This window comes from Actinorectispora metalli, assembly GCF_056323685.1.
This window is the reverse complement of record NZ_JBREYE010000002.1, coordinates 1,056,619-1,113,339: the sequence shown is the minus strand read 5'-3', so window position 1 is coordinate 1,113,339 and position 56,721 is coordinate 1,056,619. Positions and strand designations below refer to the sequence as shown.

General features: G+C 64.8%; 55 protein-coding genes and 1 pseudogene (2 of these 56 cut by a window edge). 30 read left to right on the top strand and 26 right to left on the bottom strand.

Annotated elements, in window-relative coordinates:
- Window positions 1-1,132, top strand: partial view of a sulfatase-like hydrolase/transferase gene (locus tag ACU6XJ_RS25530; RefSeq protein WP_476316800.1) — the 3' portion only. 266 nt of this gene lie to the left of the window's left edge; only the last 1,132 of its 1,398 coding nucleotides appear in the window; its start codon lies beyond the left edge, outside the window; its stop codon occupies window positions 1,130-1,132.
- Window positions 1,125-2,438 carry an MFS transporter gene (locus ACU6XJ_RS25525; protein WP_476316797.1) on the top strand — a complete coding sequence of 438 codons (1,314 nt, stop codon included), beginning with the start codon at window positions 1,125-1,127 and terminating at the stop codon, window positions 2,436-2,438. The genes ACU6XJ_RS25530 and ACU6XJ_RS25525 overlap by 8 nt, the downstream gene beginning before the upstream one ends.
- A gap of 216 nt (window positions 2,439-2,654) precedes the next feature.
- Here the strand turns inward: ACU6XJ_RS25525 and ACU6XJ_RS25520 are convergent, their stop codons facing one another.
- Window positions 2,655-3,857, bottom strand: coding sequence for a sensor histidine kinase (locus ACU6XJ_RS25520; protein ID WP_476316794.1), 1,203 nt, complete (start codon window positions 3,855-3,857; stop codon window positions 2,655-2,657).
- Window positions 3,854-4,519 carry a response regulator transcription factor gene (locus ACU6XJ_RS25515; protein WP_476318629.1) on the bottom strand — a complete coding sequence of 222 codons (666 nt, stop codon included), beginning with the start codon at window positions 4,517-4,519 and terminating at the stop codon, window positions 3,854-3,856. The genes ACU6XJ_RS25520 and ACU6XJ_RS25515 overlap by 4 nt, the downstream gene beginning before the upstream one ends.
- 232 nt (window positions 4,520-4,751) lie before the next feature.
- Here ACU6XJ_RS25515 and ACU6XJ_RS25510 point away from each other — a divergent pair, with 232 nt between their 5' ends.
- The 3 genes from ACU6XJ_RS25510 (at window position 4,752) to ACU6XJ_RS25500 (ending at window position 7,324) form a co-directional block, all read left to right on the top strand.
- Entirely contained in the window at window positions 4,752-5,579 is an 828-nt protein-coding gene (locus ACU6XJ_RS25510) for a S1 family peptidase (protein ID WP_476316791.1), read from the top strand.
- A 276-nt stretch (window positions 5,580-5,855) separates the two neighbouring features.
- Window positions 5,856-6,137 (top strand): hypothetical protein, encoded by a 282-nt coding sequence (locus tag ACU6XJ_RS25505; protein ID WP_476316789.1) that lies wholly within the window; start codon window positions 5,856-5,858, stop codon window positions 6,135-6,137.
- Window positions 6,134-7,324 (top strand): M1 family aminopeptidase, encoded by a 1,191-nt coding sequence (locus ACU6XJ_RS25500; RefSeq protein WP_476316786.1) that lies wholly within the window; start codon window positions 6,134-6,136, stop codon window positions 7,322-7,324. Before ACU6XJ_RS25505 ends, ACU6XJ_RS25500 begins: the two co-directional genes overlap by 4 nt.
- Here ACU6XJ_RS25500 and ACU6XJ_RS25495 read toward each other — a convergent pair.
- Window positions 7,301-7,765, bottom strand: a complete 465-nt coding sequence (locus tag ACU6XJ_RS25495) for an RrF2 family transcriptional regulator (RefSeq protein WP_476316783.1) — start codon at window positions 7,763-7,765, stop codon at window positions 7,301-7,303. The two genes, ACU6XJ_RS25500 and ACU6XJ_RS25495, sit on opposite strands and share 24 nt — an antisense overlap.
- Window positions 7,766-7,897: 132 nt before the next feature.
- Between ACU6XJ_RS25495 and ACU6XJ_RS25490 the strand changes: the two genes are divergently transcribed.
- From ACU6XJ_RS25490 to ACU6XJ_RS25465, 6 genes are all read left to right on the top strand, one after another.
- Entirely contained in the window at window positions 7,898-8,269 is a 372-nt protein-coding gene (locus ACU6XJ_RS25490) for an alcohol dehydrogenase catalytic domain-containing protein (protein WP_476316780.1), read from the top strand.
- Window positions 8,254-8,841, top strand: coding sequence for a zinc-binding dehydrogenase (locus ACU6XJ_RS25485; protein WP_476316777.1), 588 nt, complete (start codon window positions 8,254-8,256; stop codon window positions 8,839-8,841). The genes ACU6XJ_RS25490 and ACU6XJ_RS25485 overlap by 16 nt, the downstream gene beginning before the upstream one ends.
- A 94-nt stretch (window positions 8,842-8,935) precedes the next feature.
- Window positions 8,936-9,838 carry an NADP-dependent oxidoreductase gene (locus ACU6XJ_RS25480; RefSeq protein WP_476316774.1) on the top strand — a complete coding sequence of 301 codons (903 nt, stop codon included), beginning with the start codon at window positions 8,936-8,938 and terminating at the stop codon, window positions 9,836-9,838.
- Window positions 9,839-10,144: 306 nt separating this feature from the next.
- A complete protein-coding gene (locus ACU6XJ_RS25475) occupies window positions 10,145-10,660 on the top strand; it encodes a diguanylate cyclase domain-containing protein (RefSeq protein WP_476316771.1) in 516 nt (171 codons plus the stop codon).
- Complete coding sequence (locus ACU6XJ_RS25470) at window positions 10,590-11,012, top strand: hypothetical protein (protein WP_476316768.1); 423 nt, start codon at window positions 10,590-10,592, stop codon at window positions 11,010-11,012. The genes ACU6XJ_RS25475 and ACU6XJ_RS25470 overlap by 71 nt, the downstream gene beginning before the upstream one ends.
- Window positions 11,013-11,572: 560 nt before the next feature.
- Complete coding sequence (locus ACU6XJ_RS25465; RefSeq protein WP_476316766.1) at window positions 11,573-12,148, top strand: RICIN domain-containing protein; 576 nt, start codon at window positions 11,573-11,575, stop codon at window positions 12,146-12,148.
- An 840-nt stretch (window positions 12,149-12,988) separates the two neighbouring features.
- On the opposite strand, the gene ACU6XJ_RS25460 is transcribed toward ACU6XJ_RS25465, so the two are convergent.
- Window positions 12,989-13,594, bottom strand: a complete 606-nt coding sequence (locus ACU6XJ_RS25460; protein ID WP_476316763.1) for a hypothetical protein — start codon at window positions 13,592-13,594, stop codon at window positions 12,989-12,991.
- Between the two features lie 156 nt (window positions 13,595-13,750).
- Here ACU6XJ_RS25460 and ACU6XJ_RS25455 point away from each other — a divergent pair, with 156 nt between their 5' ends.
- On the top strand, window positions 13,751-13,954 hold the full coding sequence (locus tag ACU6XJ_RS25455; RefSeq protein ID WP_476316761.1) for a hypothetical protein: 204 nt from the start codon (window positions 13,751-13,753) through the stop codon (window positions 13,952-13,954).
- 64 nt (window positions 13,955-14,018) lie between these two features.
- Here the strand turns inward: ACU6XJ_RS25455 and ACU6XJ_RS25450 are convergent, their stop codons facing one another.
- Entirely contained in the window at window positions 14,019-15,893 is a 1,875-nt protein-coding gene (locus tag ACU6XJ_RS25450; RefSeq protein ID WP_476316758.1) for a polysaccharide lyase family 7 protein, read from the bottom strand.
- A 122-nt stretch (window positions 15,894-16,015) separates the two neighbouring features.
- On the opposite strand from ACU6XJ_RS25450, the gene ACU6XJ_RS25445 reads away from it, so the two are divergent.
- The 3 genes from ACU6XJ_RS25445 to ACU6XJ_RS25435 all read left to right on the top strand — a co-directional run bounded on the left by ACU6XJ_RS25445 (window position 16,016) and on the right by ACU6XJ_RS25435 (window position 19,437).
- Entirely contained in the window at window positions 16,016-16,801 is a 786-nt protein-coding gene (locus tag ACU6XJ_RS25445) for a polysaccharide lyase family 7 protein (protein ID WP_476316755.1), read from the top strand.
- 67 nt (window positions 16,802-16,868) lie between these two features.
- Complete coding sequence (locus tag ACU6XJ_RS25440) at window positions 16,869-18,617, top strand: serine/threonine-protein kinase (protein ID WP_476316753.1); 1,749 nt, start codon at window positions 16,869-16,871, stop codon at window positions 18,615-18,617.
- 64 nt (window positions 18,618-18,681) lie between these two features.
- Window positions 18,682-19,437: an FHA domain-containing protein gene (locus ACU6XJ_RS25435; protein ID WP_476316751.1), complete on the top strand. Its 756-nt coding sequence runs from the start codon at window positions 18,682-18,684 to the stop codon at window positions 19,435-19,437.
- A 550-nt stretch (window positions 19,438-19,987) separates the two neighbouring features.
- Here ACU6XJ_RS25435 and ACU6XJ_RS25430 read toward each other — a convergent pair.
- The gene (locus tag ACU6XJ_RS25430) at window positions 19,988-20,326 is read right to left on the bottom strand and encodes a peptidase inhibitor family I36 protein (RefSeq protein WP_476316749.1); all 339 of its coding nucleotides are present in this window, start codon (window positions 20,324-20,326) and stop codon (window positions 19,988-19,990) included.
- Window positions 20,327-20,906: 580 nt separating this feature from the next.
- On the opposite strand from ACU6XJ_RS25430, the gene ACU6XJ_RS25425 reads away from it, so the two are divergent.
- Window positions 20,907-21,743, top strand: a complete 837-nt coding sequence (locus ACU6XJ_RS25425) for a hypothetical protein (protein WP_476316746.1) — start codon at window positions 20,907-20,909, stop codon at window positions 21,741-21,743.
- Window positions 21,744-21,970: 227 nt separating this feature from the next.
- On the opposite strand, the gene ACU6XJ_RS25420 is transcribed toward ACU6XJ_RS25425, so the two are convergent.
- On the bottom strand, window positions 21,971-22,108 hold the full coding sequence (locus ACU6XJ_RS25420) for a hypothetical protein (protein ID WP_476316743.1): 138 nt from the start codon (window positions 22,106-22,108) through the stop codon (window positions 21,971-21,973).
- Between the two features lie 642 nt (window positions 22,109-22,750).
- Between ACU6XJ_RS25420 and ACU6XJ_RS25415 the strand changes: the two genes are divergently transcribed.
- Complete coding sequence (locus ACU6XJ_RS25415; protein ID WP_476316740.1) at window positions 22,751-22,933, top strand: hypothetical protein; 183 nt, start codon at window positions 22,751-22,753, stop codon at window positions 22,931-22,933.
- The gene (locus tag ACU6XJ_RS25410) at window positions 22,909-23,121 is read left to right on the top strand and encodes a hypothetical protein (RefSeq protein WP_476316737.1); all 213 of its coding nucleotides are present in this window, start codon (window positions 22,909-22,911) and stop codon (window positions 23,119-23,121) included. The genes ACU6XJ_RS25415 and ACU6XJ_RS25410 overlap by 25 nt, the downstream gene beginning before the upstream one ends.
- Before the next feature lie 981 nt (window positions 23,122-24,102).
- Here the strand turns inward: ACU6XJ_RS25410 and ACU6XJ_RS25405 are convergent.
- The 6 genes from ACU6XJ_RS25405 to ACU6XJ_RS25380 all read right to left on the bottom strand — a co-directional run bounded on the left by ACU6XJ_RS25405 (window position 24,103) and on the right by ACU6XJ_RS25380 (window position 28,634).
- Window positions 24,103-25,269, bottom strand: coding sequence for an alpha/beta hydrolase family protein (locus ACU6XJ_RS25405; protein WP_476316734.1), 1,167 nt, complete (start codon window positions 25,267-25,269; stop codon window positions 24,103-24,105).
- 111 nt (window positions 25,270-25,380) lie between these two features.
- Window positions 25,381-25,545, bottom strand: coding sequence for a hypothetical protein (locus tag ACU6XJ_RS25400; protein WP_476316731.1), 165 nt, complete (start codon window positions 25,543-25,545; stop codon window positions 25,381-25,383).
- Between the two features lie 71 nt (window positions 25,546-25,616).
- A complete protein-coding gene (locus ACU6XJ_RS25395) occupies window positions 25,617-25,751 on the bottom strand; it encodes a hypothetical protein (RefSeq protein WP_476316728.1) in 135 nt (44 codons plus the stop codon).
- Between the two features lie 86 nt (window positions 25,752-25,837).
- On the bottom strand, window positions 25,838-26,263 hold the full coding sequence (locus ACU6XJ_RS25390; protein ID WP_476316725.1) for a hypothetical protein: 426 nt from the start codon (window positions 26,261-26,263) through the stop codon (window positions 25,838-25,840).
- A 372-nt stretch (window positions 26,264-26,635) separates the two neighbouring features.
- Complete coding sequence (locus ACU6XJ_RS25385) at window positions 26,636-27,133, bottom strand: hypothetical protein (RefSeq protein ID WP_476316722.1); 498 nt, start codon at window positions 27,131-27,133, stop codon at window positions 26,636-26,638.
- Between the two features lie 514 nt (window positions 27,134-27,647).
- Complete coding sequence (locus ACU6XJ_RS25380; protein WP_476316719.1) at window positions 27,648-28,634, bottom strand: AraC-like ligand-binding domain-containing protein; 987 nt, start codon at window positions 28,632-28,634, stop codon at window positions 27,648-27,650.
- Window positions 28,635-29,620: 986 nt separating this feature from the next.
- Here ACU6XJ_RS25380 and ACU6XJ_RS25375 point away from each other — a divergent pair.
- Window positions 29,621-29,704, top strand: a pseudogene (locus ACU6XJ_RS25375) (YciI family protein); the annotation flags it as partial.
- Between the two features lie 166 nt (window positions 29,705-29,870).
- Window positions 29,871-30,062, top strand: a complete 192-nt coding sequence (locus ACU6XJ_RS25370; protein WP_476316716.1) for a hypothetical protein — start codon at window positions 29,871-29,873, stop codon at window positions 30,060-30,062.
- A 261-nt stretch (window positions 30,063-30,323) separates the two neighbouring features.
- On the opposite strand, the gene ACU6XJ_RS25365 is transcribed toward ACU6XJ_RS25370, so the two are convergent.
- Entirely contained in the window at window positions 30,324-31,154 is an 831-nt protein-coding gene (locus ACU6XJ_RS25365) for a hypothetical protein (protein ID WP_476316713.1), read from the bottom strand.
- A 451-nt stretch (window positions 31,155-31,605) separates the two neighbouring features.
- Between ACU6XJ_RS25365 and ACU6XJ_RS25360 the strand changes: the two genes are divergently transcribed.
- Complete coding sequence (locus ACU6XJ_RS25360; protein ID WP_476316710.1) at window positions 31,606-32,610, top strand: hypothetical protein; 1,005 nt, start codon at window positions 31,606-31,608, stop codon at window positions 32,608-32,610.
- 167 nt (window positions 32,611-32,777) lie between these two features.
- Here the strand turns inward: ACU6XJ_RS25360 and ACU6XJ_RS25355 are convergent, their stop codons facing one another.
- The 3 genes from ACU6XJ_RS25355 to ACU6XJ_RS25345 all read right to left on the bottom strand — a co-directional run bounded on the left by ACU6XJ_RS25355 (window position 32,778) and on the right by ACU6XJ_RS25345 (window position 35,702).
- Entirely contained in the window at window positions 32,778-33,020 is a 243-nt protein-coding gene (locus ACU6XJ_RS25355; protein ID WP_476316707.1) for an amidohydrolase family protein, read from the bottom strand.
- Window positions 33,021-33,089: 69 nt separating this feature from the next.
- Window positions 33,090-35,150: an FG-GAP-like repeat-containing protein gene (locus tag ACU6XJ_RS25350; RefSeq protein ID WP_476316704.1), complete on the bottom strand. Its 2,061-nt coding sequence runs from the start codon at window positions 35,148-35,150 to the stop codon at window positions 33,090-33,092.
- Between the two features lie 30 nt (window positions 35,151-35,180).
- Entirely contained in the window at window positions 35,181-35,702 is a 522-nt protein-coding gene (locus ACU6XJ_RS25345) for a hypothetical protein (protein WP_476316701.1), read from the bottom strand.
- A gap of 366 nt (window positions 35,703-36,068) precedes the next feature.
- Between ACU6XJ_RS25345 and ACU6XJ_RS25340 the strand changes: the two genes are divergently transcribed.
- Window positions 36,069-40,274 carry a polymorphic toxin-type HINT domain-containing protein gene (locus tag ACU6XJ_RS25340; protein ID WP_476316698.1) on the top strand — a complete coding sequence of 1,402 codons (4,206 nt, stop codon included), beginning with the start codon at window positions 36,069-36,071 and terminating at the stop codon, window positions 40,272-40,274.
- A gap of 13 nt (window positions 40,275-40,287) precedes the next feature.
- Window positions 40,288-40,524: a hypothetical protein gene (locus ACU6XJ_RS25335; protein WP_476316695.1), complete on the top strand. Its 237-nt coding sequence runs from the start codon at window positions 40,288-40,290 to the stop codon at window positions 40,522-40,524.
- Window positions 40,525-40,680: 156 nt separating this feature from the next.
- On the opposite strand, the gene ACU6XJ_RS25330 is transcribed toward ACU6XJ_RS25335, so the two are convergent.
- From ACU6XJ_RS25330 to ACU6XJ_RS25315, 4 genes are all read right to left on the bottom strand, one after another.
- Window positions 40,681-41,907, bottom strand: a complete 1,227-nt coding sequence (locus ACU6XJ_RS25330) for an amidohydrolase family protein (RefSeq protein WP_476316692.1) — start codon at window positions 41,905-41,907, stop codon at window positions 40,681-40,683.
- Entirely contained in the window at window positions 41,904-43,052 is a 1,149-nt protein-coding gene (locus tag ACU6XJ_RS25325) for an MAB_1171c family putative transporter (protein WP_476316689.1), read from the bottom strand. Before ACU6XJ_RS25325 ends, ACU6XJ_RS25330 begins: the two co-directional genes overlap by 4 nt.
- Window positions 43,049-43,564, bottom strand: a complete 516-nt coding sequence (locus tag ACU6XJ_RS25320) for a hypothetical protein (protein ID WP_476316686.1) — start codon at window positions 43,562-43,564, stop codon at window positions 43,049-43,051. Before ACU6XJ_RS25320 ends, ACU6XJ_RS25325 begins: the two co-directional genes overlap by 4 nt.
- A gap of 68 nt (window positions 43,565-43,632) precedes the next feature.
- Entirely contained in the window at window positions 43,633-44,091 is a 459-nt protein-coding gene (locus ACU6XJ_RS25315; protein WP_476316683.1) for an XRE family transcriptional regulator, read from the bottom strand.
- A gap of 175 nt (window positions 44,092-44,266) precedes the next feature.
- Between ACU6XJ_RS25315 and ACU6XJ_RS25310 the strand changes: the two genes are divergently transcribed.
- Window positions 44,267-44,860 carry a GGDEF domain-containing protein gene (locus tag ACU6XJ_RS25310; RefSeq protein WP_476316680.1) on the top strand — a complete coding sequence of 198 codons (594 nt, stop codon included), beginning with the start codon at window positions 44,267-44,269 and terminating at the stop codon, window positions 44,858-44,860.
- A gap of 63 nt (window positions 44,861-44,923) precedes the next feature.
- Window positions 44,924-46,153 (top strand): sigma-70 family RNA polymerase sigma factor, encoded by a 1,230-nt coding sequence (locus tag ACU6XJ_RS25305; protein ID WP_476316678.1) that lies wholly within the window; start codon window positions 44,924-44,926, stop codon window positions 46,151-46,153.
- 84 nt (window positions 46,154-46,237) lie between these two features.
- Here the strand turns inward: ACU6XJ_RS25305 and ACU6XJ_RS25300 are convergent, their stop codons facing one another.
- Genes ACU6XJ_RS25300 through ACU6XJ_RS25290 form a run of 3 tightly spaced genes read right to left on the bottom strand, consistent with a single transcriptional unit; the run spans window position 46,238 to window position 48,173 of the window.
- Window positions 46,238-46,639, bottom strand: a complete 402-nt coding sequence (locus tag ACU6XJ_RS25300; RefSeq protein WP_476316675.1) for a hypothetical protein — start codon at window positions 46,637-46,639, stop codon at window positions 46,238-46,240.
- A gap of 47 nt (window positions 46,640-46,686) precedes the next feature.
- Window positions 46,687-47,739, bottom strand: coding sequence for a tyrosine-type recombinase/integrase (locus ACU6XJ_RS25295; RefSeq protein ID WP_476316672.1), 1,053 nt, complete (start codon window positions 47,737-47,739; stop codon window positions 46,687-46,689).
- Window positions 47,736-48,173 (bottom strand): hypothetical protein, encoded by a 438-nt coding sequence (locus ACU6XJ_RS25290; protein WP_476316669.1) that lies wholly within the window; start codon window positions 48,171-48,173, stop codon window positions 47,736-47,738. Before ACU6XJ_RS25290 ends, ACU6XJ_RS25295 begins: the two co-directional genes overlap by 4 nt.
- 210 nt (window positions 48,174-48,383) lie before the next feature.
- Between ACU6XJ_RS25290 and ACU6XJ_RS25285 the strand changes: the two genes are divergently transcribed.
- The 5 genes from ACU6XJ_RS25285 to ACU6XJ_RS25265 all read left to right on the top strand — a co-directional run bounded on the left by ACU6XJ_RS25285 (window position 48,384) and on the right by ACU6XJ_RS25265 (window position 55,391).
- Window positions 48,384-49,724, top strand: a complete 1,341-nt coding sequence (locus tag ACU6XJ_RS25285) for an HNH endonuclease (protein ID WP_476316666.1) — start codon at window positions 48,384-48,386, stop codon at window positions 49,722-49,724.
- A 298-nt stretch (window positions 49,725-50,022) separates the two neighbouring features.
- Complete coding sequence (locus ACU6XJ_RS25280; RefSeq protein WP_476316663.1) at window positions 50,023-51,219, top strand: DUF262 domain-containing protein; 1,197 nt, start codon at window positions 50,023-50,025, stop codon at window positions 51,217-51,219.
- Between the two features lie 28 nt (window positions 51,220-51,247).
- Entirely contained in the window at window positions 51,248-52,015 is a 768-nt protein-coding gene (locus ACU6XJ_RS25275) for a HEPN domain-containing protein (RefSeq protein WP_476316660.1), read from the top strand.
- A 1,080-nt stretch (window positions 52,016-53,095) separates the two neighbouring features.
- A complete protein-coding gene (locus ACU6XJ_RS25270) occupies window positions 53,096-53,392 on the top strand; it encodes a hypothetical protein (RefSeq protein WP_476316657.1) in 297 nt (98 codons plus the stop codon).
- A 415-nt stretch (window positions 53,393-53,807) separates the two neighbouring features.
- On the top strand, window positions 53,808-55,391 hold the full coding sequence (locus ACU6XJ_RS25265; protein WP_476316654.1) for a transcriptional regulator: 1,584 nt from the start codon (window positions 53,808-53,810) through the stop codon (window positions 55,389-55,391).
- On the opposite strand, the gene ACU6XJ_RS25260 is transcribed toward ACU6XJ_RS25265, so the two are convergent.
- Together ACU6XJ_RS25260 and ACU6XJ_RS25255 are read right to left on the bottom strand one after the other, a co-directional pair.
- Window positions 55,392-55,739: a signal peptidase I gene (locus ACU6XJ_RS25260; RefSeq protein ID WP_476316651.1), complete on the bottom strand. Its 348-nt coding sequence runs from the start codon at window positions 55,737-55,739 to the stop codon at window positions 55,392-55,394.
- Window positions 55,740-56,721: the 3' portion of a transcriptional regulator gene (locus tag ACU6XJ_RS25255; RefSeq protein WP_476316648.1), read on the bottom strand. Its footprint extends 620 nt past the window's final position; only the last 982 of its 1,602 coding nucleotides appear in the window; its start codon lies beyond the right edge, outside the window; the stop codon is at window positions 55,740-55,742.

The following is a 56,721-nucleotide window of genomic DNA, read 5'->3' as shown; positions in this document are numbered from 1 at the left end:
GCACACGCTCGCCGAGTCGCTGGCGGCCGCGGGCTACCGCACCGGGCTGGTCGGCAAGTGGCACAACGGCGCGTTCGACGCCCGGTACCACCCGAACCAGCGGGGTTTCGCGGAGTTCACCGGTTTCCGCGGCGGCTGGCAGGACTACTGGGACTGGCGGCTGGAACGCAACGGAACCGCCTTCGGCTCGGACGGGCGGCACCTGACCGACGTCATCACCGCCGAGGCCGTCGACTTCGTCCGCAGGCACCGGGCAGAGCCCTTCTTCCTGCACGTCGGCTACACCGCGCCGCATTTCCCGTTCCAGGCGCCGGAAGCGCTGATCGAGGAGTTCAGCACGCCCGGCCGCAGCCGCGCCGTCGCCACCATCTACGCGATGATCCACCAAATGGACCGCGGTATCGCCGCGCTCCGGGACGAGTTGGCCGCTCTCGGCATCGCCGACAACACGCTGCTGCTGTTCTCCAGCGACAACGGTCCCCAGCTCGACGGGGTGGGGGAGTCCTGCACTGTCCGCCACAACTGCGGGTTCGCGGGCGGCAAGATGCTGGTCAGCGAGGGCGGCATCCGGCTACCGATGATCCTCAGCTGGCCGGACGGCCTACCCGCGGGGGCGGAGTCGGACACGTTCGTCCACTTCACCGACTGGTTCCCCACCCTGGCCGCGATCGCGGGCGCCGAACTGCCCGAGGGAGCCAAACTCGACGGCATCGACATCGGCGACGCCCTGCGTGGCCAGGCATCTGCCGCCCAACCCGCCCGCTTCTGGCAGTGGAACCGGCTGCGTCCGCTGGGCCACTGCAACGCCGCGATGCGCGACGGCCGGTGGAAGCTGGTGCGGCCCGCGCTGGACGCCGCAATGAGCCTGCCCGCCGCCGAACTGCGGCTGGACCAGGACGTCAAACGCCATCCCGAGCGCTACGACCGGTTGGTCGAGGCGACGCCCCTGGAACTGCCCGAACCGCGCGTCGGCGAGGACCAAGAGCGCTCATTCCTGTTCGACCTGCTCGCCGACCCTGGCGAGAAGCACGACCTGTCGTCCCTGCATCCCGACATCGTCTCCCGGATGGAAGCGGAGCTGAGCGCGTGGTTCGAGGACGTGGAGAACGATCGGAGGTCCATTCGTGACTGACTTGTCCGCGCCCGCGGTGACGACACCGACGGCCGACCAACCGCGCGCGAACTACACCATCCTGGTGGCGTTGCTCGGCGCGTTCCTCGACGGCTACGACTTGATGATCATCGCCGGAGCGTTGCTGTTCATCAAGGTCGAGCTCGGCCTGACCGCGGGGGAGGTGGGTTGGGTCGGCGCGATCGCCTTCGCCGGGATGGTCGTCGGCGCACTCGTCTTCGGACGTGTCACCGACCGCATCGGCCGCCGAGGCGCGTTCGCCTTCGTGCTGGTCCTGTTCGTGATCGGCTCGCTGGTCTCCGCGCTCGCGGTCACCCCGCTGATGCTCATCGCGGGCCGTGCGATTGTCGGCCTGGGCATCGGAGCCGACCTGCCGGTGAGCACCACCCTGATCGCCGAGGCCGCGCCCGCCAACAAACGCGGCACGCTGACCGGCATGATGCAGGTCTTCTGGTTCGGCGGTGCCGCGGCCTCCGGCCTGGTCGGAGTCGGCCTGTACGCGCTGCTGGGTGCCCAGTCCTGGCGGTGGATGCTCGCCAGCGCCATCGTCATCGCGGCGATCGTGATGATCATGCGGCAGCGGGTGCCGGAGAGCACCCGATGGGCCCGTGCCCACAACCGCGCCCCTACCTCCGAGCCGATGGCAACCAACCCCGCGGCGCCGGTGCGGACCTGGCAGGCGCTGTGGGGACCCGGCGTTCGCGCCGCGCTGGCGTTCTCCTGCCTGTTCTGGTTCCTGGTGACCATCCGCGGGGCGGGCTACAACCTCTACACGCCGACTTTCCTCAAGGAGATCGGCCTGTCCGGAGTGACCGTGTCGCTGTGGCTGGGCACCGCGGTGAACGTGGTGAACACCCTCGCCGCGCTGGCCGGGGTCTACTACCTGGACCGGATTGGCCGCCGCCGGATCATCCTGTGGTGCTGGGCCATCCCCACCGCCCTCACCTTCGGCCTGGCCGCGATCAGCAGCGGCGACGCGGTCCTGATGTTCACGATGATCCTCATCTCCGCGCTACCACTGCAATTGCTGGCGATGGCGCTCTTCCCGCTGTCGGTGGAGCCGTTCCCGACCCTGGTCCGCGGCACCGCGCAAAGCCTGTCCTCAGCCAGCGGCAAGGCAGGCGGCTTCATCGCCGTGCTCGCCTTCCCGCCACTACTGGCAGCCCTTGGTTGGCGCGACATGACCCTCCTCTTGGCCGCCGTGATGACCGTCGGGCTCATCCTCGGCTTGCTCATCAAATTCCCCGAGACCCGCAACCGCAGCCTCGAATCCCTCGAAGCCGACCTGACCACCAACCGCCAGTGACAACGAGCCTCGCCGCCGCAAAGCGGCGCCCTTCCGGCCGCCCTGTACGTCAGTACCACGCCACGGCGAGATCTTCTGCTGGATTGGACCAATGCTGAATCAAACCAGGTGCCCGCGCGGCAAGCAGGAAACATGCCACGCGGACTGATCCGATCGTGGTGATGTGGTTGGCCGAGGGATGCCGGTTCAGGAGAACGAACTCTCGTTCTTCCTCGCTCAGCTCAGGTGTGGCGGGGCGAGTGGAAGGGTGACCCGGATGGTGAGTCCTCCGCCGATGTTGGCGTCGGCGGTGACGTTGCCGCGATGGGCCAGGACGATGGAGCGCGCGATCGCCAGCCCCAGTCCGTGTCCGGGGCGGTTGCCGCTGATCCGTGGTTGCGGGCGGTAGAAGGGTTCGAAGAGGCGGTCGGTGGCCTTCGGGTCGACGGTGGGTCCGGTGTTTTCGATCTTCAAGGTCACCATGCCGTCCGAAGCCACTGTGTCGTTCTGGTGGATCGCGGCGTGTACCGACCCACCGGGCGTGTTGTGGACGAGGGCGTTGTCGAGCAGGTTGAGTACGAGCTGTCGCAGGAGTGACGCGTTGCCGTTGACCCGGCATTCCGGGCTCTGTGCGACGTTGAGATCGACTTCCTTGGCCGCTGCCAGGGATGCCCGTTCGGTGACGGCGAGGGCGAGGAGTGCCGCGAGGTCGACCGGTTCGGGATCGGGTTCCGCGTGTTCGGCGGCGGCCAGCCGGAGCAGCGCGGTGACGATGGTGATGTTGCGTTCGTTGGTCTCGGCGAGCATCGGCGCGAGTTCGGCGAGTTCCGCGCCGGAACTGCCGTTCATGGCCACTTGGAGAATGCTGCGGGTGGTTGCCAACGGGGTCAGTAGCTCGTGGGAGGCGTTGGCGGCGAATCGTTGGTGGGCGGCGAACGACTCCTGGAGGCGGGTGAGCATGGCGTCGAAGGTGTCGGCGAGTTCCTTGAGCTCATCGGCGGGGCCTGCGGCGTTGATGCGGTAGTGCAGGGCTCCGGCGCCGGCGTTGGCGGCGGCCCGGCTGATGGCGTGCAGCGGCGCGAGCAAGCGCCGCGTGATGATCCACCCGGCGGCCAGTCCGACCGCGGTCACCAGGAGCAATCCGGCGATCGAGGTGGCGAGCACCATGCCCCAGACGTCCTGTTTGCTGCGCAGCGCGATGGTGACAGACCGTCCTGGTACGACCTGGCCCGACGGCGCCGGTGAGATCAGATCAGGGGAAGCGACGGTGGGGCCCGGCATAGGGTCGATCGGCGGGCCGGTGGCGGGGGCGCCCAGTTCATAGGTCGGGAGAAAACGGATACCGACGTAGATGATGACGACCATCAGCATGCCCGAGGTGACCAGTGCGGCGGCGAAGCCCAGGAACAGACGGACCCTGATGCTGAGTGTCCTGCTCATGTCGGAGTGCCCAGGTAATACCCGGCACTGATCGCGGTGTGGACGAGTTGCGGATCGCCCAGCTTCTTGCGCAGGGTGTGAATGACGAGCCGGACCGCGTTGGTGAAGGGATCGGCGTGGTCGTCCCACGCCTTCTCCAGCAGATACTCGGCGGACAGGACACCACCGTCGGCGCGCATCAGCAGTTCCAGGACGGCGAGTTCCTTGGGGGCCAGCCGTACTTCCCGGCCTGTGCGGGTGACCCGGCGACGGTGGGTGTCGAAGGTAATGCCTGCGAAGGTCAGCACGGGAGGGTAAGCCTGAGGGCTGCGACGGTACAGCGCGCGCAACCGGGCGATCAGTTCCGGGAAGTCGAAAGGCTTGGCCAGGTAGTCGTCGGCGCCCAGACCGAGCCCCTCGACCTTGTCACCGAGGCGACCTGCGGCGGTCAGCATGAGGATGCGGCAGTCCGGTTTGAGCGTGACCAGCCTGCGGCAGACCTCGTCGCCGTGCACCCCCGGCAGGTCGCGATCGAGGACCACCGCGTCGTAGTCGTTGACGGTCAGCCATTCCAATGCGGTTGTACCGTCGTGCACGACATCGGCCGAGATCGCCTCTCTCCGCAGTCCGATCTCGAGAACTCGCGCCATGTACTCCTCGTCCTCGACCACCAGCACTCGCACGACCGACACAAATACCACAGGGCGTGTATGAAGCGTGTATGAGCTCGTCGTCCGATTCAAACACCAGACACAACCGCGGGCCGATACGGTGAATTACCGAAGTGCGATCCTGTTCTCGGTTCTATCAAAGGGATTCATCGTCGTCGTCATCAATGTCGGTCGATGAGTTCGACTCGGCCTTTCACGGTTTGTGATCGGGAAACATTCCGATATTCACCCCAAAGGAGTCTCGGTGATCACTCGCGGCACCCAGTCGAACCCCGGCAAATACCGGGTCCGGCAATCCGGCCGTCGTATGCGAGCGCGCACGCTGTCATGGGGGACGAGCCTGCTTGTGATGATCGGCCTGACCCTGGCGCCTGCGCAAGCGCAGGCGATCATGGGCGGCACGGAGGCCGATAGGCCTGTCCCATGGATGGCGTCCTTGCAGACCGATGATGGCACACCCGTATGCGGAGGAACTCTCGTTGCCCCGCAATGGGTTCTGACTGCCTTCCATTGCACTGTGTACGACACTGAGTTCCGGGTCAGAATCGGTAGCCTCGACCGGACTCAGGGCGGTGCCCTCGCCGCGGCGGCCGAAATCCATCCCCATCCTGACGCACGCTTCGATCCTGACACGCACACGATCTCCGGGGTCGACCTGGCTCTTGTCAAGCTGGACCATCCGGTCACGGCCCGACCGATCCGGCTCGCGCCTGGGACACCCAGCACCGGCACGCCACTGCGGCTGCTGGGATGGGGCTACACCTGCGGTGAGGAAGGCTGTGAACCCCCGAGCCTCTTGCGACAGGTCGAACTCCCGGTGGGCACCTGCGACCGGCCGGGTGTGCAGTCCATTTGCCTGCGCGATCCCAGCCGCGGTGCGGGCCACGGAGATTCAGGCGGGCCCGGCCTGATCAGGACCTCCGATAGCTGGCGCCTGGCAGGCGTGGCTCATTCAGCCATCACCAACACAGACACAAAGCAGCACCTGTCCACTTACGTAGACGTGGCCGCTTACCAGGATTGGATCCACACAACTGCGGAAATCAAACCGCCGTGGTGTCAAGCGGATTGACCGTGCACCTGCGGTTCCGATCTTCGTGGCACATCGGATGAGTTCGAACTCGATGGGTCGGAAAGCTGTCCTGCGGTGGCGTGGCCCGTAGGCAAAACGTTCGAGTCAACAAGCCAGGCGGCCTGCTCGTCGAGCGACCGAAAGAGGCGGCGGCCTCATGAACCAAACATTATTCGCTTAACCGATTGTCGAAGGCTTTCTTGGTCGACCACCCCCTTGAGTTACTTGCCAGAAGGTTCAGGGATGACACGGAGACTACATGGGGCCCGCGCTGGCGTGGCGGCGCTGCTCGTCTTGCTCCTGTTCAGTACGACGGTCGATGCGACGGCAGCGACTGCCGTCGCATCGACCACTGACGATGGCATCAACGTCACGCATTACGCCGTCAATCTGCGTTATCAATCGGACCCGGAGACTTTGTCCGGTGTCGCCACCATTCTGGCCACCGCCACCCGCAAGTTGTCGCAGTTCGACCTCCATCTCCTGCTCGCGGTCTCGTCGGTCTCGGTGAACAACGAACTGGCCGGGTTCCCACCAAAGACGGCCGGCTCACAGTGAACCCCACAACGCCGATCGCGGACGGCACCGACTTGCTCATCGTGGTCCGCTACCGTGACAACCCGGCCGACTATCCCCCTAGTGGTGAGCACGGCTGGGGATGGCGGCATTCCCCGACCGGGGCCGTGGCTGTCGTCAGTTCTCCTTGGTGGTACCCGAGTTCCTTCGACGCGGCGGACAAAGCGACCTTCGACGTGTCGATCATCGTTCCTCGGGGGGTCGAGGCCGTGGCCAACGGCACGCTGCAGCACGGCGCTCTTCCGGTACCCGGCGGTGACCAATGGTACTGGCGGGGCGACACGCCGCAGGTCAGCGCGCTGGCGCTGCTCGCGATCGGCCAGTACGAGCTGCGAACCTCGACCGGTCCGACGGGTCAGCCCGTGGTCACCGCCTACAGCACCGATCTCGGTGATCTCCGCGCTCCGGCTCTCGCTTCGGTCGAGCGGACTCCGGAAATTGTCCGGTCCCTGTCGAACTGGTTCGGCCCGTATCCGTACAACGCGCAGGGCGGTGTGGTGGACTCGGCGTTCTTCAACGTGGTCGCGACAGCAACCCGGCCGATTTATGCGGGCAGCTATTTTCAGAGTGGCGCGAACGCGTCGATGGTCGCCCATGAGAACGCACACCAGTGGTACGGCAACGCGGTGCACCCGATCAGCCTCGATACCCGATGGATGTCGGAGGGATTCGCCACCTACGCGGAATTCCTCTGGTCGGAACACGAAGGCCTCGGCACCGCGGCCGAGCTCGCCCAGTACTACTACGATCGGTTCCCCGCGGATCATCCGGACTGGCGGCAGCCACCTGCCAACCCCGACCCGGACAGCAACTCGGCATTCCCGGTCTACACCAGAGGCGCGCTGACGCTGCAGGCCCTTCGCACCGCGGTCGGCGACGACATGTTCTTCAACATCATGCGCACCTGGGCTGTCGAGCAGGAGCTCGACAGGGCACCGGCCACAGCCGACTTCATCGAACACGCCGAACGGATCGCCGGCACGGACCTCGACAGCCTGTTCCAGGCCTGGCTCTACGCCGCAGAGCGCCCCGCGGTCGGCCCCAATGGGCCGGCGCCGGCCAACCAGACGGCCGAACCCAAGTCCCACGACCAGATCACTGCCAACGGTCAGCTCCTGGTACGGCAGAACGACCTTTCCCGGAGGTTACTTCCTGTTGCGCCCGCGTGAGTCCGCTGGTGCGTTCGCGGTTCCGAGGATGTTTTCGCAACAGCTCGCGAGGGTGTGGCTGTCCAGGACCTGCAGGACCGCCTGTTCGGCTTGGTTTTGTATCCGGGTGAAGAACTCGCGGCCGCGTCCGGCGTTGAGGTTGCTCTGGCACTCGGCTCGCCGGTTGTCCCACATCGGTTTGTCGCCCACGGCGGCCAGGTAGATGTCGCGCAGCGTGATGCGGTCGGGTGGTTTTGCCAGTCGCAGGCCGCCGTGGCGGCCGTGGGTCGAGGTGACCAGACCGGCGTGGATCAGCGGGGCGGTGAGGCGCCGGACGAGTACGGGGTTGATGTCCAGCGCCTCGGCGAGTTCGGAGGAGCTGCGCACCGGGCGGCTGTCCTGACCGGCGGCTGCGAGCAGCATCATGACGTCGAGAAGCACGGGAAACCGCAGATCCGGCATGTCCGGCCTCCTTCCTGCCCGTCCGCGTGAAGTGTAACCGACGGAGTAGCACTTTGCCGCCTTATGTGTCACTCTCGGAGTGTCATATTGGTTGTGGCTCGCTGTGGGCCACGGTGCGGCACGGGAGGAACCATGAGAGCGGTCGGTTTCACGGAGTTCGGCGGACCCGAGGTGATGCGGATCCTGGAGTTGCCCCAACCGCAGCCGGGTCCGGGCCAGGTGCGGATCAAGGTCGCTGCCGATGTCAACCCGGCGGATCTGAAGATCCGGTCCGGCGCCGCCCCGAAGCGTTTCCCGGACCTGTTTCCGGTTTCCGATGTCTATGTGGTGGGGCTGGACGCGGCTGGTGTGGTGGATGCGGTAGGCGAGGGCGTGCGGCCGGAGTTGGCCGTGGGCACGGAGGTGATCGCGGTCCTGCCGGCACGCAAGACCGAAGGGGCCAGGCCGAGTACGTGGTGGCCCCGGCGGAATCAGTGGTGCGCGCCCCGGTGGGCGCGGACTTGATCGCGGCGTCCACCCTGCTGATGAACGCGTTGACCGCCCGGATGGCCCTGGACACGCTGCACCTCGCGCCCGGTGCGACGGTGGCGATCACCGGCGCGGCCGGCGCCGTCGGCGGCTACGCCGTCCAACTGGCCCGAGCCGATGGATTGACGGTGATCGCCGATGCCGCCGACCGGGACCGCGACCTGGTGGCAGGCCTCGGCGCCGACCACGTCGTGGACCGCGGCCCTGGGTTCGCCGACCGCGTGCGCCAAGTCCGGCCGGACGGGGCCGACGGCGTGATCGACACGGCAGGGCTCGACGACGCCGTCGCACCGGCTGTGCGGGATGGCGGAACCATCGCCTCGGTCAACAGGCACAGCGGCAGCACTGAACGCGGTGTGCGCTGGTCGTCCCCCATGGTCGGCGACCGGTTCACCGACACCGAGACGCTCACCCGGCTGCGCGACCAAGCCGAATCGGGCGTGCTCAGCCTGCGGGTCGCCAAAACCTTCCCCGCCGACCAAGCAGCCGAGGCACACCGCTACCTCGCCGCAGGCGGCGTCCGCGGACGCCCCGTACTCACCTTCTAACTTCCCCCGGAACAGGCATCGCCCACGGTGTGGGTGTCGAAAGGACCAGATTGTGAAGGCTGTTGGTTTTACCGAGTTCGGCGGACCCGAGGCGATGCGTGTTCTGGATCTCCCGGAACCACACGCCGGACCCGGCCAGGTACGGATCAAGGTGCACGCCGCCAGCACGAATCCCACCGACGCCTCACAACGGTCGGGGGCCTCAGCCCGGATGCGGCCCGAGATGTTCCCGCCATCGCCGCACTACGTCATCGGGTTCGATGCGGCGGGTGTGATCGACGAGGTGGGTGCGGGCGTGCGCCCGGAGCTGGCGCGAGGATCCCAGGTCATTGCCGTGGTCCGGCCGGTGCAGAACGGTGCGCAGGCCGAGTACCTCGTCGTCGACCAGGAATCGGTGGTCCTCGCGCCCCGGAAAGCAAGCCTCGCCGAAGCCTCCACGCTGCTGATGAACGCCTTGACCAGCAGACTCGCCCTGGACCTGATGGACCTGCCCCCCGGTGCGACCATCGCGGTCACCGGCTCCGCAGGCGCGGTCGGCGGCTACGCCATCGAACTGGCCAAGGCCGACGGGCTCACCGTCATCGCCGACGCCGCGGACCAGGACCGGCACCTGGTCGAAGGATTCGGCGCCGACCACGTCATACCCCGCGGAGCGGATTTCGCCGAACACGTGCGTGCCCTCGTGCCCGACGGTGTAGACGGCGTCGTCGACGCCGCCGTGCTCACCGACGCGGTCACCGGCGCCGTCCGCGACGGCGGAGTCATCGCCTCACTGCGTTTCCACACAGGCTCCACCGAACGCGGTGTGCGCTGGGTGACCCCCATCGTCACGACCTATTACAAGAACACCGCAAAACTCCAGGCATTGCGGGACCAGGCCGACAACGGGGTGCTGTCCCTGCGCGTGGCCGGAACCTATCCGGCCGAGCAGATACAAGCGCTCCACGAAGCACTCGAAGCAGGAGGCATCCGAGGGCGCCTGGTCATCACCTTCTGACCGGCCACCACCAACACACCCACAACTGGAGACGGCGTGCGAGGAGCAGTGGGTCGTCGACAACAGCGGAGCCCCGCTACTCCCGGCATGTCGCTGACGGGATCGTGGCCCTGCGCGAAGGCCGGCTCGGCTTCAGCGTTGCCGTCGAGCCCGTGCGCTCGCACTGCGGTCGGAGTCAGCAAAACACCAATTCGAGCTGGCCCCTGACCTCGGCGGGTACCTCGTGTGTAGGCACCGAATTTGGCTGGCCTGACCGGAAGCGTTGATCATCGACATCGTGGCTGGCGATCACGTATCCCGGGGACCATGGACCTGGTCCTGGAAAGCCTCAACCAGTTCCACCTCTGGCACCAACAGGTCAATCACCGAACCCAGTTCGACGAACTCACCGACCTGCCCAACCGCCGTCACTTTCTCCACCGCGCCGACGCCACCCTGGCCACAGCGTCGGCCGACACCCCGGTCGGGCTGTGCGTCATCCGACTCGACGAACTGCCCGACATCATCCACACCCTCGGCCACAGCGTCGGCGACGCCGTGGTCCGCACCACAGCACCCCGCATCATCGGCGCGATCTCCGGGATACCCGGCACCACCGTCGCCCGTCTCGACCGGAACTCCTTCGCCGTGCTGCTCAGCGACCCCGACAGCTGGACCAGCATCAGCGACATGGTCAAACGGATGGTCGCCTGGATCTCCGAACCCGTCGGCGGGCTGCCGGGGAACTGCCCGGCAGCGGCTCTATGGCTCGGTGCGCGACTTCCTCATCGTCTTCTACCTTCCCGAACTGGTGCAGCGGCGGGCTTCCTCCGCAGACGGTGATCCGGACGTTCGCGCCGCGTATGGTTCCTATTCGCAGTGCACGACGGCGAAGGGCTACAGTGTTGCCACTCCCGCGGATGCCCTCGCTCTGGCCAAGACGTACTACCCGGCAGGCGGCCGGCAGAGCGCTGTAAATGACGAGAAGACAATTGCGGTCACGGATGCCAGGTGTCGGATCAGCGCCCAGCTGCACGAACGTCGCTCTGAAGCGGTCCATCGCATCATCCGAAGCTGGCTGGCGGACAATGAGGCAGCCGTGTCCGACGCCCACTCAGTGCTGCAAGGTGCTCTGGCCGAAGCTTCCGCGGTGGTCGGCTCCGGCGCCACCGCAACCGACGGTCACTCGAAGTGAACCGCGATGTCGGTAATAGAATGGTCGGGTGTACAGCTGGATCCACTGACGGTCGGCGGAGTAGTTGCGTGGGACAAGCTACACAGCATCTCGCCTAGGCACCCTTACACCCGCGATGACTACGAGCGCGTCGCTACCGCGTCCACCGAGCAACTCGTCAGTACGCCGAACTGCTCGGCACGACTTGCCTGGAGAAGCGGCTACTCGGAGGAGATGGCAGATCTGCTCACCGTCTCCGGCATAGGTATCCCGAATGCAGAGGCCACACCCACAGGCACATGCTTCGGCGAGATTCTGCTCCGAGTCGGATCCGCCCGAATCGAACTCGACGGCCCGCACCAGCCCCGAAGGCGCCTCGACATCCCGAGCTAGCACGGCTGAGCTTCTGGCGAGGCAGTCGACGTACCTTGTCTCCCGCGACGGACTGAACCTGTCCTTTCCGTTCGGCGAGCTGTTACCCCTCACCACGGCACGAAGGGGCGCGGAACGGGACCGGTCCCAGCGGGGCTGCACCACCATGACCACCGTCAGTTCATCCTCTATTCGGAAGTGAGTGGATCATGACAGTGTCGACTGTAGGGATCACCAAAGCGATCAGAGCGTTGACACTTGCCCTCCTCAGCGGCGCACTGATGTTCTCTCCCGCCGTCCCCGCAATCGGGCAGACGAAGCAAGACTCAGTACGAGGAAGCGAAATCGTGCGGGTTGACTCGGCCGGGACCAACGCTGTCTACAAGGTCATCAACCGGCACAGCAAAAAATGCCTGGAAATCCTAGGGTGGTCCACGGCGTCTGATGCCGACGCGGGCCAGTGGGACTGTCACGGAGGAAACAACCAACGATGGGAATTCATCCGCACCTCCGGATCGACGTACCAACTGCGCAACATCCACAGTGGGCTCTGTCTGTACGCGTACAGCAAGAGCACCGGCACCGTGGCGAAGCAGCTTCGTTGTGACCACCCCGAGTACCGATACACCACCCTCTGGACCTCCAGCGGCAGTTCAAGCAACAAGACCTGGCGCTTCAAATCCGTCTACGGACTGTGCCTGGAGACCCTCGGCTGGTCGACCGCCAACGGCGCCAAGGTGGGCACCTGGAGTTGCACCGGCGGCAACAATCAGTACTGGTACTAGGAGAATGCTTGTGGTTCTCCAGGGACGCCTATGTAAACACAGCTGGAGCCCACACCGGCCGGACCCTTCTCAGTATTGACTGCCGTTCCCCGATGACAATCTGCTGCCGATCCGTGAACTCGGGCGAGCCCTTGCCCGTCAACGATTGATCGGCAGCATTTCGGAAGTGCTTTATGCGTATCGGAACCGCGTGGTTGCTCGGATGTGTGCTCGCCCTCGGCGGTTGTGCCTTCAACGACCCGGCACAAGCGCGAAGCCGACTGCCCAGCACGCGCCTGCACCACGTGAGGCGATGGTGAAGTGGGGGACGAGGCGTGCACGAACGAGGCGGTGCTGGAGAGGGCGCCCCCAGCGGCGAGGTGTCCGACTCGGGGTTGGGGGCGACGGCGGCGAGATGTCGCGGGGAAGCCATTCGGAGCGACTTCCCTGCCTTTGTCAGATAACACGCTCGAAAGGGGTGTCCTCCCGCGACCTGTTCCCGCAGGACCGGAATCGAGATTTGTCAGAAACACGCCATTATCTGACAAGATGATTCCCGCGGATAGGCCCGGAAATCCCGAAGCTGATGTGAGGCGTCAAGCGCTGACCCGGGATACGTCACCAGGTGCCAGTTGTAGGCGCCACGTCGTGTCGGTGCCGCGCGGGTAGGTCGCTCTGGACGTTGGCAGTGATGACGCTTCATCGCTGACATTCCCGGGCCTGCGGTTCGCTGGCTGATTAGGTGCCGACTGGCCAACGGGGGGCACGCCCTCAGTGCACGGCCCCGAACTTCGAGGCGAACATGTTCTTGGGCACGTCATCTCGGGTGATCGACGAACGAGTACAACTGCGCTTGAGCGGTCACCGCGAGATCGGCTTGGCGTTGCCGTCCAACGGCGTCCCGTCGAGGGCGGTGCTGGTCTGCCGCTCGGTCACGCGAACGTCGATCGCGGTGCGGCTGTGCGGGAACCGAACGAACTCGAGGAGAACGAACCCCTGCCGCCTGTTCCCTCGCACGGCGTCGTCCATAGGCCGGATGTCGAGTCCTTCGAACAACCAGTCGTAGACGGATCGCGCGTCTGCTTCCTCCCACCCCTTCAACGCCCCGGCGTGGACCCCGAGGGTCAACATCTCGGCCAGGTAGGCGGCATCGGCGTAGGTTCTGGTCTGGATCTCCAACCGGTCGAACTCGTGCTCTCGGCCGAACCACCATATGCCGCTGACGGAGGTGACTCCTTCCGTCAGCGGTGTGGCGTGCAGCAACCACCGGTACTCAGGCATGCCGGGCGCGTGCTTGAGCCAGGCCTGCTCGCCACCTGTGATCCCGGGAAAAGGGGTCGGGGGAACCTCGGGCCAGTCGATCTCGGGGCAGTGCCAAGCGGCCACCCAGGCCCGCACTTTCTCCCGGTTGGCGAGGAACTTCGCCCGTATCTCGTCCGCATGCCGGCGCTTCGAACGACGGAACATCCCGCACCTCCTGGACAACGCCTCAATCTAGTTGAGCTCTGCCGACGTCTTACCCCAGCAGTCGACCACGGGGTGTAGGGACGTGGCCGCGCACTGTGGCGATCCCGCAGGTCGCGTCAGCACCCCTGCACGCGGTAGCCCGCGCCGTTCTCGCGGATGCACGGCCTGACCGCCGCCATCCTCGACCAGACCCGGCCAGGTCACGTACTGCGAAGGCTGGCCCTGGCCCCCCTCGCGGCCGCCGGCGGGCTGCCGCTCTCGGCGTTCACCGCGACCACGGCGGAGCAGACCGCCGTCCCGCACCCCGACGGCGACCCCGCCCGCAACCGCACCGTCACCCTGCTGATCACCCCGAACTGATCCTGGTCCACGAGTCGGTGCGGGCACTTCGGCGGGAAGCGCCCGCACCGATGACCGTGGTGTCTTAGCGGTAGACGCGGACCCAGTCGACCTCGAACACGGCGGGACGCAGGCCGCCCGCGCCGGTGAAGTTGTCGAGTTGGATGTTGAGGTGCCCCGACGGCATGGACTGGATGTCCCCGCGGTCGGCGTTCGCGCCACCGGACAACCGGAACCACTCGACACCGTCGACGTAGCCGACCAGCGCCCGCTCCGTCCACTCGAAGGCGAAGTTGTGCCACTGCGTCATGTCCAGCGGGCAGAGGTCGCGGCGTTCCTTTTTGTCCGTCGGGCTTTTCGGATAGTGCAGGAACGCCGTGAGGCACTGCGCGTCCGGGTTGGAGTACTCGACCCAGTCGTACTCCCCGTTCTCCAGCCGGTTCCCCTCGGTCGGCCAGATTAGGTGCAGCGGGTGGTAGAGCCCGCCGTCTGTGCCGGTGTTGCGGGAGCGGGACCGGATCTCCCACCTGCCGTATTGGGCGTCGCGCTTCTGCCTGAGCCACCCCGTGTCGCCGTTGGCCTCGCCCCGCATGGTGAGCAGACCGTCCGCCACGGTGCTGTTCTTCGCGCAGCGGCGGCCGTTCCCGGCGTGGCCTGCCCAGCACCCGGCGGTGCCGCCGACGTCACCGGTGGGCACCGCCCACTTCGTGGGGTCGACCGGACCGGTGTGGTCGAACTCGTCGGAGATCGGCAGTGGATCACCCCAGCCGTGCCGCACCGCGGTCTGCGTCCGGTCGGCCGCCTGGTCGTCGTGGGTGACGGTCAGCCCGTGGATCTTCACCTCGCCGTAGTTGCTCTCGGCGCACGGTGAGGAGTTCTCGCAGTTGGCCTGGGTGTAGGCGCCCGCTTTGAAGTAGGCGCCGGAGAAGTTCCTCGAGATGGTGGTCTGGAGCACGCCGTTGTAGTAGGCCTTGATCTGGCCGTCCGCCACCACGAACTTCGCCTGGAACGGCGTGCCCAGCACATAGTTTTCGGTCACCAGGTGGTGCTTGGCGTCGTCGTTGGTGATCCAGAGCTTGGTGCCCTCCAACCGGAACACCGAAACATCGTCGGAGCCGCCGTGGATCTGGCCCACCACGATGCGCGGCCGCTCTTCGGGCAGCGCGGTGATGGCCTGGTCGATCACCATCGTGTGGGTACCCGAGGTCGACGACCAGCTCGCCTTGTCCTTGCCGGAGTTCGTCATCTCGCGCAGCTCCGAGCGCGGGTAGTTGGAGCCGCTGGTCGTGACGCCGTTGACGGCGGCGCGGAACCGAACCGCCGTGCAGTCCGGGGTCGTGGTGAACCAGGGGTCGATCGAGTACTTCGCGAGTTCCGGCTGTTCGATGTTGGTCGGTTTCTCGGGCTGCCCGATGGGCAGGCCGAGGTACCAGTTGGTCAGGTCGAGCACGTCAGCCGGGTACTGACAGCCGCCGCCTCCGTCGTCGGCGCCACTGATCGCGGTCTCGGTGATGCTGGTCCAGCCGTTGGCCGTGTTGCCGTGGCCGACGATGCGCACATACCGGGCGGTGCCGTCGTTGAAGTCGTAGCTCTGCGCCTGCAGGGTGGTGCCGCTGCTGGTCTTGCGCTCCAACACGGTTCGCCAGGACGACCCGTCGTCGGAGAGTTGGACGTCGACGGTGTCCTTCCTCGTGTCGCCCTTGTGCCAGGCGATGGACACCGAGCCGACGGTCTTCTTCGAGCCGAGGTCGTAGCGGATCCACACCCCGTCGCCCTCGGCGGACCAACGGGTGCTCAGGTCGTTGTCGATGGTGTTGGCCGGGACGTTGCCGTCATCGGCGCTGGCGGAGACCCCCGCGATGTCCAGCGGGTCGCCCGCCGCGGACGCGGCCGGGTAGGACACGGCCGAGACGCCCACCGCGGTCATCACCGCCAGGATCGTCCCAAGAGTTCGTCTCATCGGACCTCACTTCAGTCGAACACGAATCAACCGAAGTCACGCTGGCGGGTCGCGAGGGGACCGGTCCCGCGAACGGGAACATAGCTTTCGTCTTCGACACGCGGCCTCGACACGATGGGAACATGATGCGAGCAAACAGATTGGCCGCGGGTACTGCCGCCTGCGTGCTCTCGATCGGGCTGATCCTCGCTGCGCACGCCGGCGGCCGAGACCCCGGCGATGCGGGGTGGTGCACCCGGCCCGCACAGGTGCTCGACCTGAGGAACTGGAAGATCACCCTGCCGGTCGACGACCCGGAACAGCCCGGCAACCAGCCGCTGGATGTCGAACAGCCCCGGCTGAAGCGGTACGCGCTGGACCCGTGGTTCGTGCCCACCGAGGGCTGCCAGGGCGTTCGGTTCCGCAGTGCCGTCAACGGCGTGACGACCCCGAACAGCAGCTACCCCCGCTCCGAGCTGCAGGAGATGACGCGCGGCGGCACCGAACCCGCCCACTGGTCGCCGACCTCGGGGACGCACACCATGGTCATCGACCAGGCGATCACGCACCTGCCCAACGACAAGCCGCACGTGGTGGCGGGCCAGATCCACGACGGCAAGGACGATGTGACCGTCTTCCGGCTCGAAGCCGGCAAGCTCTACGTCACCGACGGGGACAACCCGCACCACGTCCTGATCGATGACCACTACGTGCTCGGCACCCGCTTCCAGGCCAAGTTCGTGGTGCGCGACGGCCGGATCGAGGCCTTCCACAACGGCGTGTACAAGGCGACGCTCCCGGCTACCTTCAGCGGCGCCTATTTCAAGGCCGGTGCGTACACGCAGGCCAACTGCGGCAAATCCGCGCCCTGCGACGCGGGCAACTTCGGCCAGGTCGTCGTCTACGGGCTCACCGTGACGCACCGCTGATTCGGTCCCGTCAAGGGATTTCAGGGAAAGGCTTCAGTAGCACAAGGGGATCGCTAAGCTGCGGAGCGTGCGCACGGGGGATGTGATCGAGGGGCGTTACGAGTTGGAGGACGCCCGCGGTTCCGGGTCCGGCGGGATGGTCTGGACAGCCTTCGACCGGAAGCTCAAGCGCAGGGTGGCGCTCAAGCGGCCGCACGTGATGATCAGCGAAGCCGATCGGATCAGGTTCCGCCGGGAGGCCGAGACCGCGGCGCAGGTGCACCACCCCAACGCGATCTCGGTGTTCGACGCGGTGGAAGCCGACGGCTGCTGGCTGGTGATGGAGTTCCTGCCCGCGGACAGCCTGGACCAGGTGCTGGCCAAGCGAGGCCCGCTGCCGCCCGCCTGGGTGGCGAAGGTGGGGGCGCAGATCGCGGCCGCGCTGGCCGCCCTGCACGAGCGCAAGATCGTGCACCGGGACGTGAAGCCGGGCAACGTCCTGGTCACCGACCAGGATCTGGCCAAGCTCACGGACTTCGGGATTTCTGTTTGGCGGGAGAACACCTGGACCCACGACGGCAGCGTCAGCGGAACCCCCGCCTATGCCGCACCTGAGGTGGCGGCCGGTCGCCCGGGTGACGAGGCCTCGGATGTGTTTTCGCTCGGCGCCACCATGTTCGCCGCTCTCGAAGGCAGCGCTCCTTTCGGCACCGGCGAACCGGTGGAACTGCTCGATCGGGCCCGCCGGGGCGAGATCCGGCAGCCGTCTCGAGCAGGCCCGCTGGCTCCGCTGCTGAGCGAGATGCTGTCGGCGCGGCCGGATCAGCGGCCCACCGCCGAGCAGGTGCGGCAGCGGCTCGAGGACATCACCGGCGGGCAACGGGGTGTCCCCATGCCTGCCGCCCTCCGCCCGCGCTGGTGGCGTCGCCGCCGCACCGTGGTGTCCGCCGCGACCGCGCTCGCGGTGGTGGTGCTGGCCGCGGCGCTGGTGCCCGTGCTGTGGCGATCCGAACCGGCGTCGGACCTCATCGGTGACGAGCGCACCGTCGCGCCGTGCGCCCTGCTCGACGCGAAGGCGCTGGGCGAGCGCTTCCGGATGTCCGCCTGGCTGCATCCCGAGTCGGGGAACTTCAACCGCTGCGACGTGATCCTCAATCTGGAGGCGGGCAAGGCCGGATCGGTGGACGTCGAGGTGCAGTTGCTGCGGCTCAAGCGGCACCCCGTGGTCGGCAGTCCGTACGAGGACGAGGGACCTCCGGACGAAGAGGAGTGCCCCAGGGCGGTGACCGTGGACGAGCGGCACGGCATCCTGGTCTCGGCGAAGGGGCCCCAACCCCGCGAGCAGCGCTGTCCCATTGCCGAGGCGGCCAGGGAGACGGTGCGCGAGGTGCTCGAGCGCGGCCCGCTGCCGCGCCGTGATGCTCCTCTGCCCGCGGGTTCGCTGGCCCACATCGACGCCTGCACCCTGTTGGACCACGCCGCGCTGGCCGCCGCCTACCCCGCGATCGACGCGGGCGGCGGCGCGCAGGGCTTCGGCGGGTGGCGTTGCACGTGGTTCAGCACGGCCGACAACGTCGAGGTCGCGTTGCGCTACGACCAGCACTCCAGCACGGCACCGATCGAGGGCACCCGGATCGACTTCCCCGGCCGCGAGGCGCACATCGACCCCCAACCCGACGCCTGCACCGTCCTGCTGCCCCACCGGCCACCGGACCGGCCATCGGCCGTCACGATCGACGTGATGTTGCTGACGGTCAAAGGCCCCGGGGCGGAGCCCCAGTACTGCCCACGAGCGATCGGCTTGGCGCAGGCGGCCGCGGGCCGCTTGCCGCAGTGAACAGGGGAGGGGTCCCGCGGAGCTCGGCCACACTGCACCTCAGCAGGGAGCAGAGGAGGTAGGCATGGACCGCGAAAGCCTCGCTCGGGGTGTGCCGCCCACCGCCGCGGGCACGGTCACCGCGCTCAGCCTCGCCGGGAGGATCACCGCCGGTCCGGTTGAGGGACGCGAGATCCGGTTCGGCCGCAACCGGCCTGAGGTCGACCTCTGCGTCGGCGAGACGGACCCGAGGGTCAGCCGGACGCACGGCGTGCTGGTCCGGCGGCAGGACCACTGGTGGATCATGAACCTCGGCAGGTTGCCGATCCGGTTGCCCAAAACGCAGTGGCTGTTCCGCGACGAGGAGCCGATGCCGCTGCCCACCGGGTACACGCCGCTGTTCATCCGCGGCTCCCGGGACCGCGAGCACCTGCTCGAGCTCTACGTCGCCGACGAGGACGGCCGCGGACCGACCACCTCTTGCGACGCGGTCACCCAGCAGCCCAGGCGGTGGCGGCTGACGCCGGATGAGCGGTTGGTGCTGGTCGTGCTGGGACAGCGCTACCTGCTGCACGACGCCAACCCACAACCGATCTCCCGCCAGCAGGCCGCCCTGATGCTCGCCGAACTCCAGCCCGAGGCGAACTGGGGTGTCAAACGAGTCGAGCACATGGTCAGCGACGTCCGGGCCCGCCTATCGGCCGCAGGCGTGCACGGCCTGCTCCGCGAGGAGGTCGGCGAACCAGTGGGCAACACCCTGAACGACAACCTGATCCGCGAACTGGTGCTGTCCACCACCCTGGTGCCACCCGACCTGAATCTGCTCGACGACCTGCCCTGACGCCATTACCAGCGAAGCCACCGCAGACGAGAGGGGCGGAGCCGGCGCGCGGGCTGATGGCTCCGCGCACCGGCCCCGGATGACGGCGACGATCCTCAGCGCTGCTGCGACGGACCCGAGGATCTCATTCTGGCAGGATCGATTGGCCCGCGTAGGTGCGATGTCCGCTCCAGCCGGCCCTGGTAGCCGCCGTTGTCGTGATCGGGTTGTCGGATAGCCGTCTCATGAGAATGTGTCCTGGGTACACGATCGGGGCAAGTTCGGTTTGGCCTCGCCGATTCAGCTGCGCACGCGCTGATGGCTCCGCTGTCGGTGTGCTCGAAGGTTGGACGGTCGGCGAAAGGCCCGACGCTCCGCCCAGGCCCTGGGAGGAACTCGTCGCCGATGTAGACCGCCTCACCCGTGTGCTTCGGCCCCGGGCCGACTATGGAGCACAGGGTGTACTTCTGCCGACGCTGATCCCCAGTCTGCTGGCAGCCGTCGATTCCCCCGCGCGTCGGGCCGCGCTGGTCGCGTGGTGGACAAACGCCCAGGTGCGGCATACCCGCCTTCAGTCCTCCGGCGCCCATGCACAATTGATGTAGGTATTCGCCAGGCCGGAATGTGGTGCGATGGGCCCATCCGGCTCGCCAACACAATCCCACTGCGGGTAGATCCACGCCCATGCATCGCTGTTGTTGTAGAAGGAGTACGCCGGAGGGTCCAATACCTTGAACTCACGCGTTCCGAAGGTCTGAACGGCTCCTTCGTAGTTCTTCCAGTCGTATGCACAGAGGTGGCCGAGGGAGCAGTTCGGCGGCGCAGCGGGAATGGCCTGTGCCGCCGTCGTAGTGGAGGCCAGCATGGCCAGCACAGAGACGGCGCACAGCGACCACATGTGTAGCTTCATCTGTCACTCCTGAGTCGGCCGAACCCCGCTATCGCGGTAAAGCCAGCGAACAGCAGGCGTAGCGGCTGGACCAGAGCCCGCGTCCGCATTCCACTCGTTCGTGCACTCCCGCCTGGCTTCGGCTGTTCGGGGTTCGTTCGGCCCGCCTACGGCTGCGGACGGTGGAAGCCGAACAAGGACCATCCCTGCGGGCGCGAGAAGCACTCGGCGCCCGCCTGGCCCAGCTTGTCCAGCGTGGGCTCATCCCCGCGAGTGTGGGGAGCACAGCAGGCAGCAGCGTGAGCGTGCCTCTTGAACCGGCTCATCCCCGCGAGTGCGGGAGCACGCCAAGCCGTTGGACCCGGTGAGCGTGAATTCCGGCTCATCCCCGTGAGTGCGGGGAGTGCACTTGTTCGACTGGGATAATGCAGCCTGATAGAACCCATTTCATTCAGTTTACTAAAGACGCTAAAATTTTTAAAGACGCTAAAAGTTTATTTCGCGTTGTCTTCCGAATATATACTCCTGAAACGAGTGTTGGTAGTGTTGCCTGTGTCTCAGGTGGCGAATCCCTGCCGCCTAATTTGATAGGAGACATTTTATGCGGAAGAGTATCTTCTCTGCTGCTATCGCGATCATCGCGCTCACGCTCGCGGGAACCAGCGCGCAGGCCACGGACCCGGCCCGGGAACAGTGCGACATCGACAACAGCGAAGCCTTGTGCGTGTGGTCCGGACCGAACTTCACCGGAAAAATGCTCAAGGTGAGCAGCCGTACGGTTGGTCGTGCGTTCGACACCAACTTCCACGTTTCCAGCCTCAAAATGGCAAAAAATTCAGTCCTGCTCCTGGTGACCGACACTGGGGGAATGCGTCTCCTGATGACATACCCGGATGCTGGCACGATTCGACCCGACTTCGGAGGGGACAGTTTCGTCCAGCAGTTCTGGAACCCCTCCGCACTCGGTAGTGCGACCGAGGGGATGGACCTGGAGGCGGCCACCAAGACCACCTGCGTCGACGAGCAAGGCACCAAGAACGACTGTGGCCCATGGCAGGCCGCTGCGGGCTACAAGGTGAAGAACGTCGGCATCACACCGACTCGTGAAGCCTCGCCGGGTGAGGGAGGCAAGGTTGTCCAGTATCAACCCGCCGCCACCGATGACTGCCGGCTGGGCTCGACGAACAACATGTGCATCTGGTCCAAGCCCCACTTCGGCGGGGAACTCGCCGCCACCAATCTTGACGAGAATCGCATGCTCTTCAGCGGGCATTCCAGCGAATTCACCGCTGCCAGCATGAAGTCCCTGGATACGACAGTCATGAGCGGGATCAGCTCTGACGGCAGACTCTTCTGGGGTGCGAATCGCGGTGCCGGGGAATACCCCGAGCTCGGCTTCGGAAAGCTAGATGTAATCAGCTACCTCGACCTGAACTAGCGGGAACACCGCACAACGGGTGTGCACGGTCGGTCGCCGAGATCATCGTGCACACCCATTGGCGCAGCGTGTTCCCGGTCGGTTCCCATAGCTGCTGATGCCCTTTCCTCCTCGGCACGGGGGCTCTAAGGCGTGGTTGCCTTGCCCAGCCTCTTCGCTCGCTGTTCGGGAGTCTCCGGCCGTAGCCGGTCGATGTCGAACCGGTGGCGCGTGGTGGCACTGGCAGGTCATAGATAGATCCGGTCACGGCTCAAAGCCTGTTGCAGCATGCCGCGCTTCTCGGCGTTGGTCGCTTTATCCCACCGGTCGGCGGCTTCCTGCTCGGTCAGTGCCTGTGTCGGTCCGGTGGGTGATCCGATCGTCAATGACTCTTCTTCCGCCCGCAGACGCGCCAGATCGGCAGTGAGCGGTTCGACGGCTGCTTCGTAGGCGTCCAGGGTGATCCGTCGCTGTCCGAGCTTTGCCGATAGGGCTTTCTCGATCTTCTCGCACTCGCGGATCTCGGCCTGAACCTCCGCGAGACGGTCGGCAACCTGCGCGCGTGCCGCGTCGATCGCGGCGGCGTGCTGTTCGTCGGAATACCGGTCGATGACGAACGCCCGTAGTTCCCGGTCGACCGCGGCGAGCGTGACACTCTGACGTTAATTGGGGGTCTCGCCAATAATGCATATATGTTCTCGAGGAGGGGGGACCGAGCAGGGGTCAAACTGACATGTGTCACCGCCCAACCAACCCCGACATCGGCGGCCCTCCTGGCGTGACCAATGCAAACGGCGATCCCGGCGTTCCGGGGGAGCGCGAACCGCGCAGTGACACTTCGACGGTCGCCGAGGTAGTCGCGAGCCCGGGTGACGGTTTTCGGAGGCCCTGGTTTCCAGAACTCTATGGTTCCGCAGCCCTCCCCATAGGGGGTTCGACCCCCAACGCCGGGGGTCGGCCCGCGCAGTTTTCAGACCATGCAAAGGGGCGACTGGCTTGTCCCGGTGGCAAAGCCGTAAGACTGGAGGATGACGCAGCCCCCGCACGCCGACCGGCCCGAACTGGTCCCCATCTACCTCCAGCCCAGTACCTTCGACGCCCTCCTCGACACCGCCCTGCGCTGCTCCGCGGCCTTCGGCCACCAGATGCGGCTGGAGGTGGTGTTTGCCCTCTGGTTGAACCTGGTTTGCAGGACCGGGCCGAAGCGATAGCTCCGTCACCGGATGGGCGGCTTCCTTGGACCCCGCCCGAGCCGGACCCGGTTACCGTCCTGCTGGACGAGGCGTTCCCGCCGAACGGCGTGCGCTGGGCGTCCTCGCTGAAACTCGGCGTCCGCTCCTGCGGCTTCGGCGCCGGACACACCGCCCCCGGCACACTTCACCTGGTGCTGCGCTGGTGATCCGGCGGCTACGGGGCGAGTTGCACGCTGGAGGTGGTCAGCGGGAACCGGTACTTCAAGGAGTTGCTGGTCCGGCAACTCTTGCCGCTGGAGGCGATCCGGCTGGACCCGAGCGTACCTACGGAGTGGTTGGGCGAGGTGCCGTTCAAGGTGGCCCGGGATTGTGGCTGAGCGGACCCCATGAACATTGCATGCACGACCTGGCGCATGTCGCTCCTGCCGGAACCAGCCCGGTGAAGTGCAGAGATGGGATTCGGGAGGCTTCCACCGCCGCTACTTGCGGTCGCCCTGCCCGACTGCAGCGCCCCTTCGTGCCGGTCATGCACTACCGCAAGCACATCAAGGGCCCCAGCTGGACGCCAGTCCCGGGTGAACTCCTTCATCACCTCGTACGGCGCGGCGCTGGCCGACCACAAGGGCTGGCTGTACTGCGCGGTCAAAAGCTCTAAGGACCGACGATACCTGCACTACAGCGTCTACGACGACGGCATCCGCTGGAGCGACTTCACCCGCATACCGGGCACCAACGCCCACAGCAAACTGTCCCTCGTCGACCGATCATGGGATAGACCCCACAGGTCGGCCGATTCCTGCCGGGCGTCGGTCGACGGTGATGAGCCGACTGGCGCAAGTGGTCATGCGGTCGGGGCGTCTGTGGGAGCGGGCCGGAGGGCGGTCGGGTGACTGAGCCGAGCTCGGTGATTTCCTCCCGCGCCTGATCCAGCTCCAATGACGACTCCGCGATGACATCGCGGAGCGTGCTGTTGGTGGCTCGTTCGGCTGTCACGAGACGTGGTCCGCGGATTGTTGGTCGGTGAGGAGTCTCGGTTTTGATGGTGTTGTGGCTGTCAGGTTTCCAGGTGCCGCCTGCGGCAAGGGGCGCTTCCGCTCCGATCTTGCGCTGCATCGCGCCCGTGCCGTTGAGACGAATTGACATGCAGAGTTGAGTCGCGTGCGGTTTCGGCAAGACGGTCCGTTGTGTCAGTGGGGGCCGAGTCCGGTGCGGGTGAGGAAATCCGCGACCGCTTTCTCGTAGCGGGGCGGGTCGGAGTTCCACGACCGCACGTGCTCCGCGCCGGGGAACTCTTCGTACAGTATCGGCCGGCCCCTGGCCTTGGTTGTGGAGAAGAAGTCCCGGTTCATCTGCACCGGTACCTGGGTGTCGGTGTCGCCCTGGATGAGGAGCGTCGGTGGTGCGGCGGCAGGTGGGTGGTTGATCAGGTCGAGCCGGTCGAAGTCCACGCCGGTGCGCCACTGCATGATCTTGTCGGTGAGTCGGACCACGAACCAGGGTGCCCCGTTGCGCTCGCCGCCCACGTACTCGGAGACCCTGCGCATGCTGGTGGTGGGGGAGTCCAGCAGCAGCGCGGCCACGGCGCTCGCCAGCGGCGAGCGTGCGAGGAACTGGCCCGCGATCTGGCCGCCGTTCGAGGCGCCGTAGAGCACCACCTTCCCGGCGCCGCGGCCCTGTGCGTAGCGGACAGCGGCCTCGACGTCCCGCCACTCGGAACCGCCGAGGTGCAGCAGTCCGTCCGGAGAGGACGGAGCGCCCTCGTCGTTGCGGTAGGTGATCGCGAGCACCGCAAGCCCGAGCCGGTGGAAGACCGGCGCGACCGGCATGACCGCCTTGCGGCGGCCGTGCTGGCCGTGCACGGCGATCACCCACGTCGGGCTCGCCTGCCCGGCGGCGGGAATGTGCCAGGCCGGGGCCGGGCCCAACTCGGTGGGCACCATGACCTCCGAGTAGTCCAGGCCGAGCGCGGTCTTCGGGTCCGAGGGCATGGCCGAGGCCACGGACACGGCCGTCCCGACCGTGGGAAGCGCGCCGTCGAGCAGCGGCCGCTCGACCGAGTCCGGTGAGCCGGCCACGATGTCGCCCATTCTCGCGGCCGCGCCGTCCCAGGACAGCCAATAGGTCCCGCGTGCCCGGGCGGTTTCGGTGTTGGCGGTGATCACCACGTTCTTCCCGGCTGCGGTGTCCCGCATCATGAGCACGGTCTCGGTGTGCCGCCCGTGGTCCGGTGTGATCTGGCGGCTCGCCGCCCACCACGAGACACCGAAGGTGCCCGCGACGAACAGCACCAACAACCCGGCCACCCCGCGGGCGACGGCCCGGCGCACCCTCACCCGCTCAGGCTTTGAGTCCATCGAGGATTCTCCGTCCGGTTCGTTCGCACAATGCGCGGAAGTCCTGTTCGGACAGACTGATCCGGCCGCCGAGGTAGAGCTGGACCAGGCCTTGGGTGTGTGCGGTGAGCGTCAGCGCCCGTCCGGGCGCAGGCCGCCCTCGCGCATGCCCTGCTCGATGGCCTCGACCGCGGGCGTGAACGTGGGCGATCCGCCGTCGAGGAAGTCACCCGGGAACTGCCTGGCGTGTGGCCGCCGGTTGGTCATCAGGAAGGCGTACAGGTGCGACTCGCCCAAGGCGAAGTCGAGGAAATCTGCATCTGCGCAGCCAACCGGGCCTCCCAGCCGACCTGCGCACCCCGCCGCCCTCACGTTCTCGTCAGGTCGGCGAAGCCCACATCCGTCACCGCGCGCAGCAGTGCCACGCGGGTGCCACCTATATCACCGAACTCGACGGCACCCGCCTCGGCCTTCTTCTGCGCGATCCACCCATCGGAGGCCAAGGGCGGTGGCTCGTTGCGCGGTCTGTTCGCGGTCCGGGCTGGGCGGGGATGACCAGCCGGGACCGCGTGCGCTTACGGGTTGGCGGTCAGCAGCGTTGCCAGCCGCCTGCCCAGTCGCCGTTGCCGCGGTAGATGCACCAGCCTTCGCGGTCGGCTCCGATGGTGATGAGACCGAATCTCGGGCTGGTGAGCACGGCGACTCCGTTGTCAGGGTCGGCCAGTGCCTGCCCGCCGAGGGTTTCCCAGGCGTCTGCGCCCCTCCAGATGTGCCAGATCTGGAGATCCCAGCCGATGATGAAGTACTCGATGTTGCCGTTGCCCCAATCGTGTTGGTCGCCGCTGGTGCCGCAGTACCGATCGATGGGCTTGCCGTAGATGATGATGGTGCAGGCGGACTGACCCGCTTGTGGGATGCCTTCGGCTGTGGGCTTGTCCGCCTGCGCCGCCGGGGCGGCCAGGATCATGATGATCCCGGCCGCCAGCGCGCAAAGGGTTCTTGTGATGGTGGACAAAGAATTCTCCTTCAGGTTGTTGTTCGGCGGGCGCTTGAGCCGCGCCCGTGATGGTCATGCGAAACCGGGACCGCGGTATGAACGGGGACCGGCTTTGCCGATTGACGCGTCCTAGGCTGTCCTTTTCATTGCCCTGACGGAGGTTGGTCTGTACCTCGGTCCACCGGTCGTCCGGTTCACCGGAAGCCTCAGCACGGCCTGGCAGGCAAAAATCCCGATTCCAGTGCGGCCGTACGGATACTCGGCATTACAGGATCGTTCCCGCAGCGCGCGATTAACTATTCCCTGACGCTAAAGCATTCCACTGTTTCCAGGCCGTACTTGGCCGGAAAGCAGTCCGGCCGGCTTGTCGTGGCGGCAATGGGTACACGCTCAGCGGCACGTGAATCGGCGTTGGGGGCTGTATTTTTGGGTGCCTGCGCCGTTGGTCACGTAGCTGCGGTAGGTGAAGGTCGTGCCGGCGGTGCATCCCTTGGAAAGGGAGAATGCGTTGCTGCCATTCCACGACCTCTCATCCAGGTCGTCCCAGCCCAATGCCCTCTTGCGCTGGAGGATGCCGTGGAACTGCCTCGCTCCCGGGCAACCGGATGACCAGACAGTGGCGGCGACCGTACGAGTGCCAAGGTGGGGCGGGTTAGCCCCCCACGAGCACGCGGCGACGTCAGGCGATAAGGCGGGTTGGTCGACGACGAGCGTGCCGCCGGAGGCCATGGGCGCGGCCTGTGTCCGGAACGCGCTGTCGGCAGGCGAGACCACCGTCTTCACAGTCGCGGGCGTCGCGGCTGCGCTGTCCACGGACGGCTTTGCCACTGCGGCCAATGGCGCGAGTGACGCCACAACCGTGACCGCCACTGCGATGGTCCTCTTCATCGGTATCATTTTCTCCCCTCGTGTATTTATTCAATTTCCCCGAACCGCCGCGCGTCGATGTTTCCTGCGCACGGACGGCCATCATGGCATCTCGCCAGTTTCCTTGAAAATTGCGTGACAGGTTCTTGACTTTGTTCCCCCACTCGATGTCGCTTGAATTCGAGGTCATCGTGGCTCATTTCGCGAACCGGGATCCGCGACAAGTTCAGCATATTGAGTCTCGCCGGGACTTCGTTGGCCTGAGCTGCGCTGGTGTTGGCTCTCCGCGCACGGCTCTTTCCGGCCGCAAGCCGAGAGCCGGTCCTCGATCCGAGGCACCGGCACCCGTCCCACAAGCGGCGCGCGCCGCCGCTTCCACTACCCAGTCCAGCCACGCTATGAAGGGTTCGACCGGGCGTTCACCAGGCTTTACGCGTTGCAGGTGATCGGGGCTGGCTTCCTCGTATGCGGTTGGTCTTCTCCTCGTCGGTCGGTGGCCACCCTGATCCGCTCACCCGGCAACATCGTCGGTGACTCAACGTTGCGCCTGGTCATCGGGCGGTTGTGTGGTGGTGCGGTATTGGCTGGGTGGCATGCCCACTTCAGTGCGGAAGGTGCGGCTGAACCGGGCTGGGTCGGGGAATCCCCACCGGCTCGCGATCGCGTGGATGGTGAGGTGGTGCAGGCCGGGATCTGCCAGATCGCGTCGGCACAGGTCCAGGCGCCGGCGTTTGATGTAGGCGCCGACGGATGTGTTGTGGCGCTGGAATATCCGGTGCAGGTACCGCAGCGATATGTGGTGGGTCGCTGCGATCATGACCGGTCCCAGCTCCGTGTTTCCTAGGTGTCGATTGATAAAGGATGTGATGCGCAGGAACAGGATGCGCTGTGGTGACCGCGGCGGGATGGCCGTGTCGTCATCGAGATGTTGGGCCAGCACGGCGGTGGCTAACTCGAGGACGATGTTGTCCAGCCGAGTCGTGTCACGCGGAGTGCAGCTCCCGTGCTCACCGGCCAGGGTGGTCAGGAACTGGGCGAAAAGACGGCCGACGCCCGTCGTCGTGGGGAGTGGCACCGCCAGCAGTCGGGTGATCTTGGCTTCCGGCAGCGGCAGCAACTGTCTCGGGAATTGCAGCAGCATCGATTCCGCGTTGGTCTGACCGGTGTCTACGGTGGCGTCGAAGGGGCGTGAGCTGTCGTAGAAGACCAGCCGGCCGGGCTCGATGTGAGCCCTGGTCCTGGCCTGTTCGAGGCAGTGGCGCCCGCGGCGTATGAGGGAGATCTGGTATTGCTCGGGATCCGACTGCCGGATCAGCTTGGGCGTCCGGCGAGACACCAACGACGCGTGTGAAATCACGGTGAGCTGGGCGGCCCCCAACTGCATGGAGCGCAGGCGAGCAGTGAAGGTGGTCGGCTCCAGGTTTTCAAACTTCGTGGTCACCAATGCCTGGGACGTGATCTCCGCCCACGCCTCGACACGGTCACCGGCGGGCAACTCAGCGCTGTCGAAAACCGTTTCCACAATGGCCCCCATTGACAATTGATCGTTCCCGACGACGCGGTAATGCGCTCGGTACGAACAAGAGTGCCCTGACTGCTGACGACCAGTTGGCGAATCGGCAGCAGGATGTTGGTCGGGCGAAAGAACCGTGGTCTGACTGAACACCTATTTGGCGCTGGAGGACCTTTCAATGAACAGGACCACCTGATCGGTGAAGGCGGACGCCGTGACCACGACGAGCCTCGTCGTGGAGGAGCGGTGGGACGATGACCCAGCAACCTCACAGTGATCACCCCAGCGACCGACTGGACCTGGTCCCTGTCTACCTCCCGCCCGGCACCTTCGACGCGCTCATCGACACCGCCCTGTGCTGCTGTGCGGCACCGGACTACCGGATGCCGCTGCCGGTCGTGGTCGCACATCTGGTGGAAACCGGTTTACAGGATCGGGCCGAGATGCTGGCTCCTAAGCGCTGGTCGGGTAGCGGGAGCCCATTGCCGGGCCCCGCCCCCTCAGAACCGCCCGTGCGAGTTCCCGCAACCGGCTAGCTACGGCAGGCAGGCGGGATGGCTTGGTGTTCATCGGTTCGTCCCGGCTCAAACTCGATCGTCCGGCTGCCCAGGATGCATCCCCACATGCTGTGGCACACCTTCGTCACCGCCATGCTCGACGCCGGAGTCGACCTCCGCGACGTCCAGATCGCCGCCCGCCACGCCGACCCGCACCACCATGCGCTACGACCGAGCACGCAACAACCTCGACCGCCACGCCAACTACATCCTCGCTGCCTACATGGCCTCCGGCACCTAGCTCCACCACGAGAGCAGCACACCCACATGCCGATGAGCGGCAGGGCCGGCCCGAGCACCTGATCACGTATCGGATGCGGCGGCGGAGACTGTGGGCATGGAGTTCTTTTGCTATCACCGGGATCGGTCCGACTCCCTTGCGCTACGGCAAGCGTTGCTGGAGAAACACTGGTCCTATATGACCGGTTCGCGGCGTGCATGATCGCGCGCGGTCCGACCCTCGCTCGCGATGGCGAGACACCTACCGGCAGTGTGCACATCCTCGACCTGCCCGATCCGTCCGCCGCCCGTGCGTTCGCCTTCGACGAGCCCAACCATCAGGCAGGCGTGTACCGCGATGTGCTTGGAGAATCCCCGGTACACGGGATACGCGGTGTTCGGCCGCTGGACCAAGCACGAAACGCTGCTCAACCCTGATGATGTCGCGGTGGAGGTCCGCGCGTAGCGGGTGCTGGGCGGCGGCATCGGTGGTGTCCTCGGGCAGGGCGTAGCCCTGTGCCTCGACCACCGAGCCGGTGGTGCGGGCGGCCCAGGCGCGGGTTTCGCGCTCGTAGTGGTCGAGGACGCTGACGTTGACGAGCGTGTCGAAACCCACGGTGGCGGCGAAGAGGTCGCGGTGCTCTGGGTGTCCAGCCAGTAGCGGGACACCAGGAATGGCGGGGTGGTGCGCAGCCCGCTCACCTGCTCGCGCCAGGCTGGGGCGGCGAGTCTGGGTGAGGCCGCGACGAGTTGGCGCAGTCCGGGCACGTCGGTGGCCGGAGAGCGCTGCTGCAGTGAGCGGTCGGCTACTTGCAGCTGACGGCGACCTTTGCGATGTTCGACTTCATCGGCGTGGGCTTGAGGACTTCCAACTGCCCGGTCCAGACCGACGAGACGTTTGTGACGCTTGAGCCTCCGATGATCACCTGCTGGGGTCCAGCGCCCGGGAACGGCTCCGTTTGGGATGGGTGTGGGGTTCCGTTGACAAGGACATCTGCGGCGGTCCGTATTTCAACGGCGGCTCCCACCCGATCTCCAACTCCGAACAAGACCAACACTTGACGAGACGGGACAGCACAAGCCGATCCAGCACTACCCCCTTCACCAAGGCCGGCACACAGGACACCGCGGGCACCGGCGCGACCGCAGCACGCCGCCGGTCAGATGCAGCAAGGCCGACTCCGGTGTCGAGAATGTCCAGGTTCACCCCACACAACTGAGGGACAATGTCATCCCGGCCGACAGCCGGAACCACCTGCTTCAACGCCATCGTGAAACGCTCCCGACCCGTGACTGCCACAGCCGGCGGCGTGGACGGGAGGTTCGGGTAGTCCTCGATCGGAAGGGCAGTCAGCGGGACCGTGTACCCGGCGATGGCCAATACCGGAGCATTCGGATTGGACGCGTCCACTGCGACCGGCATCCGCGCCACATCGGCCTTTCTGACGCCCTTCACCGCAGCCTCGACCAGCTTGCGGAACTCCCGATGCTCCACCAGAACACGACCACCGATCCCGCACGCAACATCCGGGATACGAACACTCATCGACGTCAGGTAATCCGTGGTGCTGAGGACAACATGATCACCGCGGCCCTCAAGCAAAACCCCGCCAAGGACAGGCGGAACGGGCTGACAGTTCAACGGGATCGATGTCGCGACCAACGCATCAACAAGCACACCGTAAGGCGCAGTAAATACCAAAGGCTCCGCCGGAATTCCAGCAGGCTCAAACGTCTTGATCTGAATTTTCATCACACGACTGCTTTCTCGTCGAAGGGTGCGTGGATATACCTCCGACAAGCAGGTCGACCGCAGGCGCGCAGCACCCGACGCAGTACACGCCTCCAGGAAAGGAGATTGCGCGCACGCGGGAGACCTGCTCAACAGCTTATCCACGCACCCTTCAGGAGAATGAGGCGATAAATGAGATCAAAGCCCTATTTCAGTCTTCGTCTCGCTTGACCAGCTCTCCGACGTCCGCGCCGGGGAACGAATGGTGCGGTGCTGCCTGCCGAGCGTTGGGGAGCACGTCACGGCAGGCGCCGACTGTGCGACAGCTCCTTCCAGGGGTGCCGCTTCTGGGGGTCGGAAGTACCCGGTATTGCAGGAAGTTGCCACTTTCCGCTGTTTTGACGGACTCTCACTCGCGGGAATGGGATTATTAGGTGTCTTCCCGTTGGCGGATGCCCGTTGTGGAGCGCGCGTGAGACGAAACCGAACGATCAGGGTGGCTGGCCGGCCGGACTTCCAGGCCGCGCCGGAGAAGCCGGAACATCGGCGCTGGTTCGCATGGCTCGCGGCGGTCGTCGTACCGCTCCTGCTGGTATTCCTCGGGGTTTGGTATGGCAACCACACCACTCTGAAGAGCTCAGGAACGCAGGGAGCGGCCGCTCAGAGCGGCGCGAACCAGGCCCAGGACACCCAACTTGCGAAGAAACCGCCACTAGTCGCCGAGGTTCGGCGGCTGTCCAATGACGATGGCTGGACCTGGGTGTTCGAGGAGGCTCTCGACCGGGAGCAGCTCCGCTACGCGGACGAGGTGCTTGACTTTCTCCTCACCGGTGGCCCGGAGGACGAAGACGTGCTGCTGCACCAGGCGCGGGCCGAGGAGCGCATGCGCAAAGTAGGTGGCATCCGGGTCTCCAGCCTGTGCCCGCTGACGAAATCCGGCGACCAGGTCTGCCGCGAGGACTCCCGGTGGTTGGTGACGATCACCGGACACCGTCGGGAGCGGATTACGGTGTCCGACATGCGGATTCGGGTGCTGTCCCGCAAGTCCCCGCCTACCGGCACGCTGCTGTTCGGGCCGCCGCAGGGCGGCGAGCCGGTGGAGCGGCTGTTCGCCGACCTGGACGACCCGAGAAGCAGACCGCAGCTCATCGACGGCGAGACAGGCGAGTTGGAGGGAGCCTACTTCGACCGCCGCACGCTCTACCTCGACAACGGCGAGCCGAAGGGCTTCGAACTGACGGCGGGCACCAGTACGTGCTGGTGCACTTGGGAACTGCTCTTCGACGTCCGCTACGGCGACACCCGGGAGACGGTGACCGTGCGTCGAGATGGGACGCCGACGGGTCCGCCCTTCGAGACCGTTGCCTGGGGACCGGACGGCCGCGACTACGGCAACATCGTCGGCGGTGAGCTGCGGGGCGGCTACTTCACTGTCGACTTTGCTTCCCGAACCTGGGTGCCGACTCCGGAGCCGTGATTTCCGGGTTTCGGCCGTCCCAGCGTTTGAGGTTGCGAATGTCCGATAGAACTGGCCGATGCGCTCGGAAATCCTTAGTGAGGAACTTGGTTCGGCCGGTCATGCCAGCGAAAATTTCATGCAGCCTCCGAACTAGATCCACCAGCTGCAGGCTGGTGGGCGAAGCGTCACATTGGTTGGTGTGGCATGCCTTGGAGGAAGACGATCAGTACCCGGGCAAGGGCGGATGTTGCCGAGCGGTTGCCGTCAACCACCAGGAAGTCGGCGTGGTGGCCACTATTGAGTCTGCCGGTGGTGTCGGCGAGGCCGAGTGCTTCGGCGGCGTTGAGGGTGGCGGTGCCGATGACAGAAGGCGGTTCGCTGAGGCGCCCACAAAGCTGGGAAACGCATACCGGCAACACTATCGCCACGGAATGGAGCCTGACCACATAGGACCAGGTCCGAGCGGCCAGACTCCACCGAGTTGTCTTAGCGAGGAACTAGTTGGAGGCTCGTGCTGGAGTTGCTCGGGTGAAGTCCCAATTACCGATGCCACTGTCCCATTTGATGGTGGGTGTGGTGAATCCACCCGTGGTGCCGTTGAACATCCAAATCTTGGTTTGTTCGTTGGGGTATTGGTAGAAGGCGCTGAGGTCTGCGCGGCCGTCGCCGTTGAAGTCTCCGGCGGCGAACTTGCTCCGGGCCATGTCCCATTGGTGGTTACCGCTGTCCCACTTCTGTGTGGGTGCGCTGATGCCATCAGCGGTGCCGATGAAGACCCATATTCCGGTGCGGTTGTCCGGGTATTGGTAGATTCCGGTGATGTCGGTGCGGCCGTCGCCGTTGAAGTCCCCTGCGAGGAAAGCACTCCGGTAGAAGTCCCATCCTCCGGTTCCGCTGTCCCACTTCGCGGTGGGGCTGGTGAAGCCCTCTGGGGTGCTGGTGAATGTGAACAGCCAGGCTTTGGTTTGTTCGTTGGGGTATTGGTAGAAGGCGCTGAGGTCCGCCCGACCGTCGCCGTTGAAGTCACCGGCGACAAACTTGCTACGAGTAGCGTCCCATTGCTGGGTGCCGCTGTCCCATCTCAAGGCGGGTGGGGTGAACCCATCACTCGTGCCGGCGAACAGCCAGGCTTTGGTCTGTGCGTCGGGGTACTGGTAGATGCCGGTGATGTCGGCGCGGCCATCGCCGTTGAAGTCACCGGTGACGAACTGGCTCCGGTTGGTGTCCCAGCCTCCGACGCCGCTGTCCCACTTCACGACCGGGGTGGTGAACCCCTCGGGCGATGCATACCAGATCCACAGTTTGGTCTGGGCGTTCGGGTAGCTGTAGAACGCGGCGACATCGCCGCGGCCATCGCCGTTGAAGTCCCCGGCGAGGAACCTGGTTCGGGCGGCGTCCCATTGCTTGGGGCCACTGTCCCATTTGACGCTGGGCTTGCCGATGCCGTCGGTTGTTCCGTCGAAGGTGAACAGGGCGGTCCGTCCGTCGCTGTAGTCGTAGGAGGAGGCGATGTCCTCCCGACCGTCGGCGTTGAAGTCGGAGACATTGGGCGCCTTGACGGTTGCCGATGCAGTGGTCGATGCCGGTCCTGCCTGTCCGGACGCGTTGACCGGCACGACGCGGTAATGCCACTTCTGCCGGGCGGGCAGACCGGCATGGATGAAGCTGGGACTCGTCGTGGTGTTGAGCAGAGTGGATGCCCCGATGGGAACGTCAGGAGCGGTCGAACCGTAGACGCGGAAGGCCGTGTAGCGCTTCGAGGCGATGGACACCCAGTTGAGGTTGATCGCATGCTGCGTCGCTGGGGTCGCGGTCAGAGCGGTCATTTGTGGTTCGAGCCAGTCACCGAGGTTGTCGGCCCTGGTCTCCGTGGCGCCCTTGCGGGTTTCGGTCTCGGCGAGACAGCTGTGTTGCCAGGACGTGCTCGTCACGGCGACCAGTTCGATGGCGCCGTTGGTTTCGCGGAATGCGGGGCCACCGGTGTCGCCCTTGCAGATCGCGGCCTCGGAGCTTGCCCCGAGGATGGAGAAGGTCGTGTCGGCGACCGACTCCACGGTGAAGGACGCCGAGTGCAGCTGGTCGGGTACCCATTCGTTGTGGGTACGGCCCCAACCGGCGGCCTTGAGGATCTCGCCCGCGCTCGGCGCCTTGGTGCTGATGGTCGGCGTCGGGATGCCTGTGACCGGGGAGGCAAGCCTAGCCAGGGCGATGTTGCGGTCGGGCCTGCTGACCAGGTTAACGATCTTCACCGTGTGCCCGCCGCTGCCGGTGAGGTTCGTCCGTCCGATCTTGGCCGTGGCGGGCGCCTTGGGCGCGCCGCCTTGGCCATTGTTCTCGGGGAAGCAGGAGTTGGCGGTCAGCACCCACTCCGGGTCGATCAGCGCGCCGGTACAGCTACGCGGCCCGACATCGATCTTGGCGATGAACCGGTAGACGTCCGCGGTGGCGGGGACGCCGTTACTGACGGCCTCGGCGGGTACGGCGGTGAACGCGACGGCGATGGCCATCGCGGCCAAGGGGAAGGTGAGCCTGGCTCTGGTGCGACGTGGTGTTGCCACGACTGGTGTTCTCCTCTGCGAGGTTGCGGGTCAGGACGAAGCGCGCAGTTCGAGCAACGTGGTCGGCGGATTGCCCGGCTTCGCCCCCACACCAACCTGTGTCGAACCACTTGGGTCGACATCCACGCTGCTGCGCTCGCCCTTGTCGGTAGTGAGCTCGGCCCGCAACTTGTGCCCGGTTCCCGGACGTTGTCCGTCACCACGGATTTCGAACACCCCGGGCACCTTCAGGCTCAAATAACCGCTCGCACCCAGAACCTTGAAGCAGATAATTCCCTTCTGGTCGGGGCCGATGGATTCGGATGTCTGCACCTCGATTACCCCGATCGACCCAGTCGGAGGTGTCGCACAGTCGGTGAACAGCAGGTGCCCGTCGCCGGAGATCAGCCGCACCCCGTGGTCGGCGAAGATCTTTTCGGCACCTGGGTAGGCGTAATTCTCGATGGCGGCTGGCTGCTCGTCAGCCGCAGGCCCAGCCTGGGCCATGACGCCAAACCCGGCGGCAGACACCAGCACAACGCCAGCGATGACAGGCCAAAAAAGTCGCTTCACAATCCCCTCTTTCCGTCAGCATCCACCCAAATGCGTGCAATCCGCATAGGTGGCCCCCGAATGAAGCCAGCCGACCCTAGCTTTGGCCTACAAGAAAGACGAGCTCGCGTCATAACGAATGAGTAACGTTGTAGTGTTACAAGAAATTGGTCTCGGGTGAGAATTGGCACAGGTGGGGGTTGTTCGGCGGGATCGTTTACTCCAATCGGAGTCTACTCGGCTTTCAGTGTTTGTCCTTGCGGTATTCGCGATGTACAAATCCGATGGCTCGATGGGCGTGCGCGTTCCCGGATCACACGTATTCGACGGCCGTGGTTGAAGTTACGGGGATCTGCACACATAAAGGGGAAATGAGGTGTCCACCGCGTGGACAAAACGTTAATCGACGCCGCCCGAAGGCGCATGGCGGTGATCGTGGTACTCGTCGTCAGCCTCGTCACAGGCCTAGTTGGCGTACCTATCACCGGAGCTGCCGACGATTCCGGCACGCCTTCCGTAAGCCCCGGTCCAGACCGTGCCGGGGTTGTGGCGCTGTGGTTGTCCGGCGGTCCCGTGGTCCACGCCGCTGCGGAGAAGGCGCTGCTTGGTTCCGATGCCGATGTTGTCGCGTTTCTGGAGTCCGGCCAACTGAAGGCCGCTCCGCGGGATGATCGGATCAGCGTCAACCAGATGATGGCTAACGGTGGGGTGGCCATCAAGGACGCGGCGCAGAAGGCCTTGGACTCCACCGACGAGGGCGCGCTGCGCCAGTTCTTGGATACGGGCTGGCGTACCCCATGGGAACGTGATCAGCGCATCCGCATCAACCAGATGATGGCCGGCGGTGGCGATGAACTCCGCAAGGCCGCACAGAAAGCTCTCGACGCGGGAACCGTTGACGCATACGAGGAGTTCCTTCGTTCAGGATGGCGCGTCCCCACGGAGAGGGATCTCCGGATCCGGGTGAACCAGATCATGGCAGCCGGTGGCCCCGAGGTTCGCAAATTCGCTCAGCGGGCACTCGACGCGGGCACCCAAGAGGCCTACGACCAGTTCCTCGACCACGACCAGGCCGCGGCCCAGGCACGTGATCAGGAAACCGCCACCGTCGCCGAGCTGGCCGGGATCGCCAAGCAGGCAGGCGAGCAGGCAGCACGGGAAACTCAAGCCTCCAAGGAAGCCGCTGACCTTGCCGTCAGGGAAGCGGCTCTTGCCCGCGAGGCGGCCGAAATCGCGGCCAAGGCGACAGAAAGCGCCAAGAACAACGCTTCCGAGGCGGCCGCCGCGGCAAACCGCGCCGCTGACGCCGCCATCCGCGCCGCGCGGGCCGCACAGGAGGCGATCGGCGCCGCGAATGCGGCCAGCCGTGCCGCCAAGATCGCCGCGAGCGCCGCCTCGCGGGCTGCCTCCGCTGCGTCCAAGGCAGGACAGGCCGCCGCGAACGCCTACCGTGCGGCAGCCGCCGCGGCAACCGACGCCAAGGCCGCCGCATCCGCCCGCCAAGCCGCCCAAGCGGCCCGTGACGTTGCCGAAGGTGCCCGACTCGCGGCGGACGCCGCTGGGATTGCAGGAGACGCGGCAAAAAACGCCAGTGCGGCCGCAGGTGCCGCGCGGGATGCTGGCAACCAAGCCGCCCAGGCAGCCACTGCTGCCGCCAATGCCGGTGATTACGCTCAGCAGGCCGGCGCCGACGCCGCTACCGCCCGCTCCGCCGCTGCCAAGGCCAGAGCGGAAGCGGCGCGGGCCAATCGCGCCGCCAACGCCGCGCAGACCTTCGCCAATCAGGCTGCCGAGGCGGCCTACCAGTCCCGCGCAGCCGCCAACCGGGCAGCTCAGGACGCCCTCGCCGCCGCCATCGCGGCAGACGAGGCCGCCGAGCACGCCGGGAATGCCGCCGACGCCGCAAGGAAAGCCACTGCCCACGCCAACGCCGCCAGCGAGGCGGCGAAGACCGCAAACGACGCCGCCACACAGGCTCGCATGGTTTACGACGCCGCCCGTAAGGCCGACGAAGAGCAACTCGCGCTGCGCGCCGAACAGGCCGGCGAAGCTGCCGAGCAAGCATTGGAGTCATCCAAGAAGCAGCAGGCGTCGGTGGCATGGGACGCATCTCAAGCGGCCAAGCGAGATGAGGACACCAAGCGGCTGCTTGCGGAGGCGACCACGCCCGACACCGATCTCGCGGTCGTCGCCGCCAAGGGCAGGCAGATCGCGGTGAGGCTTGCTCAAACCGGGGGCCCGTGGACCAAGATCGCAGCTCGCGACGCCTTGTCCGGCTCCGACGCCGAGGTCGCCGACTTCGTTCGCAAAGGCCTGGACATCGCTGCAGGACAGGATGATCGAGTCATCCTCCGCAACCTCGCCGACGCCGGAACAGAGAACATGCGCAAGGCCGCCGAGGCCGCGCTGGCGGGCTCCGACGCCGATGTGCGCAAGTTTCTCGAAACCCGCGACTACCCACGCAGGGACACTGACGACCGCATCCGCGTGAACCAGGCCATGGCAGCCGCGCGGGAAGCCGGCAACACGACCGTGGTCGACGCCGCCCAGAAAGCCCTCGACACCAAGACCGGTGCCGCCTATCGGGAGTTCCTTGACCAGCGCCAGTACATCGCCGCCGAACGCGACGACCGCATCAAGGTCAACCAGATCATCGCCAATCCCGGCAGCGGGCCCGAGCTCAAAGCCATGGCCCAGGCGGTACTCAAAGGCTCGCCCGCAGTGATCCGCCAGTTCGTCGAAACCGGCCAGCACGTCACCGCGCAGCGAGATCAGGACGCGGCCGCTCACAACGCTCAAGTCGCCGCCTACGTCTCGCAAGCCGCGACTTCGGCATCCACCGCGGCCAAGGACGCCGCCGAAGCGCAAGCGGCCGCCGCGACCGCCCGCGGGGCCGCCGCCGAAGCCGCTGGATACGCTAAACAAGCCCAGGACTCCGCCAACCAGGCCATCGACTACGCCAAGCAGGCCCGAAACTCAGCCACACAAGCCGAACAACAGGCCCAACGTGCCGCGGCCTCAGCCAACACCGCCCGGCAAGCGGCGGACTCCGCCAACGAATCCGCCCGCCAAGCCCAACGCTCCGCCAACTGGGCTTGGGCATCGGCCTCACAGGCTGCGGGCTTTGCCCGCGACGCGTACGCCTCCGCGCGGCGCGCATATGACTCGGCGATGGCAGCGCACAAGGACGCAGCCGCCGCCGCGCAGGCTCGCGACGAGGCACTGAACATCGCCAAAGTTAAGGCCGAACAAGAGGCCGCAGACCAAAAAGTCAGATGGGCCAACGAATGCGCGGCGAAGTACAAGAACGACGCTGGCAAACGAGAAGACTGCGTCAACCTGGTCACCGCCACCTATGAGCAACAAGTCACCACGGCCTACGAACGCGGCAAGCTCTGTCACAGCCTCTACGCAGGCCAAAGGGGCAGTCTGCTCCACCGAAACTGTCTCGCCGGAGTACTCAGCCCCGAATTCGACCCCCTCGGCTTGTCATTCATCGACTGGGAATATGCCCGCCAACAAAGCCAGGTCGCACTCAACACGCTGGTAGCCTTCGTCGCCGGTCTGCTCTGCGCGGTTCTGGAACCCTGCGGGGCGTTCGCTCTCGCCGCCACCCCCGAGGGAGCGGCAATTACCCCCTGGCTGGCGGCAGGCGCTGCCAGCACCACCGCAGCATTGACCGCCGCCAGAATCACGGCCCAACTCGAAGCCGCCACAATCGAGTCGGCCGCCGCTCGGGCGAGGCTGGCACAGCTGATCGCGCAAGACGCACGCACAGCCGCTTGGGCGGGCTGCAACAGCTTTACTCCAGAAATGTCCGTGCAAATGGCTGACGGGACCACCAAGCCGATCAAAGACATCAAGGTAGGCGACCAAGTCACCGCAACCGATCCCGCCACCGGAAACACCCAGGCCAAGCCGGTCACCCGAGTCATCGTCGGCCAAGGCTCCAAGGAGCTCGTCGACATCAAGGTCAGCGCAGGACAAGACACGGGGACCATCCGCGCAACCGGCAGACACCCGTTCTGGTCGGCCAACGCCCAAGAATGGGTGGAAGCCAAGGAGCTCCATGTCGGCGACCGCCTGTATTCTCTCAGCGGCGAACAGGCGATCGTCACATCCCTGCGTCACTATAGGGCGAACCAAACCGTCTACAACCTGACCGTCAGCGACATACACACCTTCTACGTACTAGCGGGAACGACACCAGTACTCACGCATAACACCAACGGGCTGTGCGGCCTCGGAGGACTCAAAGTCGGCATAGCCCCGCAAGAAGTGATAGCGATAAACAAGAAAATCGATCCTCACCACCTTCTCTACAACGGCTCTCCCGAAAACATGCTCGCGAACATGGCCCGATACGAGGGGTTCTGGGAGAAGATGGCCGTCGTGATCCGGGACATCGCAGGGGGCGGCCACATGTTCAGGGACGGCAACCATCGGACCGCACACGCCGTTGTCGAGCTGCTCATGCTCCGCAACAAGATCACCACACCTACGTACAACAGGCTCGAGCACGTCATCCACGAAGCGGCCAAGGGTAAACTGCAAACCGTCGACGAGATCGCTCGTGCGCTACGCGGCTACTAGAAAGGAATCCACTGTGGACCTCGAAGGGTTCATGAATCGAATCGGAAGCACCGGCGCGATCGTTCTCCTCAAATACGACGGCGTGCGCGAAGCCGATCACTGGAGTTTGCTGATCTCCGGAGATCCATTTGGCGAGCGATTCTTCCGCATGGACGCACCAACGCTGAACGAGTGCGTAGTCAATGCGATAAACTTTCTCCTGGAGTCCGGTGACGAATGGAGCTGGGCGCGGGAGTACCTGGAGTATTGACGAGAAAAGCCATCGCGCCGTGTTGAATATGCTGTAACGTTTGGGTGGGCCTCCGATTCGGAGGCCCACCCAGTGCGCGTTTGGAGTGATTACCCGAGCGGCTGGATCGGCTTCACGACGGCGAACGCAGTCCGCAACTCCCTGAGCGTCGGCTCATTAGACCCACCAGCTATCTACCCCTGCGCGGAACGTCAAATTGGGTTGGTGTGGCTTGCCTCGGAGAAAGACGATCTGTACTTGGGCAAGTGCGTGGATGTTGTCGAGCGGGTTGCCATCGAGGACCAGGAGGTCGGCGTGGTAGCCAGTGGTGAGTCTGCCCGTCGTGTCTGCGAGGCCGAGTGCTTTGGCGGCGTTGATGGTGGCGGTGTCGATGATGTCTTCGTTGGTAAGGCCGACGTCGGCGTACATTTCCAGGGCGCCGACCATGTCGGTGAAGATCGCGTTGCGTTGACCCGAGTCGGTTCCCGCGATGATGGTGACCCCGAGTTCGTGTAGCCGGCGAACGCGGCTGCGCAGCACACGGGCTTTATCCTCGCCGTGTTGGACAGCGAGGCGGCGCCAGCTTCTGCTCAGTGCCGGGCAGACCGGGATGCCTTTCACGGCGAGTTGTTGGGCGAGCTGTTCGTCGAACTGGAAGGTGTATTCGGGGCCGAGGAAGGTGCAGTGCTCGATGGTGTCGACCCCGACCTCAACGGCGTCGGCGATGGCGGTGGTTGCGTGGGCGTGGACCGCGACCCGCAATCCGTGCCGGCGGGCCCGGTCAACGATGAGCTGGAGCTGATCGAGGGTGAACTGTGCGTCCCACATTCTGGGGCCGTGAGGTGTAGTGGCACCGCCGGAGGCCATTACGTTGATCCAGTCAGCTCCCAACTCGGCATTGCGACCGATGTGGTCGTCGATGTCTGTGTTGGTGCGGATGTGTGCTCCAAGCGAGGACCAGTGACCGTCGGGCACCGTGAGCGAGACCCCCGCGGTGAGGATGCGTGGGCCGGCGAGGTGTCCTCGGGCGATGGCGTCGCGGACGTGAACGGTGAGGCCGTCCTTGTCGCCGAGGTCCCTGACGGTGGTGACGCCTGCGTCCAGTAGCTGTTGGGCTCGGCCTGCGATGGACAGGAGCAGTTGTTCCCGGCTGATGTGGTGTATGGAGGTCATCGGGTCTCGCCCCGCGTCGAGCGCGAGGTGGACATGGCTGTTGATCAGTCCTGGCAGCAACGTGCCTTGCGGGTAGGCCAGATGAATGGTGTCGGTTGGCGCCGCTGCGTGCACTTCAGCTCTCGGTCCAGCGGCGGTGATCACGTCGTCCGTAATTAGGACTGCCCCATCGAGAATGCGGTTTCGAGCGGGGCCAAGGATGACCTGCCCAGCCGAAATCAGCACACTCATGAACCGGATTTCCCGTTGTCCATTTGGGCGCCGAGCGCCTGGGAGAGAGCGACGAGTTGCCGGACATCGGTGGAGAGATCGCCGCTGTAGGCAACAGCGACGCGAGCGGCAGGCTGGGGCCGCTCATCGTGGTCTGATGGCGGGACAAGTTGCAGCGCCCGCCGTATGTGGATGGCGAGCACGTCTGGCGGGCTGGTGTCGAGGTCGTGTTCTTCGGCGGTGTGTCTGAGACGGGGGCTCAACCGAACCAGCCCATCCCTGCATTCGATGAATCGGCGGTAGAAGAGCCGGTGAATCCGGAAAAGTCCAAGCTGCTCCCACCAGCGGGGGTGGATGTCTCGGTTCAACCGGTATTGCGGGTAGGCGTCGTTCAACAGCGTCCACAGCGGACCGAGCTGACGGTAGAGGTTTCGATGGTGGAACCAGAGCCGCGCCGCAGCGACCATCTGGGCGGCCGCAGGAAGCGACATCCCAGCCACGATCAGCAGTTCGGCCAAGGTCGACACGCCCCAATTGGCGTGGGTGACGGTCTTGTTCCAGGTTCCTCCCGAGTAGCGAACCCCCACATAGACGACTCGTACCACGCTGGTGGCAGCCAAGCCGAGCAGACCGGCGGTCATCAGCCGGAGGCCCCAGGAGAGCCATCGGCCAGTGGTTTTGGCGTAGCGGACCGCCCATGCTGCGGTCATGGCCAGCAAATAGACGGTGTAAAGCTCGCTCACGAGGTAGAAGGCTGCGATTGGCAACTGTGTGATCTTCGGAGTCGTCAGCGTGTGCCCGCGATCTACCGCCGGTGTTGCCAGCATGGCAAGTGTGAGGATGGCCAGCACCAGCGCCAGCACGACCGCTTCTCGACGGGCTACGCGGCGAGATCTTTCCTCGTCGGAGGCGATGAGGAAGAACAGGAGCAGCAGGTACAAGCCCGCGAAGACCAGGATGTTCAGCCCGACTTTGATCACGCCTGCCGAGATGTATGGGGTCAATGCGGCTTTGACCTGCGGAATGCCCAGGATGTTTCCTGCCGCGAGCAGGCCAAGGGCAGCGACGACAAGACGAAGGGCACGGTCGTACGGCGCCCGCACCAAGTGCACCAGCTTCCAGCCGAACCCCAACACGAGGCCGACGACCAGGGTCAGGTGAATCACAGCCAACCTCGGCGATCGCTCAACGCCTGTTCCATGCGTCGGACACCAAGATCGCCTGGACTTGGGACGGCGACGGAGTCCAGCACGCTGGCCCATTCGAGAATGATGGTCGCGACCGTTTCGGCTTCGCGTTCGTGCTCGGCGTCGTAGCCCGTGCGTCGCAGGGCTCGACGGACCGCATCGGGTTTCAGGTCCGGGTAGATGTCGCGGAGTAGGTCGTCGTCCGGCTCGTCGCTGTGGTGGTCGGCGAGGATGTGTCCCAGTTCGTGCAGGATGATGTGGTCTTGGTGAGGCTTGCTGGTTTCCTGCTGGTAGAGGATGTAGTCGACCTTGTCTGTGAAGATCCACAGCCCGAATGGCCCGGGGACTTCGATGGGATGAGGCACCAGACGGATTGGCCTGCCGCGTTGCTCACCGACTCGACGGCACAGTTCGACCACGTCGAGTGGTGGCTGGATATCAAGCTCGCGAAGTAGTCGTCGGCAGCGACGCCTGAGTTCTCGTTCCTCCATGCTCGCTCCTCCTCGCGGTGAACGCCCGGAGAAAAATCGGAATGCGCTTGGGTCCGGGTGCTCTTCGGCTAGTCCTTCACCTCGCCTGCGCGCGCCGCCTGTTCCAGGCGGTGAACCACGTCAAGCAGCCCCATCACCTGGCGGCGTCCTTCGGGTGAGAGCTCCTCTGCCCGCATCGCCATGACCCGAGCCTCGCTGCTGTTGGCGAGGTCGGCCAGACGGGCCCGCTCAGCGCGGAGCTCCTCCAGCTGTTGATCGACTCGGTCGGTCGTTTCCTCATCGAAGAAGTACGCCGCGGGTACACCGAAGAAGTCCGCCAAGGCTTGGATGTGCCGAAACCCTGGGTTGTCCTTCTGTCCCTGCCTCAGCAGCCACACGTAACTCTGGGAGATCTGGTGGCCTGCCCGGCGGCACCCGGCGGCGACCTGCTCGTTGCTGAACTCCTGGCCGTCCTCGCCCTTCATCGTGGCGAACAGGTGGTTCAGCTTCCGCGAGAAGCTGCCGGCCTCGATTGGACGCTTGGCCATGCCTCCCCTTCCACCAGCACTTTTACTGATGTGGACACCCGATAGTGTGTAGTCGCCCATAACGGTTGAGTGTTAGTCCTCCCTGAGCCTAATGTGGCTTATGCCACACCTTCAACTGATGTGGACACCTTCCCCCCGGATGGTGGACATGACGGTGTAGGGCAAGGGGTAAACAATGCTCTTCGAAGTCACGGACCGCGTCGACCGGGCCATGTGCCCCACATGCAGGCAACCGCTGGAGTACCGGTCGACGGACAAGTTGACCGGCCTCCTGGACCGGTGGGCCTGGGATGAGCAGGCGTTGCGGTTGTGTCGCACACGGGCTGCGCGGCCGATGGCTCTCCTTGTCATCGATGTCGACCGCTTTCGTCTGATCAACAATCAGCATGGCCACCAGGCTGGCGACACTGTGCTTAAGGCTTTGGCAGGGGTGATCGCCGCCGGGGTCCGCTCTGCAGATGTTGTCGGCCGTTACGGTGGGCATGGCGGCGATGAGTTCCTGCTGCTTCTCGCTGACTCCGACGTGCACGGCGCGATGAGGCTGGCTCGAAGGGTGCAGGCCGAGGTCAGGAAACTGACGGTTCCAGTGCTGTCGGTATCGGGCAGTCCTGTCTCCATATCACGATTGACGGTCTCCGTTGGAGTCGCGATGTCGACAGTGAGCCATCCGGTTTCTCTTGAGCAACTGTTGCTCCGTGCCGATAGCGCACTGCTGCAAGCCAAGCGGGATGGCCGAGATCGTTTGATCGTCTATTCTCGCGGCGTGTGATTCGACGGTCAACTTTGGGTACGCATTCCTGATCAGTAGCCCAGTTCGTGAGTGGTGAGTTCGTTGTCCGATTCGATGAAGAAGTCGAGGATTTCGTCATTCAGCATCCGAGAGGTGAAGGATCTCTGTTCAAAACACACTCGGCTCGACACGAATGCCCTCGCCGAACTCGCCCCGGTCGCTGTGGCTGGCCGACGGGCGTTTCTCATCCTGTATATCGGCCGGCACGCAGCTCAATGGCAGAACGGACGCCTCAAGCCGCCCCAGTTCGTGACTCGTTCCAAACTGGCATCCGGGTTGAGTTGGGAACACTGTCTAAGTCAGACATCGGACCCGCGGACTCGCCATCGACTGGTGGCACGCCGCAGGGCCGGAGACATCGCGACCCAACACCTTGTCATTCTCGCCGAACCACTCGTCCGCAGCGTCGTGCTGTATCTGGCGCGACGACGGGAGCGGACAGCAGTGGCGGACCTCGCCGATATGTTCAACACGGCCAGGGCCGCAGTTGCCCAAGGCATTTGGGCCTACGACGAGAAGAGACGATCCGGCCCTCAGTACCTCCGCCAGTGGATCGAAGAACACATCCGCCGAGAACTGGCCGGCTCTCTTTACCAGGTTTCGGTGCCCACTCGCAGGCAACAAACGTTCAACCGGATCGCTGCCATCCGGACCGCTCTGCGCAGCGCTTGGGGACGTGAGCCGACCGATGAGGAGATGTTGGCTTATCCCGGCGCCACCTTCAGCCAAGGCGACCTTGCCGATGAGCGGACCACCCGGCCCCACCGTGGCCGAACAGGATTGGGTCTCGACCTCACCGTTGGGGACAACGAGACCGGGGCCGACCGAGCCGTTCAGCCTGCTATGCACGACCGTGCGGATGTCGATCCCAGCGAATCCGAGCTACACCAGGTTGACGAGAGGATCGGGCTCTCTGGGTGGCAACTGGTTCTCGACGCTTTGCAACTGGACGACCAGAGCCGGCTCGTTCTGGTGCAATACGCAGGACTACCGCCGTACGACCGGCTGACCGAAGCCGAACGTTCCCAGTCGGCTATTGCGGCTCGAATGGGCATCAGCCAAGAGACTGTGTGCACTGCCCTCGCCCGTATGTACCAAAGGGCGGCGGGCGAGGAGTCTCCACTTCCGAGTTTCCTTTTGGGATTGACCACGGACGATCGTGAAGGGCTGGGGCTGGAGCGGTTGGCACAGGTGCTGCGGCAACGCGGTGTCGGGTCCTTCATACGCTGCGGTTCACAGCCTGGCTGTGGCGGGCCACAGTCGGCGGCGTAGTTGGCGATTGGTCGTACTGGGACGAGCGATGGAGGCTGGCCCCTGGGCTGCTGTGGTCGTCCACGGAGCTGGCGATGCGATAGCTCACGGCTCGGCGTTGCTGTCCGAGTCCGCGGTTTCGATGTCGGGGATGACGTCGATTTGCAGCTGTTGCCGCAGATCGATCAGCACGCTGTCGATGGTGAGAAGCTGCTGCAGCATGTCGGCGGCAGCGGGGACATCGACTGACTGGTCGTCATAGCCTTCCAACACCTTCTCCAGTAACGCGGCGGCAGCGCGTATGGCGTCGGTGCGAGTCAGCCACACAGGGTGCGGGCCGGGGCGGGTCGCTTTGTAGTTGGTGTCGACCAGTATCAGAGCAACAGGCTCCGATCCCCGCGCTGCCTCGGTGGTTTCGATGGAGAGCGTGTTCGGCCACTCCTCGACATCATCGGGATCATTGGTGTATCCCGTGAAAACCGCAGCTCGTCGGGTGGGAGAGGCCACGCCACGGATTCCGGGTGGGGAGCATTCTGTTCAGACATGGCTTCTCCTCACAGCAAGTCGGTTTCATCAGTGGCGAGAGGGTGTTGTTCGCCGGTGAGCGCGGAGAGGGCGTGGGCGAGTTCGGTGAGGTTGGCTCGGACGTAGGTTCCGGTGGTGCCTGCGTCTTTGTTGTCGCTGTGGCCTGCGTATTCGCGGGCGGTGGCGTAGCCGAAGTTGCGTTCGACGAAGGTGAGGGTGGTGTAGCGGATCCAGTGGGTGCTGACCTGTTGGGTGGCCACCCAGGGGAGGTGTTGTCCGAGGCGTTCCCAGAGGTGGTCGTAGCGTCGGCGGGTGATGGGTTTGCCGCTGGTGTAGCGGAGGAGTTGCCCGCCGTCTCGGGCGGCGCCGCGGGTGTCGGCGTGGTGGACGAGGTGGGCCATGAGGGTGGGGGAGACCGGCTGCCAGCGGACGGTGCCGTTCTTCTCGGTGAGCCGAATCAGGCATTGGGTCTGATCGAGGTCGGGGTAGGTGAGTGCGAGTGCGCCGCCGCGACGGCAGGCGGTTTCGGTGTGGAGCCGGAGGAGGAGGCAGTCCAGGGCCGGGTCGTTGCCGGTGGTCGCGGCGGTGTGGTTGATTTCCGCCAGTCGGTTGGCGGGCAATGCCCGTCGGGTGGATCGCCGCCGGGGTGGTTTCGGGACCTTGCGGGCCGGGTTGGCTTCTTTGCTGATCAGTTGGTCGTCTTCGGCGTGGCGGTAGAGGCAGCGCAGGGCGCCGATGAGGTGTTCGGTGGCGCTGCGCCCGCCGCGGGCGTTGCGGCGGATCACGACCCGGGTTTTGAGCAGTTCGGCCAGTTGGCGGATGTCGGAGGCGGTGGGTTCGTCGAGGCGCTTGTCGGCCCAGTGTTGGAGGATGCGGTTCCAGTACGGGCCGTAGGCCTTGCGGGCGCCGACACCGACGCCTGCGGAGACCGCGGGGATGTACTCCCGGAAGGTGGGTATCTGTTTGAGCGGTGTTGGTTCCTGGAGAAGGTCGTTGGGCGTCAGTCCCATCCGGGCCAGCAGCAGCCGGGCGGCCTCGATCTCGGCGGGCTGGGGTGGCGGAAGCGCGGGAGAAGTTGTCATCGCTGGTCGCCTCCCCACAGCCAGGCGTGGTGGTGGGCGAGCATGGCGTCGAGTGCGGCCATGGTGTGCAGGACCAGCACCCCGTGCTCCGGCGCGGCCGCGAGCAGCAGCCGGTCCCCGGCGATGAGGTTGCAGCGGGAGCGGACGGGCGCGGGGATCGCGACACACGGCTTGGACGGCAGCACGAACACCCCCGTCCGGTCGGGACGCACCACGACGGAACCGGCCACGGCGGTGAGGGTCAGCCGGATACCGGCGGGCCACCGCAGGGCCTCGATGACCGCCCGGTCGCCGATACGGCCGTCGCGGTCCATGCGGCCCATGCCGTAGACCATCTCTATTGAGTCAGATAACGCACCCAACTCACCCAGCGGCAGCGGCCGGACCCTCCGCACACCGGACGCGGCGATAGGGGCAGCCGGGAGGGCGGTCATGAGCGCCACCCCGCAGACGACAAGCAGGGCCAGCCCAATACATGATCAAAGAATCTGGCGCAAGGGCCAGCGGAGCAACTGGGGCTCGATGTTGCCGGGAAATCTCCCGGGTGGCTGTGTCCGAGGGGGGAGTTGCACACTAACCACACGGCTTGCTCTCGCTGAACGCGCTTGAACGCTGGCTCTAGCGTCCCTACCAGACTGCGAGTCGTGTTCGTTTGGGGCGCGTCGCCCGAAGTCTGTCGTGTCTGCGTCTTAAGCTGCGGGTTTGGGGTGCAGAGGGAGGCACGAGACGTGGTGGCAAGCGGAGATCTGGTGGCCGCGGTAGGGAGGCTGAATCCGGCTGGTCCTCCAGATCAACCGGTGAGGCATCAGGCGATTCTGTTGTTGTGGGCTATCGGCAGGGCGAGGCGAGGTTTGTCGCGGCTGGTCCGCTGGGCGGAAGCGCAGGAGCAGTTGCGGCCGTTGTTTGTTGCACTGGGGCGTCCGGGCAGCAGGCCGACGCCCGAGTACCCGTTCCTCGCCTTAAAGGGCACCGGGTGGTGGGAGTTGCCGGACGCAGTCGACTCCGTTCCCCGTGCGCATGGGTCGGTGCCGTTGACGTGGCTCAGGGAGCACAATCCGCTGGGCGGTCTGCCTGCCGACGTCTATAACCTGCTTCGCACGGACGAGACTGCCCGAGCCGAGGTAGTGCACGCGTTGCTCGGCCGGTTTTTCAAGGATGGCCAGGCGTCTGAGGTGTTGGAGATGACCGCCTTGACCGGCGAAGGGGACGCGGCTGGCGTCCGGCCGTTGCGTGATCCGGCGTGGGCGTGGGACGAACTGGTTCTGGCTTGCGCCCTGGTCGCCTGCAATGGGTGGCGTGAGCTGTCATCGGAGCACCCATCGGTGGTGGAGTTGTCCGAGCTGTTGCAGGCGCTGCCCATTCATCCGTCCCCGGTGCGAGGGCTGAGGTTCCGCAGCCCGGACAGCGTGCGCCGGAAGATGGCCGATATCGCGACACGTCACCCTGACTCGCAGCGACGGCCGACAAACGGCGGAAAGCTGGACCTAGAGGTACTGACCGCGTTCCTGGAACGCCCCGAGGAGATGCACGCGATCGCCGACCTACTACGGTCCGGCGTTCGCACTGGAGAGTTCGCGAACCTTCCGGACGATGACCAGCTGGCGAATGATGAAGACGCGGTATCGGAGGGCCGGTTGCTGGAGCGCAGGCACCTACGCCGCGAGCGTGACCCACGCCTGCGCAGGCGCAAGATCAAAGCGGTTCTCGCTGAGCGCGGCTGCCTGGAATGCGAGGTGTGCGGATTCGACTTCGAATGTACCTACGGCCCCCGCGGGGCGGGCTACGCCGAGTGCCACCACGTCGTCCCTCTCCATGCATCTGGTGAAACAACCACCCGGCTGGAGGATCTCGTGCTGTTGTGTGCAAACTGCCACCGCATGATCCACCGCGGCACCCAGTGGCTCACTCCCGCCCAACTCCAAGACGTCGTCCAAGCGCAGCACAGAATTGTCACCACTCGCGACAGCCATAGCGCTCGCCACTAACAAGGATTTCAAGTCCTGCTGACATGAACCTGGAGCATCAACCGCACGCCTGGTTCTCCCGACGCTGGCGGAGCATGTAGAAGACTCGCTGCTCTTGAGCCATAGAGGAGGGGTCATCGGACGTGCCCACGGGATCGCAAAACACGAGCAATGCACATCTTCGGTCACGGTTGTAACGGTAAGCTCCGAGGCGGTCCTGCTTCGGAGCCTCTTCCTGTAAAGCCGGACGCGGAAACCATGGCGTATCCATCGTAACGTGTTGTTCGACTCCATGGTCTAGTCGAGCTATGCTGAGCCAATGAGCGCGAGTCCAGTCGAGATTGCAACCGAGGATGTAGAGGAATGGTTCGAGCAAGAAAGTGAAGATGGCGAACCATCTCGTGACAGTGGGACTATAGATCCCGAACAAAAGTACGCGGTAAGTCAACTCCGCGTAGTTCGCGAAACTAAAGATTATCAGCTAGATTATTTGCGCCATGCATTGCAACCGGGGAAGGAGCTGATAGATACGAGTCCCTCGTATCAGCGACGACTTCGCTGGTCCAATAAAAAAAAGTCTTTGCTCATCGAATCGTTTTTGTTGAATATTCCGGTTCCGCCGATATTCTTGTTCGAGCGGGATTACAATGAGTATGAAGTGATTGACGGCCGTCAGCGACTTGAAGCTATTAACGCGTTTCTATCAGACGAGTACGCGCTAAGCGGCCTTGAATATTGGCAAGAGCTTAACCGCATGCGTTTCAGCAAATTGCCGCCAGTCTTGCAAAAAGGCCTGCTTCGGCGAAGTCTGCCGGCTGTCGTCCTTCTTGCTGAAACAAAAGAAAAGACAGAAGATGGGCTCGATGTTCGCCATGTCCTTTTTGATCGCCTGAATACAGGTGGGACCAGGCTCAATCCTCAAGAGCTGCGGAACGCGCTTTATCCAGGAAGTTTCAACGCGCTTCTTATCAGACTGGCCCGCTCCAGCCCTTTCACGGAGATATGGGGGATTCCTCCTCACGTCGAAGGCGAAGAGCGGGAGCCGACGGAGGAACTTCTGCGCAATCCTTTGTTCGCCTCCCTGGCGGATGCAGAGTTGGTGCTACGTTTCTTTGCCCTCCGTGATGCGATTACCTATAATAGAAAGGGCTCGCTCCGATCAATTCTAGATCGCTACATGGAGTCGAATGCGTCTGTGGATGCGAAAACCGCCGAAGCCATGTCAGAACAATTTCAAACGTGCCTCACACGCTTGAAAGGAGTGTTTGGGGATACAACATTCCGGCTCAATACGAAGCGTCTCAGTCGGCCGTTGTATGACGCACTCATGATTGCTCTAAGCCAGCATCCTGAGATCGATATAGAAGCTAACGTGTCACACATTCGAGCTGCACTCAAAAACGCCCTGGAAGACGGCGACGACTACGAAATCCTGGTGGGTCGCGGTAATACGATTGATGCTATCCATCAACGTGTTGAACTTGCGACTAAAATCCTCCACACAGGAAGCAAGTAACCGCCGAATGACATCAGTAGGCTTCGCCTTGAGCGAGTTTCACGAAGACCTTCAGCGAACTCGCGACTTGCTCCTGCTCATAAAAGAGTTTCGTCGTTTTGCGGGAAGCTCTGCACCCGTGGAAGTTCGGGAAGCTAAAGTTCCGTGGCCGGAAGCAATCGACTTGGCAAGTGCCGCACCGCAGGTTCGAACCGATCTTCCGTTACTTTCGGGATCAATCCTGTTGTATATCTGCGGACGATTCGAATACTTTGTTCGTGAGCTAGTGATCAATTTGGCCGAGGATATGGCGGCTAAAGTCTCATCGTATAGAGAATTGCCGGAACGGCTGCGAAACGAGCTGCGCACCAAGACACTGGAGGTTGCGCTAAATCCAGGAAGATTCGGGTATACTCTACCTGAGGCTGAGCAACTGCTGGTCAATCTATCAAGTAACTTGGACCCAGCACGGGACGTACCTGGGGTATCAATCACGTCCAAGGTGCTCGGCATCACGGACGCGAATATGAATCCCGGCACTCTGGCGGATGTACTTAAGCGCGTCAACATCACAGACGCTTGGACAGAACTAGGCAAACAGGCTCGCCTTAAAGCATATCTTTGCAAGGGCGCGGATAAGGACTGCACAGTCGAAGCTAAAACTCGGCTGGAGGCATTGATGAAGGAGCGGAACGGCATAGCGCATCCAACAGGTGAAACTTCGTTCCCTGACCCAGACCAGGTATTGGCGTCTTCAGACTTTCTCAAGGTTCTATCGGAGGTAATCGCAGACCTAGCGCAGGTGCCGAGACACTAGCGGTCAAATCTGGAGCATGTGACGACAACCTTGAAATAACAGTTGTGTTTCAGGACCGGGATCGGCTGGCCGGGGCTTGGCAGACCCCAGCACGGTTCAGCGGATCTGAGAAGCCACGGTGAACGGGATATGCGATCTCCGGCTGCTGGACCAAGCACGAGATCCTGCTGGGACAGACTTGGACGACGTAGCTGCTGGCCAAGTGATTTTTTGTGGGTATGGTCTGGCGTAGATCGTTCGGTCGTGCCAACACGTGCACCCCGGTCACAGCGAGCGGCGGGGTGGCATGCGGCAGAGGGCGAAGCGGGATTGGGCGCTTCCGCCGCAATTGGGCCAGCGTCAAAGTCACTGCTTACTCTGAACTCATTGGTAGTCTCACACGGTTCGTTTCCCGTCGATCCGCATGCTGGCGATGGCATCATCCACAATGAACCGGACGGTGGAGCAAACTGCTTGGCCACGCCGCTTGGCAGATGGAGCGTTGCCGTTGAGACCGTCCCACACGGCCCGGATGCCTGGCCCGCGGGGACACCTAGTAAGGGACGGCCGATTGGCCTCTTGACCTGCATGTTGGCCGCTAGTTCGATGTCGGGACGGTCGAGCGGACCGTGTCCTGGGTGTCCTGTAGAGGCGTTCGAGAGGCTTAAGCGACCGTCCAGAAGGGGACGGTGGACCTGTCGCTCATTGCTGCCTACCTGATCAGGCCTCTACGGCTCCCACTGTGCTTATGTCGCGGTTGTGGCGTGTGTAGGTCGTTCCGCTAATTCCGTGCCGACACCAAGCTGATTTTCGGCTTGTTGCCGGCGTTCGGAGGGGTGTGGATCGTGCCTGATGTTGGGACCGGACTGGTCGCGCGTCTCTGGACGGTTTGGATCACGAACGCGGCTGACTTTGTTGAGCATGCGGTGACCGATGAAGAGATGGTCATCGGGATGGCTGGCGGGGTGGGGGAGTACGCCGCGGTCTGCGGGGCGATAGTCATCAGCGCGCCGATGACCGAAGAGCCCTGGTCTTGTTGCCCTCGGTGCGTCGCGTTTCTGCGTGCGCGGGCGACGCTGCGCGATCTGGAGCGGCGGCGGCATGGCCAGCCTGGTCGGTTCGCTCGCTTGGTCAGGTGGCTTTATGGCTGACCGCTCGCTTCCGCTGCTCTTGGTGCGGCTGCGGAAGGGTGTCGTCGGCGAGAGCCGGCGCGTCGTGCACATCGTGCCTGTGCTGGTCGACGGCTCGGTACCTGCTGTGCCGACGGCATTGTGTGGGGATGTGCTCGACTTTGCCGAGGTCCACGTCCTTCAGGAGATCGAAGGCATGCCGTGCTTCGGCTGCCTTGTTCGGGTGCCCCGGCCGCGTTCCTCGGAGTTGCCGGTCAGTCGCGTCTAGGGACACAGAACGGGTCTGCCGGTTCACGATCGATCGTGAACCGGCAGACCCGTTGCGGTTTTGGGTGTGGGACCGGCGCGGAGGGGAGGCCGTCGCCTGCGACCACAACGCGCCGGTCCCCGTGCGGACTCCGGGGGAGCTGACGGTCCGGAGTCCGAGCCTCGGCCAGGAGCGGATCGGCCGGGCGCCGCGGTCGGGGGGCGCGACGCCCGGCCGAAGTTCGGACGGTCCGGGGCGGGTTGAGGCGGACGCGGAAGCTGTCCCCCGCCGCCGGACGGTTTGACTGACCTCTTCGGCAGTGGTCTGTGTCAAACTGAAATCATGCTTTCATCAGCATTCGGTCAGCGGAACGCCGTAGGCACGACATGCTGACGACATGGAAGAGATTCCCTAGCGCGGGCGGGAAGAGGCACCGATGCGCACGTTCCGAACAGTGCTCGAACAGAAGATCAAAGAGCGGCGGCTGACTCTCGAAGAGTTCGCCGAGTACGCCGAGGTGTTCGCGCGTGAGCATGGGGAACCCGCAACGCTCAGCGTGCGGCATCTACAGCGATTGATCGCCGGGTGCGGTCCCAACGGGAAGCCGCTCGGTGCTGTACGGCCGGCAACCGCGCGGCTGCTCGAACGCATTCTTGGCGTCGATATGGACGAACTGCTTTCGCAACCGAGGAACGGGAAGGTTCCAACCCCTGCGGGCGACTCGACCGACTGCCGGAGCGCTGCCCTTGGTGGTGCGTTCGGGTGGCTTGACGAGTGTGCTGGTTGGCTGCCGGGGACGACTCAACGAGATGTCAGATCCCGCGTGAGGACCGTCGACTCAACCGAGTTGCTCGATCGGCAGGCGTGGAGGACAAAGGTTGGCCGGAGTCGGCTGTCACAGGCTCTCGCTGGCTACTACCGGGACTGGGCGCCGGGGTACGGGGCCTACTGCGTTCGGCACCGGGGTCGGGAGATCGGAACCAGCATTGTCACCCGGCCGGAGTGGCTGGACGTGGCCTGCCCGCTGACGGCGGATAACGACCAGCTCGCTCTGCTCAGCGGGGAGCAACGGCGTCAGGCTGCTCGCGGGGACGTCAGCACCCGCCATGCGGTAGAGCGGCTTGTTGAGGCGGCTGCGCTGAATGTGCGGCTTACCGATGGTCCGCTGTATCGGCTGCTCGATATCGACCTCGCGGCGGATGCCATCCGGGGAACAGTCGGGTTGGTTCCGTTCGTTGAGTACGCCTTGACGATGGACCTGCTTGAAAGCGAGTTGGCCGATGCCGTCGTTGCCGATGCCGAGGTGCTGCCTGGTGGCCTGCCGCTGAGGGATAGGTATCTGCCGGACGCGGCTTCTGTGCTCGACCTGTCTGGTCGGTTGTGTGCGGGTGGTGTGCTTGCGCTGTGTGCGGTTGCCCGGCCGTCTGATCCTTACCGGGGACCGGCTGACTACGCGCTTTTGGTGCAAGAACGGTCAGGCCACGTTCTCAATGCATCCGGTCAGCTTGCAGTCATTCCGAAGAGCTTCCACGAGCCGCTGAACGATTTGCGGGTTGACGCGCGAGTGGGCGCCACATTGCGGCGGGAAATGGAGGAGGAGCTTTTCGGTCGTGTTGAGGTTGACTGCACGATAAATGATCCTCGCATTGCCGCGCCGATGCACCCGAGCAGGCTGTCCGAGCCGATGCGGTGGCTGATGGGGAAACCCGGTCGTCTCAGGTTGGAGTGCACCGGTTTCGGCCTGAATCTTGTGAGTGGAAACTATGAGTTCGCTTCACTGGCCGTCATCGAGGACGACGAGTTTTGGACTCGTTTCGGCGGGCAGATTGAAGCGAACTGGGAATCGTCTGGGCTACGCGTCTACTCCAGCTTGGACTGCCAGATGTTGGGTGACCTTGCCCATGACGAATCGTGGAGTAATGAAGGGTTGTTTGCCTTTCTCCAGGGCGTTCGGCGATTGGGGGAGATCGGCGGAAGCCGCGTGAAACTGCCGATTATCGAGTGGGAGGTGAAGGCCTGATCAGGACGCTGATGGCCAACGCACAGTGATCACTACGGAGTCCTCGATGGCCTCCCATGAATGATCGATGCCTGGACCCCAGACCGCGTAGTCGCCTTGGCGGGTCAGGGCTGCGGGGCCTTCGGTCAGGTCGACGCGGAAGTTGCCCTGTACCAACAGGACCATGGTCGTGCGCTGGTCGTCTGATGTCCACTCGGGACGCTTGTCCCCGGCCGGGTGGATGCCCCACTTGACTTCGACATCCTTCGTGAAGCGGATGCCTTCCGATGGGTCGATGAAATGGCCGAGCAGCCATCCGCGGGTGTCGCGACCGTCGTCAGCGGCGTTTCCGTAGTGCCAATTGCTCAACTAACTTACCTTCCATTCGATCGCCGGTAGGTCGACCCGGATGCCGCCGATTTGGATCAGTCGCCGCAGTCCTTGGAGGAACGCGAACAGTCCTTCGTTGCTCCAGGTTACATCACTGATCAGTTCGGTCAGCAGCTCGCGGTCCAGGCTGGAGTATTGGCGGATTGATGCTGTTTCCCAGTTTGCTTCTATTTGGCCGCCGAAGCGGTACCAGAAATCTTCGTCTTCTACCACGACAAGCGAGGCGAACTCGTAGTTGCCGCTGACCACATTGAGGCCGAAGGCTGTGCATTCCATTCTGAGGCGGCCGGGACGTTCCATGAGCCAGCGCATGGGTTCGGAGAGCCTCGCGGGGTGCATGGGGTCGGCTGCTCGGAGTGCACCGACTGTGGTGTCTATGTCGTTTCGGCCGAAGAGTTCTTCTTCCATTTCTCGGCGGATTGTGCCGCCGATTTGGAGGTCGGCGCGGAAGTCTGTCAGCGGCTGGTGGAAGCCTTTGGGGATCACGGCCAGGCGGCCAGCGGCGTTGACGACGTGACCGGATCGTTCCTGGACCAGCAGGAGGTAGTCCCCTGCGCCGGTCAAGGGGTTTTCGGGGCGGGCGATGGCGCAGAGGGCTAGAGCTCCGCCGCCGCAGAGGCGGTTGCGGAGGTCGAGCACCGACGCGGCGTCGGGTAGGTGGTGGTTTCGCAGGGGGAGGCTGCCCGGTCGGGGCGGGGTTCCTGTGGCTAGAGCGTCTATCAGCTCGCCTTCGAGCAGGTCGACGGTCAGGGCGTAGTGCAGGAAGTGGCCCACCTCTGCTGAGCCGCTGAGCATGCCCTTGCTCGGGTTGATCTCGCGGAGACGGTAGAGCGGCATATCCACGAAGCGAATGCCTAGCGCGAGGGTTTCGGCGATGCGTTGAGCCGCCAAGCCCGCGGCCTGCTCGTCCAGGATGTGGCCGTTCGTCAGCCTGGGCGTGAGCTTGATGCGGTCGGTCGCC

What these genes read in the sequence shown, in the direction of transcription:
- ACU6XJ_RS25520 (WP_476316794.1), bottom strand. Translation starts at nt 3,857, where the DNA reads ATGAGCAGGACACTCAGCATCAGGGTCCGTCTGTTCCTGGGCTTCGCC.
- ACU6XJ_RS25495 (WP_476316783.1), bottom strand. Translation starts at nt 7,765, where the DNA reads ATGCCGGATCTGCGGTTTCCCGTGCTTCTCGACGTCATGATGCTGCTC.
- ACU6XJ_RS25490 (WP_476316780.1), top strand. Translation starts at nt 7,898, where the DNA reads ATGAGAGCGGTCGGTTTCACGGAGTTCGGCGGACCCGAGGTGATGCGG.
- ACU6XJ_RS25480 (WP_476316774.1), top strand. Translation starts at nt 8,936, where the DNA reads ATGCGTGTTCTGGATCTCCCGGAACCACACGCCGGACCCGGCCAGGTA.
- ACU6XJ_RS25475 (WP_476316771.1), top strand. Translation starts at nt 10,145, where the DNA reads ATGGACCTGGTCCTGGAAAGCCTCAACCAGTTCCACCTCTGGCACCAA.
- ACU6XJ_RS25465 (WP_476316766.1), top strand. Translation starts at nt 11,573, where the DNA reads ATGACAGTGTCGACTGTAGGGATCACCAAAGCGATCAGAGCGTTGACA.
- ACU6XJ_RS25460 (WP_476316763.1), bottom strand. Translation starts at nt 13,594, where the DNA reads ATGTTCCGTCGTTCGAAGCGCCGGCATGCGGACGAGATACGGGCGAAG.
- ACU6XJ_RS25455 (WP_476316761.1), top strand. Translation starts at nt 13,751, where the DNA reads ATGCACGGCCTGACCGCCGCCATCCTCGACCAGACCCGGCCAGGTCAC.
- ACU6XJ_RS25450 (WP_476316758.1), bottom strand. Translation starts at nt 15,893, where the DNA reads ATGAGACGAACTCTTGGGACGATCCTGGCGGTGATGACCGCGGTGGGC.
- ACU6XJ_RS25445 (WP_476316755.1), top strand. Translation starts at nt 16,016, where the DNA reads ATGATGCGAGCAAACAGATTGGCCGCGGGTACTGCCGCCTGCGTGCTC.
- ACU6XJ_RS25435 (WP_476316751.1), top strand. Translation starts at nt 18,682, where the DNA reads ATGGACCGCGAAAGCCTCGCTCGGGGTGTGCCGCCCACCGCCGCGGGC.
- ACU6XJ_RS25430 (WP_476316749.1), bottom strand. Translation starts at nt 20,326, where the DNA reads ATGAAGCTACACATGTGGTCGCTGTGCGCCGTCTCTGTGCTGGCCATG.
- ACU6XJ_RS25425 (WP_476316746.1), top strand. Translation starts at nt 20,907, where the DNA reads ATGCGGAAGAGTATCTTCTCTGCTGCTATCGCGATCATCGCGCTCACG.
- ACU6XJ_RS25415 (WP_476316740.1), top strand. Translation starts at nt 22,751, where the DNA reads ATGACGCAGCCCCCGCACGCCGACCGGCCCGAACTGGTCCCCATCTAC.
- ACU6XJ_RS25405 (WP_476316734.1), bottom strand. Translation starts at nt 25,269, where the DNA reads ATGGACTCAAAGCCTGAGCGGGTGAGGGTGCGCCGGGCCGTCGCCCGC.
- ACU6XJ_RS25385 (WP_476316722.1), bottom strand. Translation starts at nt 27,133, where the DNA reads ATGAAGAGGACCATCGCAGTGGCGGTCACGGTTGTGGCGTCACTCGCG.
- ACU6XJ_RS25365 (WP_476316713.1), bottom strand. Translation starts at nt 31,154, where the DNA reads ATGAAAATTCAGATCAAGACGTTTGAGCCTGCTGGAATTCCGGCGGAG.
- ACU6XJ_RS25330 (WP_476316692.1), bottom strand. Translation starts at nt 41,907, where the DNA reads ATGAGTGTGCTGATTTCGGCTGGGCAGGTCATCCTTGGCCCCGCTCGA.
- ACU6XJ_RS25320 (WP_476316686.1), bottom strand. Translation starts at nt 43,564, where the DNA reads ATGGAGGAACGAGAACTCAGGCGTCGCTGCCGACGACTACTTCGCGAG.
- ACU6XJ_RS25315 (WP_476316683.1), bottom strand. Translation starts at nt 44,091, where the DNA reads ATGGCCAAGCGTCCAATCGAGGCCGGCAGCTTCTCGCGGAAGCTGAAC.
- ACU6XJ_RS25310 (WP_476316680.1), top strand. Translation starts at nt 44,267, where the DNA reads ATGCTCTTCGAAGTCACGGACCGCGTCGACCGGGCCATGTGCCCCACA.
- ACU6XJ_RS25295 (WP_476316672.1), bottom strand. Translation starts at nt 47,739, where the DNA reads ATGACAACTTCTCCCGCGCTTCCGCCACCCCAGCCCGCCGAGATCGAG.
- ACU6XJ_RS25290 (WP_476316669.1), bottom strand. Translation starts at nt 48,173, where the DNA reads ATGACCGCCCTCCCGGCTGCCCCTATCGCCGCGTCCGGTGTGCGGAGG.
- ACU6XJ_RS25280 (WP_476316663.1), top strand. Translation starts at nt 50,023, where the DNA reads ATGAGCGCGAGTCCAGTCGAGATTGCAACCGAGGATGTAGAGGAATGG.
- ACU6XJ_RS25270 (WP_476316657.1), top strand. Translation starts at nt 53,096, where the DNA reads ATGGCCAGCCTGGTCGGTTCGCTCGCTTGGTCAGGTGGCTTTATGGCT.
- ACU6XJ_RS25265 (WP_476316654.1), top strand. Translation starts at nt 53,808, where the DNA reads ATGCGCACGTTCCGAACAGTGCTCGAACAGAAGATCAAAGAGCGGCGG.